This is a genomic window from Candidatus Pantoea symbiotica, assembly GCF_056491525.1.
On sequence record NZ_JBSZHR010000002.1, the window covers coordinates 921234 to 977603 of the forward strand.

General features: G+C 53.6%; 57 protein-coding genes and 7 tRNA genes (2 of these 64 running past the window's edge). 21 read left to right on the forward strand and 43 right to left on the reverse strand.

Annotated features, from left to right (window positions below; genetic code table 11):
* A protein-coding gene (gene gntT, locus ACXIZX_RS04775; protein ID WP_061717408.1) for a gluconate transporter crosses the window boundary here: on the forward strand, window positions 1-66 show its 3' end. Its footprint begins 1251 nt before the window's first position; 66 of the gene's 1317 nt are visible here — the last part of the coding sequence; its start codon lies beyond the left edge, outside the window; its stop codon occupies window positions 64-66.
* A 39-nt stretch (window positions 67-105) separates the two neighbouring features.
* Here gntT and ACXIZX_RS04780 read toward each other — a convergent pair whose 3' ends face one another.
* Both ACXIZX_RS04780 and ACXIZX_RS04785 read right to left on the reverse strand, forming a co-directional pair.
* Window positions 106-1188, reverse strand: coding sequence for a malate/lactate/ureidoglycolate dehydrogenase (locus tag ACXIZX_RS04780; protein WP_479403696.1), 1083 nt, complete (start codon window positions 1186-1188; stop codon window positions 106-108).
* Window positions 1189-1295: 107 nt separating this feature from the next.
* Window positions 1296-1541: a hypothetical protein gene (locus ACXIZX_RS04785; RefSeq protein WP_008103719.1), complete on the reverse strand. Its 246-nt coding sequence runs from the start codon at window positions 1539-1541 to the stop codon at window positions 1296-1298.
* Between the two features lie 259 nt (window positions 1542-1800).
* On the opposite strand from ACXIZX_RS04785, the gene ACXIZX_RS04790 reads away from it, so the two are divergent.
* From ACXIZX_RS04790 to ACXIZX_RS04805, 4 genes are all read left to right on the forward strand, one after another.
* Window positions 1801-1884, forward strand: a complete 84-nt coding sequence (locus ACXIZX_RS04790) for a small membrane protein YohP (RefSeq protein WP_479404847.1) — start codon at window positions 1801-1803, stop codon at window positions 1882-1884.
* 603 nt (window positions 1885-2487) lie between these two features.
* Complete coding sequence (pagP, locus tag ACXIZX_RS04795; RefSeq protein ID WP_008103714.1) at window positions 2488-3060, forward strand: lipid IV(A) palmitoyltransferase PagP; 573 nt, start codon at window positions 2488-2490, stop codon at window positions 3058-3060.
* A gap of 150 nt (window positions 3061-3210) precedes the next feature.
* On the forward strand, window positions 3211-3420 hold the full coding sequence (cspE, locus tag ACXIZX_RS04800) for a transcription antiterminator/RNA stability regulator CspE (protein WP_007890714.1): 210 nt from the start codon (window positions 3211-3213) through the stop codon (window positions 3418-3420).
* Between the two features lie 195 nt (window positions 3421-3615).
* Window positions 3616-4041 carry a GNAT family N-acetyltransferase gene (locus tag ACXIZX_RS04805; RefSeq protein WP_293796517.1) on the forward strand — a complete coding sequence of 142 codons (426 nt, stop codon included), beginning with the start codon at window positions 3616-3618 and terminating at the stop codon, window positions 4039-4041.
* Here the strand turns inward: ACXIZX_RS04805 and ACXIZX_RS04810 are convergent.
* Window positions 4025-5380, reverse strand: coding sequence for an aminotransferase-like domain-containing protein (locus ACXIZX_RS04810; protein WP_479403697.1), 1356 nt, complete (start codon window positions 5378-5380; stop codon window positions 4025-4027). The two genes, ACXIZX_RS04805 and ACXIZX_RS04810, sit on opposite strands and share 17 nt — an antisense overlap.
* Window positions 5381-5517: 137 nt before the next feature.
* Here ACXIZX_RS04810 and ACXIZX_RS04815 point away from each other — a divergent pair, with 137 nt between their 5' ends.
* The 6 genes from ACXIZX_RS04815 to tatE all read left to right on the forward strand — a co-directional run bounded on the left by ACXIZX_RS04815 (window position 5518) and on the right by tatE (window position 10206).
* On the forward strand, window positions 5518-6477 hold the full coding sequence (locus ACXIZX_RS04815) for an ABC transporter substrate-binding protein (RefSeq protein ID WP_479403698.1): 960 nt from the start codon (window positions 5518-5520) through the stop codon (window positions 6475-6477).
* A 2-nt stretch (window positions 6478-6479) separates the two neighbouring features.
* On the forward strand, window positions 6480-7274 hold the full coding sequence (locus ACXIZX_RS04820) for a deaminated glutathione amidase (protein WP_061717402.1): 795 nt from the start codon (window positions 6480-6482) through the stop codon (window positions 7272-7274).
* A 19-nt stretch (window positions 7275-7293) separates the two neighbouring features.
* Window positions 7294-8181 (forward strand): ABC transporter substrate-binding protein, encoded by an 888-nt coding sequence (locus ACXIZX_RS04825; RefSeq protein ID WP_061717401.1) that lies wholly within the window; start codon window positions 7294-7296, stop codon window positions 8179-8181.
* Window positions 8178-9137 carry an amino acid ABC transporter permease gene (locus tag ACXIZX_RS04830; RefSeq protein ID WP_479403699.1) on the forward strand — a complete coding sequence of 320 codons (960 nt, stop codon included), beginning with the start codon at window positions 8178-8180 and terminating at the stop codon, window positions 9135-9137. Before ACXIZX_RS04825 ends, ACXIZX_RS04830 begins: the two co-directional genes overlap by 4 nt.
* Entirely contained in the window at window positions 9134-9904 is a 771-nt protein-coding gene (locus tag ACXIZX_RS04835; RefSeq protein ID WP_061717399.1) for an amino acid ABC transporter ATP-binding protein, read from the forward strand. The genes ACXIZX_RS04830 and ACXIZX_RS04835 overlap by 4 nt, the downstream gene beginning before the upstream one ends.
* Window positions 9905-10002: 98 nt before the next feature.
* Window positions 10003-10206 (forward strand): twin-arginine translocase subunit TatE, encoded by a 204-nt coding sequence (gene tatE / locus ACXIZX_RS04840; RefSeq protein ID WP_479403700.1) that lies wholly within the window; start codon window positions 10003-10005, stop codon window positions 10204-10206.
* Between the two features lie 85 nt (window positions 10207-10291).
* Here the strand turns inward: tatE and ACXIZX_RS04845 are convergent, their stop codons facing one another.
* From ACXIZX_RS04845 to leuS, 14 genes are all read right to left on the reverse strand, one after another.
* Window positions 10292-11032, reverse strand: coding sequence for a hypothetical protein (locus ACXIZX_RS04845; protein ID WP_479403701.1), 741 nt, complete (start codon window positions 11030-11032; stop codon window positions 10292-10294).
* Between the two features lie 146 nt (window positions 11033-11178).
* Complete coding sequence (lipA, locus tag ACXIZX_RS04850) at window positions 11179-12144, reverse strand: lipoyl synthase (RefSeq protein WP_265299571.1); 966 nt, start codon at window positions 12142-12144, stop codon at window positions 11179-11181.
* A 176-nt stretch (window positions 12145-12320) separates the two neighbouring features.
* Window positions 12321-12971 (reverse strand): lipoyl(octanoyl) transferase LipB, encoded by a 651-nt coding sequence (gene lipB, locus ACXIZX_RS04855; protein ID WP_479403702.1) that lies wholly within the window; start codon window positions 12969-12971, stop codon window positions 12321-12323.
* Window positions 12972-13040: 69 nt separating this feature from the next.
* Window positions 13041-13304, reverse strand: coding sequence for a DUF493 family protein YbeD (gene ybeD / locus ACXIZX_RS04860; RefSeq protein WP_008103691.1), 264 nt, complete (start codon window positions 13302-13304; stop codon window positions 13041-13043).
* A 97-nt stretch (window positions 13305-13401) separates the two neighbouring features.
* Window positions 13402-14613, reverse strand: a complete 1212-nt coding sequence (dacA, locus tag ACXIZX_RS04865; protein ID WP_008103689.1) for a D-alanyl-D-alanine carboxypeptidase DacA — start codon at window positions 14611-14613, stop codon at window positions 13402-13404.
* Between the two features lie 117 nt (window positions 14614-14730).
* On the reverse strand, window positions 14731-15828 hold the full coding sequence (gene rlpA / locus ACXIZX_RS04870; RefSeq protein WP_061717395.1) for an endolytic peptidoglycan transglycosylase RlpA: 1098 nt from the start codon (window positions 15826-15828) through the stop codon (window positions 14731-14733).
* A 10-nt stretch (window positions 15829-15838) separates the two neighbouring features.
* Window positions 15839-16951, reverse strand: coding sequence for a peptidoglycan glycosyltransferase MrdB (mrdB, locus tag ACXIZX_RS04875; protein ID WP_479404848.1), 1113 nt, complete (start codon window positions 16949-16951; stop codon window positions 15839-15841).
* A gap of 8 nt (window positions 16952-16959) precedes the next feature.
* The gene (gene mrdA / locus ACXIZX_RS04880) at window positions 16960-18864 is read right to left on the reverse strand and encodes a peptidoglycan DD-transpeptidase MrdA (RefSeq protein ID WP_008103683.1); all 1905 of its coding nucleotides are present in this window, start codon (window positions 18862-18864) and stop codon (window positions 16960-16962) included.
* A gap of 33 nt (window positions 18865-18897) precedes the next feature.
* Window positions 18898-19368 carry a 23S rRNA (pseudouridine(1915)-N(3))-methyltransferase RlmH gene (gene rlmH / locus ACXIZX_RS04885; RefSeq protein ID WP_008103678.1) on the reverse strand — a complete coding sequence of 157 codons (471 nt, stop codon included), beginning with the start codon at window positions 19366-19368 and terminating at the stop codon, window positions 18898-18900.
* 3 nt (window positions 19369-19371) lie between these two features.
* The gene (gene rsfS, locus ACXIZX_RS04890) at window positions 19372-19689 is read right to left on the reverse strand and encodes a ribosome silencing factor (RefSeq protein ID WP_061717393.1); all 318 of its coding nucleotides are present in this window, start codon (window positions 19687-19689) and stop codon (window positions 19372-19374) included.
* A gap of 91 nt (window positions 19690-19780) precedes the next feature.
* The gene (nadD, locus tag ACXIZX_RS04895; protein ID WP_061717392.1) at window positions 19781-20425 is read right to left on the reverse strand and encodes a nicotinate-nucleotide adenylyltransferase; all 645 of its coding nucleotides are present in this window, start codon (window positions 20423-20425) and stop codon (window positions 19781-19783) included.
* On the reverse strand, window positions 20418-21449 hold the full coding sequence (gene holA, locus ACXIZX_RS04900; protein WP_479403703.1) for a DNA polymerase III subunit delta: 1032 nt from the start codon (window positions 21447-21449) through the stop codon (window positions 20418-20420). The genes nadD and holA overlap by 8 nt, the downstream gene beginning before the upstream one ends.
* Window positions 21446-22045, reverse strand: coding sequence for an LPS assembly lipoprotein LptE (gene lptE, locus ACXIZX_RS04905; protein ID WP_179451598.1), 600 nt, complete (start codon window positions 22043-22045; stop codon window positions 21446-21448). The genes holA and lptE overlap by 4 nt, the downstream gene beginning before the upstream one ends.
* Before the next feature lie 14 nt (window positions 22046-22059).
* The gene (leuS, locus tag ACXIZX_RS04910) at window positions 22060-24642 is read right to left on the reverse strand and encodes a leucine--tRNA ligase (protein WP_479403704.1); all 2583 of its coding nucleotides are present in this window, start codon (window positions 24640-24642) and stop codon (window positions 22060-22062) included.
* Window positions 24643-24864: 222 nt separating this feature from the next.
* Here leuS and ACXIZX_RS04915 point away from each other — a divergent pair, with 222 nt between their 5' ends.
* The gene (locus tag ACXIZX_RS04915) at window positions 24865-25347 is read left to right on the forward strand and encodes a zinc ribbon-containing protein (protein WP_007890691.1); all 483 of its coding nucleotides are present in this window, start codon (window positions 24865-24867) and stop codon (window positions 25345-25347) included.
* Between the two features lie 96 nt (window positions 25348-25443).
* Here the strand turns inward: ACXIZX_RS04915 and ACXIZX_RS04920 are convergent, their stop codons facing one another.
* From ACXIZX_RS04920 to miaB, 9 genes are all read right to left on the reverse strand, one after another.
* Window positions 25444-26169 carry an amino acid ABC transporter ATP-binding protein gene (locus ACXIZX_RS04920; protein WP_479403705.1) on the reverse strand — a complete coding sequence of 242 codons (726 nt, stop codon included), beginning with the start codon at window positions 26167-26169 and terminating at the stop codon, window positions 25444-25446.
* Window positions 26170-26847, reverse strand: a complete 678-nt coding sequence (gene gltK, locus ACXIZX_RS04925; protein WP_007890689.1) for a glutamate/aspartate ABC transporter permease GltK — start codon at window positions 26845-26847, stop codon at window positions 26170-26172. It abuts the gene before it with no gap.
* Window positions 26847-27587, reverse strand: a complete 741-nt coding sequence (locus ACXIZX_RS04930) for an amino acid ABC transporter permease (RefSeq protein ID WP_008103659.1) — start codon at window positions 27585-27587, stop codon at window positions 26847-26849. Before ACXIZX_RS04930 ends, gltK begins: the two co-directional genes overlap by 1 nt.
* Before the next feature lie 161 nt (window positions 27588-27748).
* Window positions 27749-28642, reverse strand: coding sequence for a glutamate/aspartate ABC transporter substrate-binding protein (locus ACXIZX_RS04935; protein ID WP_061717387.1), 894 nt, complete (start codon window positions 28640-28642; stop codon window positions 27749-27751).
* A 437-nt stretch (window positions 28643-29079) separates the two neighbouring features.
* Window positions 29080-30606, reverse strand: a complete 1527-nt coding sequence (gene lnt / locus ACXIZX_RS04940) for an apolipoprotein N-acyltransferase (RefSeq protein ID WP_479403706.1) — start codon at window positions 30604-30606, stop codon at window positions 29080-29082.
* 4 nt (window positions 30607-30610) lie between these two features.
* Complete coding sequence (gene corC / locus ACXIZX_RS04945) at window positions 30611-31492, reverse strand: CNNM family magnesium/cobalt transport protein CorC (protein WP_008103653.1); 882 nt, start codon at window positions 31490-31492, stop codon at window positions 30611-30613.
* An 82-nt stretch (window positions 31493-31574) separates the two neighbouring features.
* The gene (ybeY, locus tag ACXIZX_RS04950; protein ID WP_008103651.1) at window positions 31575-32048 is read right to left on the reverse strand and encodes an rRNA maturation RNase YbeY; all 474 of its coding nucleotides are present in this window, start codon (window positions 32046-32048) and stop codon (window positions 31575-31577) included.
* Entirely contained in the window at window positions 32045-33118 is a 1074-nt protein-coding gene (locus ACXIZX_RS04955) for a PhoH family protein (protein ID WP_479403707.1), read from the reverse strand. Before ACXIZX_RS04955 ends, ybeY begins: the two co-directional genes overlap by 4 nt.
* Before the next feature lie 207 nt (window positions 33119-33325).
* Window positions 33326-34750, reverse strand: a complete 1425-nt coding sequence (gene miaB / locus ACXIZX_RS04960) for a tRNA (N6-isopentenyl adenosine(37)-C2)-methylthiotransferase MiaB (protein WP_179451594.1) — start codon at window positions 34748-34750, stop codon at window positions 33326-33328.
* A 169-nt stretch (window positions 34751-34919) separates the two neighbouring features.
* Between miaB and ubiF the strand changes: the two genes are divergently transcribed.
* Window positions 34920-36092, forward strand: a complete 1173-nt coding sequence (gene ubiF / locus ACXIZX_RS04965) for a 3-demethoxyubiquinol 3-hydroxylase (RefSeq protein ID WP_179451592.1) — start codon at window positions 34920-34922, stop codon at window positions 36090-36092.
* An 87-nt stretch (window positions 36093-36179) separates the two neighbouring features.
* On the opposite strand, the gene ACXIZX_RS04970 is transcribed toward ubiF, so the two are convergent.
* From ACXIZX_RS04970 to nagB, 12 genes are all read right to left on the reverse strand, one after another.
* Window positions 36180-36254: transfer RNA gene (locus ACXIZX_RS04970), tRNA-Gln, on the reverse strand.
* A gap of 27 nt (window positions 36255-36281) precedes the next feature.
* Window positions 36282-36356: transfer RNA gene (locus ACXIZX_RS04975), tRNA-Gln, on the reverse strand.
* 6 nt (window positions 36357-36362) lie between these two features.
* Window positions 36363-36439, reverse strand: a tRNA-Met gene (locus ACXIZX_RS04980).
* Between the two features lie 26 nt (window positions 36440-36465).
* Window positions 36466-36540: transfer RNA gene (locus ACXIZX_RS04985), tRNA-Gln, on the reverse strand.
* 34 nt (window positions 36541-36574) lie between these two features.
* Window positions 36575-36649, reverse strand: a tRNA-Gln gene (locus tag ACXIZX_RS04990).
* Window positions 36650-36670: 21 nt separating this feature from the next.
* Window positions 36671-36755, reverse strand: a tRNA-Leu gene (locus ACXIZX_RS04995).
* A gap of 7 nt (window positions 36756-36762) precedes the next feature.
* Window positions 36763-36839, reverse strand: a tRNA-Met gene (locus tag ACXIZX_RS05000).
* A gap of 215 nt (window positions 36840-37054) precedes the next feature.
* The gene (gene asnB / locus ACXIZX_RS05005) at window positions 37055-38722 is read right to left on the reverse strand and encodes an asparagine synthase B (protein WP_479403708.1); all 1668 of its coding nucleotides are present in this window, start codon (window positions 38720-38722) and stop codon (window positions 37055-37057) included.
* Window positions 38723-39039: 317 nt separating this feature from the next.
* A complete protein-coding gene (locus tag ACXIZX_RS05010; RefSeq protein WP_036649098.1) occupies window positions 39040-39792 on the reverse strand; it encodes an HAD-IIA family hydrolase in 753 nt (250 codons plus the stop codon).
* A 42-nt stretch (window positions 39793-39834) separates the two neighbouring features.
* Complete coding sequence (gene nagC, locus ACXIZX_RS05015; RefSeq protein ID WP_479403709.1) at window positions 39835-41055, reverse strand: DNA-binding transcriptional regulator NagC; 1221 nt, start codon at window positions 41053-41055, stop codon at window positions 39835-39837.
* A 7-nt stretch (window positions 41056-41062) separates the two neighbouring features.
* Entirely contained in the window at window positions 41063-42211 is a 1149-nt protein-coding gene (nagA, locus tag ACXIZX_RS05020) for an N-acetylglucosamine-6-phosphate deacetylase (RefSeq protein ID WP_061717381.1), read from the reverse strand.
* 60 nt (window positions 42212-42271) lie between these two features.
* The gene (nagB, locus tag ACXIZX_RS05025) at window positions 42272-43072 is read right to left on the reverse strand and encodes a glucosamine-6-phosphate deaminase (protein ID WP_110865725.1); all 801 of its coding nucleotides are present in this window, start codon (window positions 43070-43072) and stop codon (window positions 42272-42274) included.
* Between the two features lie 337 nt (window positions 43073-43409).
* Between nagB and nagE the strand changes: the two genes are divergently transcribed.
* The 3 genes from nagE to ACXIZX_RS05040 all read left to right on the forward strand — a co-directional run bounded on the left by nagE (window position 43410) and on the right by ACXIZX_RS05040 (window position 47894).
* Window positions 43410-45443: an N-acetylglucosamine-specific PTS transporter subunit IIBC gene (nagE, locus tag ACXIZX_RS05030; protein ID WP_179451588.1), complete on the forward strand. Its 2034-nt coding sequence runs from the start codon at window positions 43410-43412 to the stop codon at window positions 45441-45443.
* Between the two features lie 152 nt (window positions 45444-45595).
* Window positions 45596-47263, forward strand: a complete 1668-nt coding sequence (gene glnS, locus ACXIZX_RS05035) for a glutamine--tRNA ligase (RefSeq protein ID WP_479403710.1) — start codon at window positions 45596-45598, stop codon at window positions 47261-47263.
* Between the two features lie 235 nt (window positions 47264-47498).
* Window positions 47499-47894 (forward strand): hypothetical protein, encoded by a 396-nt coding sequence (locus ACXIZX_RS05040; RefSeq protein WP_179451586.1) that lies wholly within the window; start codon window positions 47499-47501, stop codon window positions 47892-47894.
* A gap of 58 nt (window positions 47895-47952) precedes the next feature.
* On the opposite strand, the gene fur is transcribed toward ACXIZX_RS05040, so the two are convergent.
* From fur to ybfF, 4 genes are all read right to left on the reverse strand, one after another.
* The gene (gene fur, locus ACXIZX_RS05045; protein ID WP_007890672.1) at window positions 47953-48402 is read right to left on the reverse strand and encodes a ferric iron uptake transcriptional regulator; all 450 of its coding nucleotides are present in this window, start codon (window positions 48400-48402) and stop codon (window positions 47953-47955) included.
* A gap of 354 nt (window positions 48403-48756) precedes the next feature.
* Window positions 48757-49287 carry a flavodoxin FldA gene (gene fldA / locus ACXIZX_RS05050; protein ID WP_008107028.1) on the reverse strand — a complete coding sequence of 177 codons (531 nt, stop codon included), beginning with the start codon at window positions 49285-49287 and terminating at the stop codon, window positions 48757-48759.
* 137 nt (window positions 49288-49424) lie between these two features.
* The gene (ybfE, locus tag ACXIZX_RS05055; protein ID WP_007890670.1) at window positions 49425-49700 is read right to left on the reverse strand and encodes a LexA regulated protein; all 276 of its coding nucleotides are present in this window, start codon (window positions 49698-49700) and stop codon (window positions 49425-49427) included.
* 167 nt (window positions 49701-49867) lie between these two features.
* Complete coding sequence (ybfF, locus tag ACXIZX_RS05060) at window positions 49868-50632, reverse strand: esterase (protein ID WP_479403711.1); 765 nt, start codon at window positions 50630-50632, stop codon at window positions 49868-49870.
* 248 nt (window positions 50633-50880) lie between these two features.
* Between ybfF and seqA the strand changes: the two genes are divergently transcribed.
* Together seqA and pgm are read left to right on the forward strand one after the other, a co-directional pair.
* Window positions 50881-51420: a replication initiation negative regulator SeqA gene (gene seqA / locus ACXIZX_RS05065; protein WP_061717375.1), complete on the forward strand. Its 540-nt coding sequence runs from the start codon at window positions 50881-50883 to the stop codon at window positions 51418-51420.
* Between the two features lie 24 nt (window positions 51421-51444).
* Window positions 51445-53085 carry a phosphoglucomutase (alpha-D-glucose-1,6-bisphosphate-dependent) gene (gene pgm, locus ACXIZX_RS05070; RefSeq protein WP_479403712.1) on the forward strand — a complete coding sequence of 547 codons (1641 nt, stop codon included), beginning with the start codon at window positions 51445-51447 and terminating at the stop codon, window positions 53083-53085.
* Window positions 53086-53124: 39 nt separating this feature from the next.
* Here the strand turns inward: pgm and kdpE are convergent, their stop codons facing one another.
* Window positions 53125-53799 carry a two-component system response regulator KdpE gene (kdpE, locus tag ACXIZX_RS05075; protein ID WP_008107021.1) on the reverse strand — a complete coding sequence of 225 codons (675 nt, stop codon included), beginning with the start codon at window positions 53797-53799 and terminating at the stop codon, window positions 53125-53127.
* Window positions 53800-54046: 247 nt separating this feature from the next.
* Here kdpE and ACXIZX_RS05080 point away from each other — a divergent pair, with 247 nt between their 5' ends.
* The 3 genes from ACXIZX_RS05080 to phrB all read left to right on the forward strand — a co-directional run.
* A complete protein-coding gene (locus tag ACXIZX_RS05080; protein WP_008107019.1) occupies window positions 54047-54247 on the forward strand; it encodes a YbfA family protein in 201 nt (66 codons plus the stop codon).
* Window positions 54248-54398: 151 nt separating this feature from the next.
* Window positions 54399-55355: a YbgA family protein gene (locus tag ACXIZX_RS05085; protein ID WP_008107017.1), complete on the forward strand. Its 957-nt coding sequence runs from the start codon at window positions 54399-54401 to the stop codon at window positions 55353-55355.
* A 12-nt stretch (window positions 55356-55367) separates the two neighbouring features.
* Window positions 55368-56370 carry the 5' portion of a deoxyribodipyrimidine photo-lyase gene (phrB, locus tag ACXIZX_RS05090; RefSeq protein WP_479403713.1) on the forward strand. The gene runs 425 nt beyond the window's last position, so 1003 of the gene's 1428 nt are visible here — the first part of the coding sequence; its start codon is at window positions 55368-55370; its stop codon lies beyond the right edge, outside the window.

Sequence of the window (56370 nt, forward strand, 5' to 3'; positions counted from 1 at the left end):
GCGCTGGAAACCATCATTTCAGTGTGCGGTTTGGTGGGCTGTTTACTGCTTGCCAGCGTCATCTAAGCATCAAGGCTGAGGCATCGCGCCTCAGCCGCTTGCGGTTTACTGCGTCAAGGCGCGGAACGCCGCGAGTTCTTCTTGCGGCATTCCTGCCTGTAACGCCGCGTCACAGATTTGCTCCCAGCTATTACTATCCAGTGGAATGCCATCGCGTTCACGTGCCACGCGGTTTTGCTCTTCCCACTCGCCGGGCACCTGAATCGGTGCATCGCCACTTTGCGGCGACTGTTTCACCCACTCGAGGAATGATTCTGCTTCTTCCTGCATCGCGGGCGCATCAAACGCATCCGGATTAACGATGATGGTGGTCATGCAGTTGAAAATGGCATCGTGACTGGTGACCAGCGTGTCATCATGCGTGGTGCGGCCGCCCGACAGCGCGCCGCCGAGGATTTCGCACATGGTCGCCAGCGCATAGCCTTTGTGCAGACCAAACGGCATCAGCGAACCATACGGCGCCTGATGCATCACGCCCGGTTCGGTGGTCGGCTGGCCTTGATGATCAATCAGATAACCTGGCGCGACCTGCTGCTCTTTGTTCCACGCCACCCGCGTTTTACCAAAGGCGATGCCGCTGGTGGCGAAATCGAGCAGCAGCGGTTTGGCATTGCGACGCGGGAAAATGGCGCAGAACGGATTGGTGCCAAAACGACGATCGCTACCGTTAAAAGGTGCCACCATGGGATCGCCCATCACATTAACGAAGTGAAACGAGACAAAACCGGCGGCTGCGCACTGTTCCGCCCAATGGCCGATGCGACCAATATGGTGCGAATGGTGTAAACCAACCGCTGCAATGCCGAGTTTGGCCGCGCGCTCAATGCCAAGCTGCATCGCCTCAAACGCCGCGACCTGACCAAAACCGTTATGGCCATGTAGCGTCAACACCGCACCGGCGTCTTTTGCCACGCTGGCATGTTGATTGAGTTGCAGAAAACCTTGCGCCAGCGATTTCATGTAGCTCGGAATCATGCCAACGCCGTGTGAATCGTGACCAGCCAGATTTGCGGCGACTAAGTGGTCGGCGACCAGGCGCGCCTCATCGGCGCTGCTGCCAGCATGTAACCAAATGGCTTGAACAAACTGATGAAGGCGGGAAGGGGGAATAAGATGCAGAGTACTCACGCGGTTAATCTCCTTATCATGAACGATATTGCATCCTGCGACGAAACCAGTAATAACCGCAAGTCAGTGATAAAGAAGTAAAGGGCCACAACGTGTGGCCCAAAAACTCAGTGCGGCTGTTCAAAACCCGCTTTGACCATTTGATCACGTAACGCGCGGGTAATTTCTCGATTCCCGCCGGTGACCGGATAAATGACATTGTTGACGACATCGTCAAGATAATGCTCTTCAAACTCCTGCATGGTGAGTTGCGTGCCACCTTCATCATTTATCGCAATACTGCCGCTGATGTGGTTGCCGTAATCCTTTGCCTTAAGGCTGTAACGCCCCATGCTGGTATTAATCGTGCTCATAAGAATCTCCTTGTTACGTAGGCATTGATAACAATTGAGGCCTCTTCAGGCGAAGTAAGTTTAGCCTGTAGACGGGCGCTGAGTGCGGTAATAAGGGGAAGGAAAAGTGAATGCTGCGACCCGTCTCGCAGAAAATAATCTGCGCCAGACGAAATAAGAATATAGGGCTGTGACCACGCTCGCAGCGCCCAGCGAAGGCAGAATGATCATCTATACTGGTTAACAGACACGTTATTTTTCATACTTGAAGGAGCGAACAATGAGAATAATTCTGTGGGTCATCGCCATCATCTTCATCGTTGGATTACTGACAATTACAGGCGTCTTTAAACTGATTTTCTGACAACGACAGGCACCTGCGGGTGCCTGAATTTTTATTCAGCATAGGATTTTTCGCTGTCTTTACAGGATAAGACAGGCAAAATGAGATCGTGCAGATTTAGCGGTTTCTGACATCGTGCGCAGCAGGCGCCATGATGATTTGTCGAATCGACCTTTTCGCAGTCGGATAACGTGTAAAAAAATTTAGCGCAACCGCAGCGGCTACAACGAATAGTCATGTCAGTTTTTTCCCCATCTCCGTCCTGGAGTATCGAGATTTATCTTATTCGTCTGATGAGTTCAATTGATAAATTTTATTAACTTATTCCGTATGTGAATTGTTTGCGCTAAGTCTCTGAAAGCTATCTTATTGCTTGCCGTTATCATTACAGCAGGTTTGCACTTTATGTACATTCCGCGGTAATGCCTATCCGTTTATCTGACGTTTCAATTTCGCGCCCTGCTTGAGATAAAATTCGCCAACATCCAAGAATTTGCCTGGAGAGATTAAGTTCATTTTTTACTATCATCCTGGCAATTACGTTAGAAACTCGTCGTAAAGGAACCTGAAAAATCCGCCTTCGGGTAATAAATTTTTCAGCATGACTTAACAGGAAATTATGTTGTGAATCGGCACTTTTCTGCAGCTTTGTTAGGCTGCATTTTGACCTTATCGGTCTCATTTTCAGCATCAGCGGTTACAACTTCACAAGCCATCAAATCTGGCTGGAACACTTTTAGCGACAACGTGTCGCAAACCTGGTCGCAGCCGCAGAGTTACGATTTTTATCTGCCGGCGATTACCTGGCATAACCGTTGGACTTACGACGATGAACACATCGATAAGTACAACGAACGCCCGTGGGGCGCGGGTGCGGGTGTTTCACGCTGGGATGAAAAAGGCAACTGGCACGGCCTGTACCTGATGGCGTTTAAAGACTCGTTTAACAAATGGGAGCCAATTGGTGGTTACGGTTGGGAAGCGACATGGCGACCGCTTAGCGATCAAAACTTCCATTTGGGTGCGGGATATACGGCGGGCGTAACGGCGAGGGATAACTGGAAATACATTCCGGTTCCACTGATATTACCTTTAGCATCAATCGGATATGGTCCAGCTACTTTCCAAATGACTTATATTCCCGGCACTTACAATAATGGCAATGTCTATTTTGCCTGGCTGAGATTTGAGTTTTAAGCGTTAGCGGCGTGCAGAAAGTGTGATCGGCATGCAAAAAATCAATATTTATCACTTTTTCATCAAATCGCACTGGACAAATGTCACCGCAATTGCTGTACTAGACGTCGACACAGTTTAGTGTCCTTTTTTCATGTAAAGGTAATATAGATGTCTAAGATCAAAGGTAACGTAAAGTGGTTTAATGAGTCGAAAGGCTTCGGTTTCATTACTCCAGAAGATGGCAGCAAAGATGTATTCGTACACTTCTCTGCAATCAACAGCAACGGTTTCAAAACTCTGGCTGAAGGTCAGCGCGTTGAGTTCGAAATCACTGACGGTGCTAAAGGCCCATCAGCTGCTAACGTTATCGCACTGTAATTTAACAGTTCGAATTCTGAAAACCCGCCTTCTGGCGGGTTTTTTTTATTCTTAAATCAGCTCGCTGCTTTGTCTGCAGATAGATTCTGCGGCACATCTCACAGATAACTTCCGTAACACAGCCACACCAATGCTTACTTGCAGATTTTTATCCGGCAACGCTATATAACTGCTCAGGGAAAATGAGGAGGCAGGATGAACATACGTCAGGCACAGGCAAAAGACAGTTTTGCATTGAGCGCGTTGTTGACCGAATTAGGTTATAGCGCGACGGAAGGATTTATCGATACGCGTTTGGCGCAGCTTATTGATCATCCCGATGAAACGTTGTTGGTCGCTGAACACGGCAATCAAGTGCTGGGCTTTCTGTCATTGCACTTTATTCCACAGCTGGCATTGGCCGGCGATTTTGCCCGCATTAGCTATTTCTGCATTGCCGAAGGCGAACGCAGCAAGGGAAGCGGACAGCAGCTATTGAATCACGCCGAGCAGCTGGCGCGTTCACGCGGTTGTGATCGCATGGAAGTGCATTGCCACTCATCGCGCCTCAAAGCCAACCAGTTCTATGCGCGCGAAGGCTATGTGGAATCGCCGCGCTATCACATTAAAGCTCTGGGTTGAGATTTAGCTCGCGTCCGCTGGCAATCACAATGGCATCGGCGATGCTGTCGAGTTGTGCAAAAGGCAGTAGCGCTGCGCTGACGCGAATGAATTGCCGGCTGTTAATGCTACAGCGTTCACCGGGCAGTACGGCGATACCCCGCGCGGCCAGTGTGATCATCGCGTACTGCTCCGATTCCACCGGGATCCACACGCTCAATCCATCGCGCTCTTCCAGCACCAAACCGCGTTTCGCCAGCGCTGCCAGTAACTGCTGGCGACGCTGCGCATAGGTGACTTTGGCCTGCTGAATACGTTGCTGAGTCTCTTCATCGTTGAGCATCCACGCCACGGCATCCTGCAAAATACGGCTGGTCCAGCTCACGCCAAAGTTGCGCCACGCTTGCAGGCGCTTCACCATTTCCGCAGTGCCTGATAACACCGCCAGACGCAAATCTGGTCCATAAGCTTTGGAAAACGAGTGCACATGCAGCACGCGTTCAGGATAGTGGAAGCCCAAGCTAAACACCGGCCAGCGCGACAGATCGCCAATGCCATCATCTTCCACAATGATGGTGCTACTGTTTGCCAGCACGCGTGCGAGCTCTGCACTGCGTCGTTGACTCACGCTGTGTCCGGTGGCTGAATGAGTACGTGGTTGATAGATAAACATCGCCGGAGATTTCTGCATCAGCGTGCTCAGCGCCGAGGGAATTGGCCCTTGTTCATCACATGGCAATGGTAAAATTTCAGCGCCAATGTTGTCTAAAATATCCAGTAATCGTGTGGCAGTAGGATCTTCAATCACCACACGATCGCCCGGTGACAGCAAGGTTTGCACGATCAGGTTCATGGCATCAAAACCGCCGTCGGTCGCCAGCCAGGCTTCGGCGGGATAGGGCCAGCGCGGCGTTACGGCATCCTGTAGTTGTGGTGAAATCGCCTCGCGCTGATAGCTATTCAGTTGCGGTGAGGCAATGCCAGCCAGCATCGCCTGCCGCAGATCCGGCAACAGCGTTGGATCTGGTGAGGCCATCGCCAGCGACGCCTGAACATTCTCACCGTAATTACCAATCTTCTCGAAACGAATCGGACGCGGCATTACGCTGTTGCCGCTCACCCACACGCCGCTGCGACCTTTCCCCGCCAGCACTTTCTGCTTCTTCAGTTGCGCCCAGGCAGCGGAAACCGTTGCCGGACTCACGCCCAATCGCTCAGCCAACTCGCGTACCGCTGGCATTTGCATGCCTACCGCAATCTGCCCATCGCGAATCAGTGTTGATGCCGCATGCGTGATGCCTTTGACTGAGGCATCCGTGATCTGCTGGCTAAGCCACTCCAAATCCACACTTTGCGTCATAAGAAAATCCTTTGTTCAGTAACAAATAATAGATTGTTCAGATTAGTATTCGCGTTTTAGACTCAAATTCAAGCACTATTTGCTGCATAAATAATCACAGCCGCAGGGCTGGCAGAACAGACGGGGAAAGCATAACTATGGTAACCATCAGACTGGCGGTACGTGACTGGGATTACTTCACACCGCTGGCACTTGGCGATATCAAACCGGAAGGGTTCACGCTGGAGATCGATCGCGTTGGCACGTTGGTGGATAACCTCGCCACCAGCGAGAAATACGACGCCGGTGAAGTGTCATTTAGCCGCTTTGCTCAGGCACGAGCCAAAGGTGACACTTCGCTACTGGGCCTGCCACACTTCCTGATGCGCGGTTTCCGCCAGCGCTGCATCATCACGCGCAGCGACAGCCCGATTACCACGCCAGCGCAGCTGAAAGGCAAAAAGATCGGCGTAACCGGCTGGCAGGATTCAGGCAACACCTGGACGCGCACCGTGCTGCGAGAAGCGGGCGTGGAGATTGATGATGCGTACTGGTTTGCCGGTCGTTTGACCGAAGATCATCCGATCGTTGATCGTCTGGCCGGTTTTGGTCGCCCGGGCCGAATTGAACCGGCGCCAGGCGAGCGCCCTCTGATTGAACTGCTGAAAGCGGGCGAGCTGGATGCGGTCTTCACGCCCTTTATGCCGGAAGGTTTCTTCCTCGCCGATTCGGGGCTGCGCCAGCTGCAGGTGGATTTTGCCGCAGCCGAGCGCGACTACTTTAATCGCGTCGGCTATGTGCCGGGCATTCATTTATTGGCGCTGAAGCCTGCCTTAGCCGAGGCGCATCCGTGGCTGCCTCAGGCGCTGAGCGACATCATCGATCGTTCGTACCAGATATGGATGAAGAAGCGCGAGAAATACGCCGACACCACGCCGTGGCTGCTGGACGATTTGCGGCGCACCGCGCAGGAATTACCCGCCAACTGGAATCAGAATGGATTTTCGGTTAACAAAAAGATGATTGCCGATTTTGCGAATGAGCTGTTCCAGCAAGGCCTAACCCAAACATTGCTGACGCCGGAAGCGATTTTCCCGGCTGCGGCGCGAGGAGAATAATGATGAAAGTAGCAATGGGGCAATTTGCCGTCAGCCGCGAATGGCAGGAAAACACCGATATCTGCATCGGACTGATGAACCAGGCGCTGGCGGGTGGCGCGGATCTGCTGGTGCTGCCGGAAGGTGTGCTGGCGCGTGATATCGCCGATCCGGATCTGGTGCTGAAGGCGGCGCAGCCGCTGGATGGGCCTTTCGTCACGCAGCTGCTGGCGGTTAGCAAAGGCAACAACCTGACCACCATGATGAGCGTGCACGTGCCAACAGAAGGGCAGAAGGCGCTCAACGTGCTGATCGCCATTCGCAACGGCGAAATCATCGCCGAATACGTGAAACTGCACCTGTACGATGCCTTCGCCATGCAGGAGTCGCAGCGCGTGAATCCAGGGCGCGAGATTCCGCCACTGGTTGAAGTAGCAGGCATGAAAGTCGGGTTGATGACCTGCTACGACGTGCGCTTCCCGGAGCTGGCGCGTCGCTTAGTGCTCGATGGCGCCGATGTGCTGGTGCTGCCAGCGGCGTGGGTAAAAGGTCCGCTGAAAGAGATGCACTGGGAATTGCTGACCACCGCGCGTGCGCTGGAAAACACCTGCTACATGGTGGCGGTGGGCGAATGCGGTCCACGCAACATCGGCAACAGTCTGGTGATCGATCCGCTGGGCGTGGCGATTGCCAAAGCGCCGGAGTCGGCCGCGCTGGTGTTTGCCGATCTCGATCCGCAGCGCATCGCCTATGCACGCAGCGTACTGCCGGTGCTGGAGAATCGCTGTTTTGCTCGTCCCGAACTTAAACCACTTTGATCGCTGGGGAATCTGACTGATGAAAATTCTTGCTACCGCCATCGCGCTTTCATTGGGCCTGACGGCCTGTTTCGCTCAGGCAGCTGACGCTATTCCGGCACAAAAAGTGGATCAGGCACTGCACGATCGTCTGCCAGCAGAGATTAAAAGCAGCGGCAAAATGATCTCGGTAAACAACGGTTCCTTTCCTCCGTACGAAATCGTTAACGGTCCGCACTCAATGGACGGCGCCTCCGCCGATCTCACTGAAGCGCTGGCGCAGCTGCTGGGCGTGAAGATTGAACATGCCACAGTGAGCGGTTTGTCGGGCGTGCTCACCGGCATTAATTCCGGCCGCTACCAGATGGCTATTGGGCCGATTGGGGATTACCCGGATCGTCAGCAGAAGGTCGATTTTATCGACTTCGTGCAGGAGTTCGTGGTGTTTGGCGTGCAGAAAGGCAATCCATCAAAGATTAATGGTCTGGAAGATACCTGTGGTAAACGCATTGCGGTGATGGCGGCCGGTTCGGCGGAACAGGTGATTCGCAAGCAGTCCGATGCCTGTGTCGCGGCGGGTAAGCCGGCGGTGGTGGTGCAGTCCTTCACCGATCAGCCGTCGTCGATTTTAGCCGTACGCTCAAAACGTTCCGATGCCTTCTTCTCGTCGCAGGCGCCGCTGACTTACTTTATCGAACAGGCTAATGGTCAGCTGGAGCTGTCGGGCAAAGGCAAGAAAAACGGCTTTGGCGACATTTTCCAGGGCACCGTGGTACCGAAAGGTTCGGAGCTGGGCAACGTGGTACTGGATGCTTACAAAGAGCTGTTCAGTAACGGCACCTACGCGGCCATCATGAAGAAGTGGAAGTTAGACGGCAACGTGCTGCAGCAACCGGGACGTAACCTGGCGCAAGGGGCAGCAAAATGAGTCCGGTCACCAACAATTCGCGAGCCAGGGATAAGGCCGACGTGCAGCAGCGCGATGTGGCTTTTGCCCGCAGTGCGCCCACGTATGTGCGCTGGATCTCATGGATTTTGGTGCTGGTTATTGCGGCAAACTTCCTCTGGCTGGTAGCGACCAATCCCAATTTTGAGTGGAACGTGGTGCTGCAGTGGTTCACCGAAGGTTCAGTGATGAAAGGCCTGCAGGTCACGCTCGGCTTGACGGTGGTGTCGATGATTCTCGGCACGCTGCTGGGGCTGTTGCTGGGCGTGTGGCGTCTTTCGGAAAACAAATTGCTCAGCGGCTTATCGTCGCTCTACATCTGGTTTTTCCGTGGTACGCCGCTGCTGGTGCAGCTGATCTTTTGGTACAACCTCTCGACACTGTTTCCCACGATCTCGATCACTATTCCGTGGACGGATATCACCTTTGCTAGCTGGAATACCAACGATCTGATCACGCCACTCACCGCAGCGATTGCCGGGCTGGCGCTCAATGAAGCAGCCTATATGGCCGAGATCATTCGCGCCGGCTTGCTGTCAGTGGATAACGGTCAGGTCGAAACCACCCAGGCGTTTGGCATGAGCCGCAGCCGTGCGCTGCGCCGTGTAATCATTCCACAGGCGATGCGTTCAATCATTCCGCCAACTGGCAACCAGTTGATCAGCATGATCAAAGCGACCTCGCTGGTGAGTGTGATCGCCATGGGCGATCTGTTGTACTCGGTGCAGGCCGTGTATAACCGCACCTTTGAAATTATCCCGATGCTGATGGTTGCAGTGATTTGGTATCTGTTTATCACCTCGATTCTCAACGTGGGTCAGTCCGCTATCGAGCGTTACTACGCACGCGGCACCACCCGCACGGTGGTGAACAAACGTCGTGTTGCCGCTAACGAAGCCGCGCCAGTCGTCGCGCATCATCTGAAGGAGGATGTATGAGTGAAGTTCAGCCACTGGTGCGAGCGCGGAATGTGCAGAAGAGTTATGGCGATAACGAAGTGCTAAAAGGCATCGATCTCGATGTGTTTCCGGGTGAAGTGGTAGTGATTCTCGGACCATCGGGCTCGGGTAAATCTACCTTTTTGCGCTGCATTAATCATCTGGAAGACATGAATGCCGGTTCGATTATGGTGGGAGACGACCAGATCGGTTATGAGCTGAAGCGCGGTATTTTGCATCGCCTGTCGGCGCGTAAAATTGCTCATCAGCGTCAGAAAATCGGCATGGTGTTTCAGCAGTTCAATCTCTATCCGCATATGACGGTGCTACAAAACATCATTGAAGCGCCGATTGGTGTGCACAAATTTGCGCGGCAGGACGCGCTCAAGCATGCCCGTGAACTGCTGGCGACCGTGGGATTGAGTGACAAAGCTGATGCCTGGCCGCGTCATCTGTCAGGTGGTCAACAGCAGCGTGTGGCGATTGCGCGTGCGCTGGCGATTAAACCGGCGCTGATGCTGTTCGATGAACCGACTTCGGCACTCGATCCTGAGTTAGTCGGTGAAGTGCTGGCCACCATGCGCACCTTAGCCGATCAAGGTCTGACCATGATTGTGGTGACCCATGAAATTGGTTTCGCGCGTGAGGCGGCCGATCGCGTGGTGTTTATGGATGGTGGCGTGGTGGTGGAGCAGGGCAGTCCCGAGCAGGTGATTGGTAATCCACAGCATCCGCGCACGCAGGCGTTTCTCAGCCGCTTCATTTAGGCGGGCGGTCTCACTCTGTTACAGATTGCAGTTGAGGCCGTTTATAAACTGCGCGTTAATAGTCAGGTCCGTTTTTCACATTGGTTGAAAGGTAAATTATGGAAGGTATCAGTATTGCCAAACTGCTGATCATCGGTGCGCTCATCGTACTGCTTTTTGGCACCAACAAGTTACGTTCACTGGGTGGCGATCTGGGTTCCGCAATCAAAGGCTTCAAGAAAGCCATGAAAGATGATGAATCCGGCGCACCCAAAAGCAGCGCTGAAGAAGTGCCTGCTGAACGTGTCAGCCACAAAGAGTAATCTCTGCGCCGAACGTCAATAAGTGTAAATATTTATTACGTTGATAAAAAACCAGACTGTCGCCAGTCTGGTTTTTGTTTTGGAATTAATGCCAGACGATATTAACGTCCTCGATCGTCTCCCTTTCTTCAATCGCAGCATACTGCCATGATTCAGGTGCGGATAATTCGTTTTGAATTGATCCACCCTCAAGCACCTCTTCGATAGATAACATGGGTAACATTGCCATCGGCGCTTCATCCTCTTGCATCACCAAATCCATCAGCTCCATATCGACCATTTCCATTGCGTTTTGCGCGAGGGGAAGCAAAACCGCAGCAATTTCGGTGGTTATGATATTGAGTTCCGCTAAATCAGCTATTTCAATCTCAGATGTTTGCAGACTGACGTGAGACAATTCGAAGGAAGAAAGGGGGGGAATGTTTGCGCCGTCAAACAGATCGAAGTTCCAGTGGATTTCAGGCTCTGAATGAAATATCGGATATTCGATTTGTAAACCCGCAATATAAGACACCTCTTCTGATTCCTCCGGCGTTGTCTGAGAAATTAAGGGGACAGCAGCAAGAGAAGCGTCAAGGCGAACCGGTAACTGCAGATGGATTTCATCATAGCGATGTTCAAGGCTAATGGCGGTTGCTAAAAACGCATGTGCACATGAAGCATGGGGTGAAACATACGGATTGGTGTTGTCGATCGGAGTGGTACGCGCTTTCAGCGCATCCAGACTCTCTTCAGATGCACTGTATTGCCGCGAACCCGAGGATTGACCTGACACATCGGGTACTCGGGAAGCATCGAGCACATCTATATGAAAGGATGTTTGCATTATCTGACCTTCAAAAAAATACACTGAGAAAAAGAAATAGGCTCTTATGCCCTCAGCGGTTAAAGCGACAGATTTAAGACAAGGATTAAGACTTTTAAGGAGATTTTTGCGATTGCGCCCTATTAAGAACGCAATCGCGAGGAATATTACTTAACTTCCAGACCTTTGGCCTGCATATCAGCATGATAAGACGAGCGCACAAACGGCCCGCAGGCGGCATGGGTGAAGCCCATCGCCATCGCTTCCTCTTTCATCTCATCAAACTCGGCTGGGCTAACGTAGCGCTGTACCGGCAAGTGGTGACGGCTTGGCTGCAGATATTGTCCCAGCGTCAGCATGGTGACGCCGTGGCGACGCAGATCGCGCATCACTTCAATAATTTCGGCATTGGTTTCGCCCAGGCCTACCATCAAACCCGATTTGGTCGGGATATCCGGATGCGCTTCTTTGAAACGCTCCAGCAGTTTCAGTGACCAATCGTAGTTGGCGCCCGGACGGACCTGACGGTAAACGCGCGGCACGTTTTCCAGATTGTGGTTAAACACATCCGGTGGCGTCGCGGTAAGGATGTCCAGTGCGCGATCCATACGACCACGGAAGTCTGGCACCAGCGTTTCAATTTTGATAGTTGGGCTTTTTTCGCGAATCGCGCTGATGCAGTCAGCAAAGTGCTGAGCACCGCCGTCGCGCAGGTCATCGCGGTCCACCGAAGTAATCACCACATAACGCAACGCCATATCGGCGATGGTTTGGGCCAGTTTCAGCGGTTCGTTAGCGTCAGGCATATTCGGACGACCATGCGCCACGTCGCAGAATGGGCAGCGACGGGTACAAATCGCGCCGAGGATCATAAAGGTCGCGGTGCCGTGGTTAAAACACTCGGCAAGGTTAGGGCAGGAGGCTTCTTCACACACTGAGTGCAGACCGTTTTTACGCATCGCGGCTTTGATGCCCTGAATGCGGCTGGAGTCTGCAGGCAGTTTGATCTTCATCCATTCCGGCTTACGCAGAATTTCTTCACGCTCAACCATCACGGTTTTCACCGGGATCAGCGCCATTTTGTCGGCATCGCGATACTTGACGCCACGTTCCATCTGAATTGGTTTACTCATAAATCTGCAGGTTCCGGTCGGGATTGCGATTTGAAAGCTTCCTCACTCAAACTGAGAACCAGGCTTTCAACTTTTTTTGAAAATATGGCAAAAATTATATCATCTCGTCTGTTCATAAGCAGCCGATTAGCCAGTGCAAAAGTTACAATTTTGTAAATGCGCACGTACAGTCAAGGTCAGACCGCGGCATCATTTTGCCATTCCAGTTGGGTAAATCCGCTTAAACGGGCGAAATGCTGCACCAGACGCGGCCGCACATCGGCGGGCGTGACGCCCGGCTGCAGCTGGCTGAGCTGCGTCATCTGCATCCCGGCATATCCGCACGGATTGATGCGCAGAAAGGGCGCGAGATCCATCGCCACATTCAGCGCCAGGCCGTGAAACGAGCAGCCTTTACGGATGCGCAGCCCCAGCGAGCAAATCTTGTCATCGCCCACGTAGACGCCTGGCGCATCCGGTCGCGCACGCGCGCTGATGTCATAGTCGGCCAGCGTGGCGATCACCGTTTCTTCCAGTGCTGTCACTAACTCGCGTACGCCCATCTTGCGACGTTTCACGTCGATCAGCACATACATCACCTGTTGGCCGGGGCCGTGATAGGTGACCTGGCCGCCGCGATCGCTTTGTACCACCGGAATATCGCCCGGCATCAGCAGATGTTCGGCTTTGCCCGCCTGACCTTGGGTGAACACTGGATGATGTTCCACCAGCCAGATTTCATCGGCGGTGTTGCTGTCGCGTTGATCGGTAAAGTGATGCATCGCATCGGAGATGGGTTGCCAATCGCGCTGGCCGAGTTGACGAACAAGAAGCGTATTAGCTGACAAAGCAGAGATCCGGTAAAGAGTGGAAGGCAGAGTATAACGCTGGCAAAGCGAACTTTGCCAGCGCCAGAATTACAGCACCATCCGCACGATTTCGATGTTGCCCAGCTCTTCGTACAGGGTTTCAACCTGCTCAATGTGGGTAGCGATGATGGTGATGGAAACCGAGTGATAGTTGCCTTTGCTGCTTGGCTTAACGTCCGGTTTGTAATCGCCTGGCGCGTGGCGCTGCACCACTTCAACCACTTGATCAACCAGCTCCGGTTGCGCCAAACCCATCACTTTGTAGGTGAAAGGCGTAGGGAATTCGAGCAGTTCATTCAATTTGGTTTTCATACATTGACTCCGGTGCTTAAAAAAACAGGCTCCCGCCGAGGCGGGAGCAAAGATAGTAGCTTATTTGGGGGCAAATTGGCGTTTTTTCAAGCGCGCCTTAGCCAAACCAGTGGTGGAACATCAGTTTGATGTAATCGATGATGCGGCCGAAGAAACCACCTTCTTTCACTTCGTTCAGCACCACCAGCGGACGCTGTTCAACTGTTTTGCCATCCAACTGGAAGTTGATGCTGCCCACGACCTGATTTTTCTGCAGCGGTGCGTGCAGTTCAGTGTTGTTCAGCACGTAGCTGGCTTTCAGGTCTTTCATGCGGCCACGTGGGATGGTCAGATAGGCATCTTTTTCCACGCCCAGCTGAACACGATCGCTGTCACCGAACCACACGGGCTCAGATGCAAACTCTTTGCCTGCTTTCAGCGGTGCCACGGTTTCGAAGAAGCGGAAGCCCCACGTCAGCAATTTCTTGCTCTCGGTTTCACGGCCTTTATAAGTACGACCGCCCATCACTGCGGAGATCAAACGCATCTGGCCTTCAGTGGCAGAGGCAACCAGGTTGTAGCCCGCTGCGTCCGTATGACCGGTTTTGATGCCATCCACGTTCAGGCTGGTATCCCACAGCAAACCGTTACGGTTGGTCTGCTTGATGTTATTAAAGGTGAAATCTTTTTCACGGTAAACCGCGTACTCATCGGGCACGTCACGGATCAGCGCCTGGCCGATCAACGCCATATCGCGCGGCGAGCTGTATTGGCCTTCGGCATCCAAACCGTGCACGGTCTGGAAGTGGGTGTTTTTCAGGCCCAGTGCGCCAACGTAGTTGTTCATCAGGTTAACGAACGCGTCCTGGCTGCCGGCAACATAATCCGCCATCGCCACACAAGCGTCGTTACCTGATTGCAGCACGATGCCGCGCGTCAGCTGAGAAACCGGTACACGATCGCCTGGCTTCAGGAACATCAGGGATGAACCTTTGAATACCGGATTACCGGTTGCCCAGGCATCTTTGCCCACGGTCACGATGTCATCGTTATGGATTTTGCCCGCTTTGACCGCCTGACCAATCACGTAGCTGGTCATCATTTTGGTCAAACTTGCTGGATCGCGGCGTGCATCCGCGTTCTTTTCGGCCAGCACTTTGCCGGAGTTATAGTCGATCAGCACATAAGCTTCAGCATCAATGTCCGGTACGCCCGGAATCATAGTCTTAAGGTTAACATCGTCCGCAAAAGCGGCATGGCTGAGAGAAAGGGCGACCAGTGATCCCACTGTCAGGCGTTTCAGAAAACGAGAAGGTTTCAGCGTATTCATGTTCAGGACTACAACATCCGTGGGTTTAGAGTGAAAAAAGTGCCTAACTATAGCAAACGCCCGATCGGGCGACATCTTGCTTTGCAAATCAGTTTCAGCAGGAAATGTCACTGTCCGTTACATCGATGGACGGGCAGTGGTAATAAATGAGCTCATTTGCGCTTCAGTGTTCAGACGCTGCTGCAACGCGGCGGCTTCGGCACGGCTTTTATAGCCACCTAACTGAATGCGATAGACGTTGCCATTGGCTTCAACGGCGCCCGGCACGCCAAAACGTTTACCCAGGCTTTCCGCCAGCTGGCGCGCACGCGCTGGATCGTTAATGGCGCCAACCTGCACCACATAACCGCTGCCGGCATGGGCATTCTGGCTGCTGGCAGGTGCTGCTGTGGCTGGCGCTGGCGCGGAGGAGGTTGGTGCTGTTGGCGCGGCAACCGGTTCGTTGCCTTCCAGGACGCCGGTGGCTAACGGCTGTGGCGCGCCGAGAAAGCCGCTGCTCTGGACTGGCGCACCCATGCTGTCATTGCTTTGCAAGGTGCTGTTATCTACCGCGCGCACATCTTGCGGTGCAGGCGCTGGTGCCGCATTGGCGCTGCCGCCCATCATCACCATACCGCCGCCGAGATCCGGACGTGCGGGCAGGGCGTAGCTCTGTTTGGCGACGGTGGTACCGATGGTGCCGGGACCAGAAACTGAGCCATCCGGCGCCACTTTGATGTAATCAACGCGCACGCGAGTATTGTTAGAGATATTCAGGCGATCTCCCGCCGCACGCGACAGGTCGATAATGCGGCCTGGCGTATAAGGACCGCGATCATTAACGCGCACCACAATCTGGCGACCGTTAGCGAGGTTAGTCACGCGCACATAGCTCGGCAGCGGCAGCGTAGGGTGCGCGGCTGTCATGCCTTCCGGATCGTAAGATTCACCGATAGCAGTGCGATTACCCTGCGCTTCGTCACCGTACCAGGTGGCTAAACCCACTTCGCTGTAGTTCGAAGGATCTTTGATCACGCGGTAGTTTTTACCGTTGACGCTGTAATCCTGGCTGGTGGAAGGATTGATCGGTTCATAGCGTGGTTCCACGCCAGGAATTTCCACTACCGGGCCGTTATAGGCCGGTTGCGGTGGCGCAGTATTATTCTGCGGTTCCGGTGTGGAACAGGCAGCCAGTACCAATGATGCCAGTGCAACCCCAAGCCAGTCCTTACGCATGTGCAGCCTCTTAAACGCTTTTAGATAACATTTTTCGATGAGTATGGATCGACATCACAATGCCAAATCCAGCCATTAACACAATCAATGCCGATCCGCCGTAGCTCACCAGCGGCAGCGGTACGCCAACCACCGGTAAGATACCACTTACCATGCCAATGTTAACGAAAACATAAACGAATAAAATCAGCATCAAACCGCCCGCCATTACGCGACCAAAGGTGGTTTGCGCGCGCGCAGCAATAATCAGTCCGCGCATGATCAGCAGCAAATAGAGTACCAGTAATAACAACACACCAACCAGGCCGAGTTCTTCCGCTAACACGGCAAAAATAAAGTCGGTATGACGCTCAGGCAGGAATTCCAGCTGCGATTGGGTGCCGTGCAGCCAGCCTTTGCCGCGCAGGCCACCGGAACCGATAGCAATCTTCGACTGGATGATGTGATAACCGGCGCCGAGCGGATCGCTTTCCGGGTCCAGCAGCATCATCACGCGGTCGCGCTGATAATCGTGCATCAGGAAGAACCACAAAACCGGGATAAAGGCCGCCACTAGCAGCACGGCGATACCAATCAGTTTCCAGCTCATACCGGATAAAAACAGCACAAACAGTCCGGAAGCGGCGATCAGAATCGACGTACCCAAGTCAGGCTGTGCCGCCACCAGCAGCGTTGGCATGAAAATCAGCACCAGCGCGATGCCGGTGTTTTTCAGCGTCGGCGGACAGACATCGCGGTTAATAAAGCGCGCCACCATCAGCGGCACGGCAATCTTGGCGATCTCCGAGGGCTGGAAGCGCACAAAACCCAAATCGAGCCAGCGCTGTGCGCCTTTACTGATGTGGCCAAATGCATCCACCGCGATCAGCAATATCACACAGACAATATAGAGATAGGGCGCCCAGCTTTCATAAACGCGCGGCGGCACCTGCGCCAGCACCAGCATGATGACGATGCCCATGGCGATCTGCCCGAACTTACGCTCGGTCATGCCGGGATCCTGTCCGCTGGCGCTCCAGATGACAATGGCGCTGTAGGTCAGCAAGCTGAGAATGATCAGCATAAACAGCGGGTCGATATGGATACGCGTCCAGATCGATCTTTTCTGCGGACTATCGTTCATGGACATTGTTATTCACCTTCATAGCCGGGCGGCGTCGGTACGGCTTCTGGCAGCACGGTATTATTGTCGCCTAACATAATGTGGTCGAGAATCTGGCGCATCACGGTGCCGACAGCCGGACCTGCGCCGCCGTTTTCCAGAATCATGGTGACGGCCACGCGCGGCTTATCGTACGGCGCGTAAGCGGTCATTAATTTATGGTCGCGCAAACGCTCTGCAATCTTGTGCGCGTTATAGACTTCATTTTCTTTCAGACCGTAAACCTGTGCGGTACCGGATTTGGCGGCGATTTTGTAGGGCGCATCGGCAAAACTCTTATGTGCCGTACCGTTGGCGCGGTTCGCTACGCCATACATGCCGTCTTTAGCAATTTCCCAGTAGCCTGAGTGAATGTCGCCAATCGGTGCATCCGGCGGCTGGCGATAGGGCACCATGGTTTGGCCTTCACGGGTGGCACGCAGTAAGTGCGGTACCTTGATCACACCGTCATTAATCAGAATCATCATCGCTTTGTTCATCTGAATCGGCGTCGCGGTCCAGTAACCCTGGCCGATACCAACCGGAATGGTGTCACCCTGATACCACGGCTTCTTAAAGCGCTTCAGCTTCCACTCGCGCGTTGGCATGTTGCCCGCGCTCTCCTGCGGCAGGTCAATGCCGGTGCGATGGCCGTAACCAAACTTGGTCATCCACTCTGACAGGCGATCAATGCCCATATCGTAAGCGACCTGATAGAAGAAGGTATCCGCTGATTCTTCCAGCGATTTGGTGACGTTCAGGCGGCCGTGGCCCCATTTTTTCCAGTCACGATAGCGCTTTTCTGAGCCGGGCAGTTGCCACCAACCGGGATCAAACAGGCTAGTGTTGCGGTTGATCACGCCTGCGCTCAGCGCCGACACGGCAACGTAAGGTTTCACCGTAGAAGCCGGTGGATAGGAAGCTTGCAGCGCACGGTTATACAGCGGACGGTTTTCGTCGCTCAACAGCGCTTTGTAATCTTTGCTGGAGATGCCGTCGACAAACAGGTTTGGGTCGTAGCTCGGCGTTGACACCAGCGCAAGGATTTCGCCGGTGCGCGGATCGCTCACCACCACCGCCGCGCGGCTGCCGGTCAGCAAGGTTTCGATGTATTGCTGCAGCTTCAGGTCAACCGTCAGATAGATATCACGTCCGGCTTGCGGAGATTGCTCGTGCAACTGACGGATGACGCGGCCACGGTTGTTAACTTCAACCTCTTCATAACCGGTTTTGCCGTGCAGCACATCTTCGTAATAGTTCTCGATGCCGAGCTTGCCGATATCATGCGTGGCCGCATAGTTTGGCCATTTGCCTTCCTGATCAAGGCGCGTGACATCGCGATCGTTAATTTTGGAGACGTAGCCCACCACGTGCGTCAGCGTCTGGCCGTAAGGATAGTAGCGGCGCTGATAGCCTTTTACTTCCACGCCAGGAAAACGGTATTGATTGACGGCAAAACGCGCTACCTGCACCTCGTTTAAACCGATTTTGACCGGAATCGAGGTAAAGCGGCGTGAGCGTTTGCGCTCTTTTTCAAACGCATCGATATCGTCGTCGGTCAGATCCAGCACCGGACGCAGATCCTGCAAGGTCTGCTTCAGGTTTTCGACCTTTTCCGGCATCAGTTCGGCCTGATAGATGGTGCGATTTAACGCCAGCGGCACGCCGTTACGATCAAAAATAATGCCGCGACTCGGCGCCACCGGCACCAGCTTGATGCGGTTTTCATTCGAACGGGTGCTGTAGTCGTCAAAGCGCAGAATTTGCAGGTGGTACATATTGACCACCAGAATGCTGGAGAGCAGCAGGATGCCAACAAAAGCCACCAATGCTCGGCGGACAAAAAGTTTCTGTTCGGCAGTGTAATCGCGAAAGGCGTTGCTCTGTAATTTCATCCGCTACATTTATTGTCTGGGGTTGTCAGGCGTTTATTCACGATGATAAGGATGATTCGTGGTGATGCTCCACGCACGATACAGGCTTTCCGCTACCAGCACACGCACCAGCGGATGTGGCAACGTGAGCGCTGACAGTGACCAGCTTTGTTCGGCAGCGGCCTTGCACGCGGGCGCCAGTCCTTCCGGACCGCCGATCAACAGGCTGACATCGCGGCCATCCAGTTTCCAGCGTTCAAGTTGCTGCGCCAACTGTGGGGTTTCCCACGGCTGTCCGGGGATATCCAGCGTGACAATACGATTGCCTTTACCCACGGCGGCCAGCATCGCTTCACCTTCTTTTTCCAGAATGCGTTTGATGTCGGCGTTCTTGCCGCGTTTGCCGGCAGTCACTTCGATCAGTTCAAACGGCATATCTTTCGGGAAGCGGCGCAGATACTCCATGAAACCGGTCTGAACCCAGTCGGGCATTTTAGTGCCGACGGCTACAAGCTGCAGTTTCACGTCTTAGCTCCAGAGTTTTTCCAGCTCGTACAGCTGGCGGCTCTCTGCTTCCATCACGTGCACAATCACGTCACCCAGGTCAACGACCACCCAATCGGAGGCGGTTTTGCTGTCAACACCCAGCGGCCTCAGGCCGGCAGTGCGCGATTCCTGCACCACATGATCGGCGATAGAAGCGACGTGACGTGTTGAAGTGCCGGTGCAAATAATCATGCAATCGGTGATGCTGGATTTGCCCTGAACATCAATAGCAATGATGTCCTGGCCTTTGAGATCATCAATCTTATCAATAACGAACTCTTGGAGTGCTTTACCTTGCAAAAGGTTCCCCTTAAAAACAGGTGATTACGGACGGGCTAACGATGCGAGAAAGGTAGCCGAAAATGAAGCGGCGCAGTATAGCATGCTGCCTTTAGCTGCGATATAAGCCAACGCTATCGATGTAGCCGATCACTGCATCTGGCAATAAATCCGCGCAGGAGATTCCCGCATGGCGGCGCTGACGGATTTCGGTGGCGGAAATGTCGAGCAGCGGCGTATCTGCCAGCCAGATGTGTCCTGCAGGTGAGTGATGAAGCTGCTGCACATCATCGGCGAGATGCTCATCAAGCCATTGCTGCATCTCAGGCGTTTCCATCTGGGTGGCGTAACCCGGACGCTTACATACCAGCAAATGGCACAGCGACAGCAAATCTTGCCAGCGATGCCATTTGGCTAACGTTAGCAGAGAATCCTGGCCAATGATAAACCCGAGGGGCTGTTCTGTGCCGCGTTCCGCACGCAGTGCTTCCAGCGTAGCCACCGTCCAGGACGGCGTTGCACGCTCCAGTTCACGCGTATCGATATCAAACAGCGGGCGATCGGCGATGGCACAGCGCAGCATCTCAACGCGCTGTTGCGCACTGGCTTCCGGCTGCGGGCGATGCGGCGGCACGTTGTTGGGTAGCAATGTGACCTTTTTCAAACCCACTTGCTGTGCCAGCGCTTCTACCGGGCGGAGATGGCCGAAGTGAATCGGATCGAAGGTGCCACCAAACAGAGCGTAGAGTTTAGACATCGATAAAGCTCAGTGGGAAATCGCGGTGACACAGCAGCAGCGACAGCGTTTCCAGCTGCGGCCACAGGTTTTGGCCATAATCCTGCTTCATGCTGAGTTCCAGCTCTGCCAGCAAATGCACCGCACGCTGTAAACGATGCGCATCAAGACGCTGCAGCGCATCAGTAAACAACGCGCGACGGTTTTGCCAGATACGCTGCTGGTCCATCAGCGTGCGCAGCGCTTGTTTCGCCTGATTACGTTGCAGATGCAGCAGCGTGAGCAAATCGCGTTGCAGCGTGCGCAGCAGAATCACCGCTTCGCTGTCCTCTTTCTCCAGCTGATGCAGGATGTGCAGGGCGCGTTTACTTTTTCCCGCCAGCAGCGCATCCACCCAATGGAATGGCGTAAAGTGCGCGGCATCGTTGACAGCGGCCTCGACGCGCGGCAGCGTCAATTTGCCATCCGGCCACAACAGCGATAAGCGTTCCAGCGCCTGCGACAGCGCCAGCAGATTCCCTTCGTAGCAGTAGCAAAGCAGCTGGATTGCTGCATCATCGACGCTCAACTTCATCGCTTTGGCGCGACTCGCCACCCAGCGCGGCAGTTGCGCCTGTTCAGGCGTCTGACACGGTACCAACACCGCTTGCGCGCTCAGCGCTTTGAACCAGGCGCTGTTCTCCTGTGCTTTGGTCAGTTTCGCCATGCGCAGCACCAGCAAAATATCGCTGTGAAGCAGCGTAGAGAGTTTCACCAACTGCTCGGCGATAGCGGCGTTTGGACCGTTTTCAGGCAGTTGCAGCGTCAGAGTTTGGCGTTGGGTAAACAGGCTGAGCGATTGGCAGCTGACGAAGATCGCATCCCAATCCGTTTGCGCATCAAGGGTGACGCTGAAATGCTCTTCAAATCCCTGTGCGCTGGCGGTAGCACGGATCGCATCCGCGCTTTCCTGAATCAGCAGAGGTTCATTACCGGTGAGAAAATAACAGGCGCGCAGCCCCTCTCGAAGCTGCGCGCTCAGTTGTTCAGGATAAATCCTGATCATTGCAGACTGGTGGCTGACGAAGAGGACACTTCCGGTGAGTTCTGTCCCGGTGCAATCGTCTCAGGCTGCGGCAAGGTATCTTTGTTGCTTTCCTGCGCGGCATGCACGGTCAGCAGTTTACGTACTAACTGCTCGGACGCGCGCTGACGCATCTCCTGCACGATCATATCCTGTTCGGCATCCTTCGCCAGTGCGGCGTTCGGGTTGTCGAAGAAGGAGCGATACACGGTGGTGCTGATTGGGTAGATACCTTTACCCGGCAGCAGAACCTGTGCAGTGACCGTCATCACCAGTGAGTATTCCGCGGTTGTACCGCTGATAAAGACCGATGCGGTATCACGTCCCTGGCCTTCAGCACCTAAACGCAGCGTTGGATATTTGGCACTGGCCGCTTTGCTGTCTTCAATGATGGTGACATTGTTGATGCGCAGCTGCTGGCGCACGGCTCGCGCCAGTGGGCCATAGGGATCGCCGCTCTGGACGATAAGGGTTTTCATCTCACTCGGCACCGAAGTGGTGCCGCGTGGGTGGAAACCACAGCCTGCGGTAATCATTACCGCAAGCAGGACAAACAGCCTGATAATCAGTTGTCGCACAGTTCCTCCTGAACTTAACCTACGACCAGGTTAAGCAGTTTGCCAGGGACATAAATCACTTTACGAATGGTGACGCCATCCAGATATTTCGCCACCAAATGCTCCTGCGCAGCACGCGCCTGCACCTGCTCCTGCGTGGCATCCGTCGCAACGGTAATCTTGCCGCGCACTTTGCCATTCACCTGCACCACTACCAGCAGCGAATCTTCCACCATCGCCGCTTCATCGGCTGCCGGCCAGCTGGCTTCGTCAATGCTGCCTTCGCCGCCCAGCGCCTGCCACAACACATAGCTGGCGTGCGGGGTGAACGGGTAGAGCAGACGCGTCACAGCGACCAGCGCTTCCTGCAGCAGCGCGCGATCTTGCTCGCTCTCCTGCGGGGCACGGATCAGCTTGTTCATCAGTTCCATGATAGCGGCGATGGCGGTGTTGAACGTCTGACGACGACCGACGTCATCGGCCACTTTGGCGATGGTTTTGTGCAGATCGCGTCGCAGCGCTTTCTGATCGTCATTTAGGCTGTTGACGTCCAGCGCCACGGTCGCGCCTTTGGCAATGTGTTCGTACGCCAGTTTCCATACGCGCTTCAGGAAGCGGTTGGCACCTTCAACGCCCGATTCCTGCCACTCCAGCGTCATTTCTGCTGGCGAAGCAAACATCATGAACAGACGCACGGTATCTGCACCGTAACGCTCAACCATCAGCTGTGGATCGATGCCGTTGTTTTTCGACTTCGACATTTTGCTCATGCCGGCGTAAACCACTTCACGACCTTCGTTGTCGATGGCTTTAATAATGCGGCCTTTTTCGTCGCGCTCAACGGTGACGTCAACCGGAGAAACCCAGTTGCGCTCGCCGTTCACGCCGAGGTAGTAGAACGCATCAGCCAGTACCATGCCCTGACACAGCAGGCGTTTGGCCGGCTCATCAGAGTTGACCAGGCCAGCATCACGCAGCAGCTTGTGATAGAAGCGGAAATACATCAGGTGCATGATGGCGTGTTCGATACCGCCAACATACTGATCGACCGGCAGCCAGTAGTTCGCCGCCGCCGGATCCAGCATGCCTTCATGGTAGTTGGCGCAGGTATAGCGCGCGTAGTACCAGGATGACTCCATAAAGGTGTCGAAGGTGTCGGTTTCACGCAGCGCCGGCTGACCGTTAACGGTGGTTTTGGCCCACTCAGGATCGGCTTTGATTGGGCTGGTGATACCGTCCATCACCACGTCTTCTGGCAGGATGACCGGCAACTGATCTTCTGGCGTTGGCATTACGGTGCCATCTTCCAGCGTCACCATTGGGATTGGTGCGCCCCAGTAACGCTGACGGGAAACGCCCCAGTCGCGCAGACGGTAATTCACTTTACGCTCGCCCACGCCTTTAGCTGCCAGCGCATCGGCGATGGCGTTGAAGCCCGCCTGATGATCCAGACCGTTGTATTCACCTGAGTTGAACAGCGCGCCTTTGTCGGTCATTGCGGCAGCACTTACATCCGGTTCTGAACCGTCAAGATTCAGGATAACTGGCTTGATGTTCAGGTTGTATTTGGTGGCGAACTCCCAGTCACGCTGGTCGTGGCCTGGAACTGCCATTACTGCGCCGGTGCCGTACTCCATTAATACGAAGTTAGCGACCCACACAGGAATCTCTTCACCGGTCAGCGGATGGATAGCAAACAGGCCGGTGGCCACGCCTTTTTTCTCCATTGTCGCCATGTCAGCTTCGGCAACTTTGGTGGTGCGGCATTCGTCGATAAATTCAGCCAGCGCAGGATTAGTGGCAGCAGCTTGCTGCGCCAGTGGATGACCTGCAGCTACTGCTACATAAGTAGCGCCCATAAAGGTGTCTGGACGGGTGGTGTAAACGGTCAGCTTCTCGGCGCTGTTGGCAACGTCAAAGGTGATTTCCACGCCTTCAGAACGGCCAATCCAGTTGCGCTGCATGGTTTTGACCTGCTCCGGCCAATCTTCCAGCTTGTCGAGGTCGTTGAGCAACTCTTCGGCATAAGCGGTGATTTTAACGAACCACTGTGGGATCTCTTTGCGCTCAACTTTGGTATCGCAGCGCCAGCAGCAGCCGTCGATAACCTGTTCGTTGGCCAGTACGGTCTGATCGTTCGGGCACCAGTTCACCGCCGAGGTCTTTTTATAGACCATGTCTTTTTCATACAGCTTGGTGAAGAACCACTGTTCCCAGCGATAGTATTCTGGCTGGCAGGTCGCCAGTTCGCGGCTCCAGTCGTAGCCAAAGCCCAGCAATTTCAGCTGGTTCTTCATGTAGGCGATGTTGTCGTAGGTCCACGGTGCAGGCGCGGTGTTGTTTTTCACCGCAGCGCCTTCGGCTGGCAAACCAAATGCATCCCAGCCAATCGGCTGCAGGACGTTTTTGCCGAGCATACGCTGGTAGCGCGCAATCACATCGCCAATGGTGTAGTTACGCACGTGACCCATGTGCAGGCGGCCAGAAGGATAGGGCAGCATCGAAAGGCAGTAATATTTCTCTTTGCCTTCCTGCTCGGTCACTTTAAAGGTTTCGTTTTCGTCCCAGTGCTGTTGGACGCGGGATTCTATCTCTTCCGGGCGGTATTGCTCTTGCATGGCTGCCTGTGGTCCTTTGTGAAAATCGCTAAGCATACTTTTAGATCCGCATAGCATACCCATAAGGCTGCGACTCAACAACTTTTCACGCCCTCGCAGGCCGGATTTCTGCCGAATGCGCCGCCGCTTTCACCCTTTTGTGATTTCTCCGGTTGCTGCCCATGCAATTGTGACAAAACCGCTAAACTTAACAGCAGTATCCGCAGCGGAAAGGAGAACAAAATGAATAACGTGGCGCAGGAATACCGTGCAACGATTGAAGCATTATCCCAGCGATTGGATCATGGCGAGCGCGATGTTGATGCGCTAGTGGCCGAGGCGCGGCAAAGTTTGCTGGCGAAAAAAACGCTGTCACCCGCCGAGGTGAATGAAGTAATGCGTGCCGTGCGCCGTGATTTACACGAGTTTGCGCTGAGCTATCAGGAGTCTTCTGATGTGGTTGGCGATTCGGTGTTTTTGCGCGTAATCCGCGAAAGCCTATGGAAAGAACTGGCGGATATCACCGATAAAAGTCAGTTGGAGTGGCGTGAGGTGTTTCAGGATTTGCGCCATCACGGCGTTTACCAGAGCGGCGAAGTGGTCGGCCTGGGGAATTTAGTCTGTGAGAAGTGCGGCTTCACGCGGGCGATTTACACGCCAGAGAGCTTAACGCGCTGCCCGGAATGTGGGCACGATCAGTTCCAGCGTCAGCCGTTTGAACCCTGATGAAAGGTAGCCAGGTCGTCATTAATGACGACCCTACAAAAGTGAGGTGATTTTGTAGGGTGCGCATTAATGCGCACCTGGCTTGAGGATATTGAATCAGTGCAGAATCTTCGCCAGGAAGTCTTTGGCACGATCGGATTGCGGGTTGTTAAAGAAGTCATCCTTATTGGTGTCTTCAATAATTTTCCCTTCATCCATAAAGATCACGCGGTTGGCGACCTTGCGCGCAAAGCCCATCTCATGCGTCACCACCATCATGGTCATGCCTTCATTCGCCAGCTCAACCATCACGTCCAACACTTCGTTGATCATTTCAGGATCAAGCGCTGACGTCGGCTCATCAAACAGCATCGCTACCGGATCCATACACAACGCGCGCGCGATCGCCACGCGCTGCTGCTGACCACCGGAAAGCTGTCCCGGAAACTTATCCGCGTGCGCAGAGAGCCCAACGCGTTTTAGCAGGCCTTGCGCTTTCTCACGCGAGGCCGCTTTATCACGCTTCAGCACTTTAACCTGCGCCAGCGTCAGGTTCTCGATGATGCTGAGATGAGGGAACAGCTCAAAGTGCTGGAACACCATGCCGACTTTGCTACGTAACTGAGCAAGGTTAGTTTTTTTGTTGTTCACTTCGGTGCCGGTCACCTGAATGCTGCCCTGCTGAATCGGCTCCAGGCCGTTCACGGTTTTAATCAGTGTTGATTTACCTGAGCCAGACGGACCGCAGACCACCACCACTTCACCTTTTTTCACTTCGGTGGAGCAGTCGGTCAGCACCTGAAAGTGCCCATACCACTTTGAAACATTTTTCAGGCTAATCATTTAAACCGTCCTCTTTCTTTTCAGATAGGTAACCAACAGCGAAGCGCTCAGGCTGATCACGAAGTAGACCAGACCAGCAAACAAAATCATTTCAACCTGGGTTCCGTCACGCTCACCAATGGTTGACGCGGTGCGGAAGAAATCAGCCAGGCTCAGTACATAGACCAGCGAGGTATCCTGGAACAGCACGATGCCCTGGGTTAGCAGCAGCGGCACCATGGCGCGGAACGCCTGCGGCAGCACGATCAGTTTCATCGATTGCCAGTGCGTCATGCCGAGCGCCAACGCGGCATTGGATTGCCCGCGTGAGATGCTCTGAATACCGGCACGGATGATTTCCGAATAGTACGCCGCTTCAAAGAGCGCAAATGCCACCATGGCGGAAATCAGGCGGATATCCGATTTAGGCGATAAGCCCAGCACCTGTTGCAGGAACGCGGGCACCACCAGATAAAACCACAGCAGCACCATCACTAAGGGTACGGAGCGGAACAGGTTGACGTACAGCTTGGCAAACCAGCGCACCGGCGCGATCGGCGACAAACGCATCACCGCCAGAATCGTGCCCCAGATAATGCCAAACACCACGGCAATCGCGGTGATCTTGAAGGTGATGATTAACCCATTCCATAAATAAGGCAGGCTGGGAACAATCGAACTCCAGTCAAACTCGTACATTATTTGCCTCCCATATTGCCAGGCAGGCGAATTTTGCGTTCTACCACACTCATAATCAGCATGATCACCAGGTTAATGCCGACGTACGCCAGAGTGATGGCGGTAAAGGATTCATAGGCATGCGCAGAGTAATCCAGCAGTTTGCCGGCCTGCGCCGCCATATCCACCAGGCCGATGGTTGAGGCGATCGCCGAGTTCTTCACCAGGTTAAGCATTTCCGAGGTCATCGGCGGCACAATCACGCGATACGCATTCGGCAACAGCACATAGCGGTAGGTTTGCGGCAGCGTCAGGCCCATCGCTAAACCCGCATTTTTCTGACCACGTGGCAGCGACTGAATCGCCGCGCGCACCTGTTCACAGACGCGCGCAGCGGTGAACAAGCCCAGACAGATAGTGGAAGAGAGGAAGAACTGAATGTTTGGATCCAGCTCAGACTTAAACCACATCCCCAGCTTTTCACCGACCAGTTCTGGCGCGACCAGATACCAGAAGAAGAACTGCACAATCAGCGGGATATTACGGAACAGTTCCACGTAGCAGGTGCCAATCGCCGCCAGCAGGCGGTTGGGCACGGTACGCAGAATGCCAAATAAGGAACCTACCAGGAAGGCGATAATCCAGGCGCAGCAGGACACCGCAATGGTGACCTGAAAACCGGACCACAGCCAGCCGAGGTAAGTCGTATTGCCGAACGGGGCCTGTTCAAGAAAAATGCCCCAGTTCCAATCGATACCCATAACGAGCTCCGGTAAAAAAAGGGTAGCGAGGCTACCCATAAGATTGTTGAGCGGTGTCTTGCATCCTGCTTCAGGGGAACGGCCTGTTACAGTCTGTCTGTCCGCACCGCATGTTCAGCAATCGAGAGGGCAGCGGGGCTGCCCTTGTTGTCGTTGTTAATTCAGAGTGCTTTGTCGTTCGGTGCTTTGAACAGGGCCTGCATATCGCTTGAGAGTTCGAAGTTCAGGTTCAGATTCTTCGGTGGAATCGGCTGTTTGAACCAGGTTTCAAACCATTTTGAGGCTTCGCCAGAGGTCTGCGCTTTAGCAATGGTTTCATCCATCAGCTGTTTGAACTGTGGATCCTGATTGCGCAGCATGCAGCCGTAAGCTTCTTTCGACTGCGGTGTACCCACGATATCCCAGTTGTCTGGCTTCTTGGCTTTGGCACGTTCACCTGCCAGCAGCGCGTCATCCATCATGAAGGCCACGGCACGACCGGTTTCCAGCGTACGGAAAGAATCGCCATGGTCTTTCGCGCTGATGATGCGCATATCCATTTTCTGCTCGTCGTTCAGTTTGTGCAGCAGAACTTCAGAAGTGGTACCGGAGGTCACGACAACGGTTTTGCCCTTCAGATCTGGGAAATCTTTGATGTCGCCGCCTTTTTTCACCAGCAGACGCGTACCGATGATAAATACGGTGTCAGAGAATGCCGCTTGCTTCTGGCGTTCCAGGTTGTTGGTGGTTGAGCCGCACTCAAAATCGTAAGTCCCGTTCTGCAACAGTGGAATACGGTTCTGCGAGGTAATCGGCAGCATTTTAATCTGCAAATCAGGCTTATTCAGTTTGGCCTTGATAGCCGCGATGATGGCGTTTGAATAATCCTGTGAATAGCCAACCACTTTTTGCTGGTTGTCATAGTAAGAAAAGGGAACTGATGATTCACGATGCCCAACGACGATCACGCCGCTATCATTGATTTTTTTCAGGGTACCAGTGAGATCTTCCGCCTGGGCCGCTCCCGCTGCTGCTCCCAACAGCAAAAGAGATAATGCCACTTTGCGTATCTGCATGTTCCAACTCCTTCGTATGGATGTCGCGCAGAACATAAACTGCGCAGATTGTGATGTTGTGTGTATTTCGTGCTGCTTTTTTAGTTATCCCATAGCGCAACCGCACGCAGGATAGTGATTAACATAGCGAATTGTTAACGCAATGAAACAAAAAAGTTTCTTTTTTGCGAGCCGCTCCGCACCAATAAAAGGCAAAAATTCACCAATGCGCTAATAGAGTGCGCATCATTGCCATAAACTAGTGCGTAAAGGTTGCACTACGCTGACAAAAGCCAATGTTTGCGAAAATCACTGAAATAAATAGCAATGATCGTGCCAGCACGATGAATAAGTGTAAAAAGCCAGCAGAGAATCGGGGAAAGCACAACGGAAGGAAGAGAAAACAGCGCATAAAACAGGCGAAGTATTCACTTCGCCTGTTTTCGTAGCAGCCTGAACTAATGGCGACGGCGCAGAATGGCTATAACAATGCCAATCAGCGTCAACATCCACACCGGCCAGATGCCTGCTTTGGCATAGGGTGTTTCACCGGTTGTTGGTGTCACTTTGGCTTCCAGCACATCGCGCGTGAACTGCGGCAGTTCTTTCTGCACCTCACCGTTGGCATTTACTACCGCGGTGACACCGTTATTGGTAGAACGCAGTAACGGGCGTCCCAGCTCCAGTGCACGCATGCGCGCCATCTGGAAATGCTGCCACGGCCCGATGGAGTGACCGAACCAGGCATCGTTGGAGACAGTCAGCAGGAAGTTGGTATCGGGACGGAAGTTGGCACGCACTTGCTCACCCAGCACGATCTCATAGCAGATAGCGCTGGTCAGGTTATAACCCGACACTTTGAGCTGCGGCTGGACATAGGCGCCACGGCTGAAAGAGGACATCGGCAAGTCGAAGAACGGCGCCAGCGGGCGCAGTAACTCTTCCAGCGGCACAAACTCACCGAATGGCACCAGATGATTCTTCTGATAGCGGTTCTGGCTCTGATAGCTGTAAGGCTGCTCGCCACCCAGCACAATCACGGAGTTGTAGTCGTGGTAGCGATTATCGCCTTCCACGCGAGAATCCACGATGCCGGTAATCAGTGAACTGCCGCGTGCACGCAGGTCTGCATCCAGCGCCCGCAGGAACGGTTGCTGGTTGCTTTCCAGATCGGTAATTGCTGATTCGGGCCAGATAATGATCGGCGCTTTGCCGATAAACGGCTGGCTGTATGAGGTGTAAACGCGCAGCGTGTTCAGCAGTTGCTGCGGATCCCACTTCATCGACTGCGGAATATTGCCTTGCACCATCGCAACATCAACGCTGCGTTCCGGCAGCGGTTGATACCACTGCAACATGCGCAGCGGCCACGGCAATAACAGCAGTAGCGCGGCGGCAATCAAACTTTTCACCGTACGATGATGCAGCGCGTGCACCAGCAGGCCCGCGATCACCATCAACAGGAAAGTAATGGTTTCCACACCGGCCAGCGGCGCGAGGCCTTTTAGCGGACCATCGATCTGGCTGTAGCCAAACTGCAGCCACGGAAAACCAGTGAGCACCCAACCGCGCAGGAACTCGCTAATCTGCCACAGTGCTGGTGCCGCTAAAGCCAAACGCCAGATTGTGGCGCGCGGCCAGAAACGGTTGAGCACGATGGCAAACAGCATTGGATAAAGCGACAGATAGGCCGCCAGCAGAATCACCAGGAAGATGTTCACCGGGCCGGGCATACCGCCAAAGGTGGCGATGCTGACGTAAACCCAGTTGATGCCGCTGCCAAACAGTCCAAAGCCCCAAACAAAGCCGATCGCTGCTGCCTGCGCAGTGCGGCGTTCCAGCAGCAACAGTTGCAGACCAAACAGCGAAATTAACGCTGCGGGCCAGAAATCGTAGGGGGAAAAGGAAAGGGTGCCAATGGCACCCGTAATTAACGCCAGCAGCAGGCGAACCCGCTGCTGCGAGTAAAGAGAGGCTAAAGCCATAAAATTATTCGTCTTCCAGTTGCGGTTGTGGTGAGTCTTCCGGAATTTTTACATGCACCTGGATGATACGGCGGCTGTCAGCCATGGCGACTTTGAACTGATAGCCATCAATGACAATACTTTCGCCGCGAGCGGGAAGGTGGCCGAATCCCTGCATGACCAATCCGCCAATGGTATCGACTTCGTCATCGCTGAAATCGGTGCCAAAGACCTCATTAAAATCTTCAATTTGCGTTAAGGCGCGCATGGTATAGGTGTAACGATTGAGCTGGCGGATATCACGATCTTCTTCATCGTCATACTCATCTTCAATTTCGCCGACAATCAGCTCAAGAATATCTTCAATGGTCACCAGACCCGAGACGCCACCAAATTCATCAATGACAATCGCCATGTGATAACGCTGCGAGCGGAACTCCTTCAGCATGCGATCGACGCGCTTGCTTTCAGGTACCACTACAGCGGTGCGCAGCACTTTTTCGATGCTGAACGGCTCAGACGCGCTGGCCATAAACGGCAGCAGGTCTTTGGCCATCAAAATGCCTTCAACGTGATCTTTGTCTTCGCTGATCACCGGAAAGCGTGAGTGCGCAGATTCAATAATCACCGCAAGGCACTCTTCCAGAGTTTGATTGCGTTTCAGGGTGATCATTTGCGAGCGTGGGATCATGATGTCGCGCACGCGCTGTTCGGCAATATCCAGCACACCTTCGAGCATGTCGCGGGTGTCCTGATCGATCAGCTCTTTTTGCTCAGAATCGCGGATTAACCCCAGCAGTTCATCACGGTTTTTAGGTTCACCGTGAAACAGTTGGTTGATTAACAGGGAGAAAAATCCCTTTTTACTACTGGGTGCGTCGCTGTTTTGAGAATGGTCGTCGCTCATGGCGTTTTTATTTAGTTCTCTCTAATGAGGGATTGGGGCTGCTGGCATCCGCGCCAGCAGCGCAATAACCTGAACCAGCGGCTCAGGCGTCTTCTTTCTCCGAAATGTACGGATCAGGATAACCAAGAGCAAGCATTATCTCGGTCTCCAGCGCCTCCATCTCTTCGGCTTCTTCATCTTCGATATGGTCGTAACCCAGCAGATGCAGCGTCCCGTGCACCACCATATGCGCCCAGTGAGCTTCGACGGTTTTGCCTTGTTCAGCAGCCTCTTGCTCGACAACCTGGCGGCAAATAATCAAATCGCCGAGCAACGGCAGTTCAATTCCCGGCGGTGCTTCAAACGGGAATGACAGCACGTTGGTCGGCTTATCTTTGCCGCGATAAGTCAGATTAAGCTCATTACTCTCAGCTTCATCCACCAGACGAATCGTGACTTCGCTTTCTGGTTGAAACGGCGTTACCGCCGCTTCCAGCCAGCGTTGAAAATCACTCTCCGCCGGCAGATGGTTTTCATCGGCGCAGGCCAGTTGTAAATCAAGAATCACCGCGCTCATGAACGCTCCTGCGGGCTGGTTTGGCTGGCAAGCTGCGCTGCGATAGCTTCGCGTTTGCGCTCTTCTGCCTGTTGATCACGGCGTTTCTGGTCGGCGGTTTCCCAGGCTTCATAAGCATTCACGATGCGTGCGACAACCGGATGACGGACCACGTCCTCGCTGTGGAAAAAGTTAAAGCTAATTTCATCGACGTCTGCCAGCACTTCAATGGCGTGACGCAAGCCGGATTTGGTGCTGCGCGGCAAGTCAATCTGCGTGATGTCGCCGGTAATGACCGCTTTGGAATTGAAGCCGATACGCGTCAGGAACATCTTCATCTGCTCGATGGTGGTGTTCTGGCTCTCATCGAGAATCACAAAGGCGTCGTTGAGCGTACGTCCGCGCATATAGGCCAGCGGAGCCACTTCAATCACGTTGCGCTCAATCAGCTTCTCTACACGCTCAAAGCCGAGCATTTCGAACAACGCGTCGTATAGCGGGCGCAGATAGGGATCGACCTTCTGGCTGAGATCGCCGGGCAGGAAGCCGAGTTTTTCCCCGGCTTCAACCGCTGGGCGCGTCAGCAGAATACGGCGAATCTCCTGACGCTCCAGCGCATCCACTGCCGCAGCGACCGCCAGATAGGTTTTACCGGTACCAGCCGGGCCGATACCGAAGGTGATGTCGTGCGCGAAGATATTGGCGATATACTGCGCCTGATTAGGCGTACGCGGTTTGATCACGCCACGTTTGGTCTTGATGTTCACCGCTTTGCCGAACTCCGGCACGCTCTCAGCGCTCTGTTCCAGCACGCGGCTCTCTTTGATCGCCAGATGAATCTGGTCCGGTTCGATATCTTTGATCTGACCGCGCATCGGGGCGGTATCAACGTACAGCGTGCGCAGAATATTGACGGCAGCGTCCACACACAGCGAGCGGCCAGTGAGCGTGAACTGGTTATCGCGGCGTTTGATTTCAAGGCCCAAACGGCGCTCCAGCTGTTTCACATTGTCATCCATCGGACCGCACAAGCTCATCAGTCGTTGGTTATCTGCCGGTTCAAGGGCGATTTCACGCGTTTCGATATTCAAATGAATCCTTAAGGTCACTCAGGGCCAGTTGAAAAAGTGTGCCTGATGCTGAAGAGCAATCTCTCAACATCTTTATGGAATTATTTATGGCGCTACGCCGAGGCGCAAGCTTCAGAAACGATATTTGGGCAGCACTTGTGGAAAGCAAGGGCTTTGGGATGAAACAGGCGACAGCGCGTTGTGCGCTGTCGCTCAACGTTCGAGGTTTCAAGGCTGGAACATGCCGACGCCGATGTCGTTCTCTTTGCGGGTACGAGCAATCACCGAAGCCGGGCTTTCGGCCACACGTAGCGCCATTTGATCTTCGGTGCGCACCAGTACGCCGCGCAGGGAGCTGGCATAGACATCAACAATTTCGACATCAACAAACTTACCGATCATTTCTACCGGCGCTTCAAAGTTCACCACGCGGTTATTATCCGTGCGGCCGGTCAGCTCCATCACATTCTTACGTGAAATGCCTTCCACCAGCACGCGCTGTGTGGTGCCCAGCATGCGGCGGCTCCACGCCATCACCTGCTGATTGATGCGGTCCTGCAGAATGAAGAGACGCTGCTTTTTCTCCTCTTCTGTCACATCGTCGGGCAGATCGGCGGCCGGCGTGCCCGGGCGCATGGAGTAGATAAAGCTGAAGCTAACATCGAAATTCACTTCGCCAACCAGTTTCATGGTCTGCTCAAAATCCTGCTGCGTTTCGCCGGGGAATCCAATGATGAAATCCGAGCTCAGCTGGATATCCGGACGCGCGGCTTTCAGCTTGCGGATAATCGCTTTGTACTCGAGTGCGGTGTGCGCGCGCTTCATCAGCGTCAGGATGCGGTCCGAACCGCTCTGTACCGGCAGGTGCAGAAAACTCGCCAGCTCTGGCGTATCGCGGTAAACCTCGATGATGTCATCGGTGAATTCAATCGGATGGCTGGTGGTGAAGCGAATTCGGTCAATGCCATCGATCGCCGCCACTAAGCGCAGCAATTCAGCAAATGTGCAGATGTCGCCATCAAAAGTGGCACCGCGATAGGCGTTGACGTTCTGGCCCAGCAGGTTAACTTCACGCACGCCCTGAGCGGCAAGCTGAGCGATTTCCAGCAGAATATCGTCGCTCGGACGGCTGACTTCCTCGCCGCGGGTGTAAGGCACCACGCAGAAAGTACAATATTTGTTGCAGCCTTCCATGATCGACACAAAGGCGGTTGGGCCATCGGCGCGCGGTTCTGGCAGGCGGTCAAACTTCTCAATTTCCGGGAAGCTGATGTCAACAACCGGGCTTTTGCTGCCGCGCACGGTGTTAATCATCTCCGGCAGACGATGCAACGTTTGCGGGCCAAAGACAATATCGACGTAACTGGCGCGCTGACGCAGGCGTTCGCCTTCCTGTGAGGCGACACAGCCACCCACGCCGATGATCAGATCGGGATTGGTTGCTTTCAGCTTTTTCCAACGGCCTAACAGAGCAAAAACCTTCTCCTGCGCCTTTTCACGAATAGAGCAGGTGTTGAGCAGCAGAACGTCCGCATCTTCAGCTTCCTCGGTTAAGGTGTAGCCGTGCGTACTGTTCAGCAGATCGGCCATCTTTGATGAATCGTATTCATTCATCTGACAGCCCCAGGTTTTGATGTGCAGTTTTTTGGTCATCGAACTAGCCATTGATTCAAGCGAAGTGCAGGGCGCGTATTGTAATGCTTCGACGCTGTTGTTACCAGGCTTCACGCATCTGCATCGCATCGCGCGGCTAATTTCCGGTACACTTTAGCTATCAACGTGATGCTGGAAGGCCTCACGGCAAAAAGAAGGATTAGAGTCGATGCAGGATTCACATTTTGATGTGGTGATCGTGGGTGGTGGCATGGTCGGTGCGGCGCTGGCATGTGGTCTGGCGCAGCAGCAGTTCCGCGTAGCGGTGATTGAACGGGCGGAACCCGCAATCTTTGATGCCAGCAGCGAGCCGGATGTGCGCATCTCCGCCATTGGTGCCTCTTCGGTAGCGTTGCTGCAGCAACTGAATGTTTGGCAGCGCGTGCAGGCGATGCGCTGTGCACCCTATCGTCAGCTGGAAACCTGGGAGTGGCAAAACGCGCATGTGAAGTTTGATGCGGCGTCGCTTGGGCTGCCTGAGCTGGGCTTTATGGTGGAAAACAGCGTGCTGCAACGTGCGCTGTGGGAAAAAATGCAGGAAGAGGGCATCACGCTGATCTGCCCGGCGAGTTTACAGGGTTTGCAGCCGCACCGCGCTGGCTGGCATGTGCAACTGGATAACGGTCAAACGCTGGATGCGCGTTTAGTGGTCGGCGCAGATGGTGCTAACTCGCGTGTGCGGCAGTTAGCGGGCATTGGCGTACGGGGTTGGAACTATGCGCAATCCTGCATGCTGATCAGCGTGGAGTGCGAGCAGGATGCTGGCGATTCCACCTGGCAGCAGTTTACGCCACAAGGGCCGCGCGCTTTCCTGCCGCTGTTTGATCGTCGTGCTTCGCTGGTGTGGTACGACGCGCCCGCGCGCATCCGTCAGCTGCAAAGTTTGCCACTCCAGCAACTGGAGAAAGAGATTTATGCCCACTTCCCAGCACGTGTTGGGCGTATTCGGGTGAAAACCGCCGCCTCTTTCCCGCTGGTGCGACGCCATGCCACGCGGTATGTGATGCCGGGATTGGCGCTGGTGGGCGATGCGGCGCACACCATCAATCCGCTGGCCGGGCAGGGCGTTAATCTGGGCTATCGGGATGTGGATGCGTTGATCACGACGCTGGTCGAAGCGCGCAACCAGGCTGAACTCTGGTCATCGGACGCTGTGCTGCAGCGCTATCATCGCCAGCGTTATAAGGACAACTTACTGATGCAAGGTGGGATGGATCTGTTCTACTTCGCGTTTAGCAATAAGCTGCCGCCGCTGCGCTTTGCACGTAACCTGGCGCTGATTGCGGCAGAGAATGCCGGAGCGTTGAAACGCAAAGTGCTGCGTTACGCATTAGGTTTGTGATCGTAGGGAGCGTATTTATGCGCTCCTGATTAATCCCCGAACGCAGAAAACAATAAAGCCCGCATAAGCGGGCTTTATTGTGCAATTTGGCTGGGGTGCAGGGATTCGAACCCCGGAATGCTGGTATCAGAAACCAGTGCCTTACCGCTTGGCGACACCCCAATAGGTGTTTTATCAAATTGTCTTTTTTGGCTGGGGTGCAGGGATTCGAACCCCGGAATGCTGGTATCAGAAACCAGAGCCTTACCGCTTGGCGACACCCCAATAATTTGGTGGCTACGACGGGATTTGAACCTGTGACCCCATCATTATGAGTGATGTGCTCTAACCAGCTGAGCTACGTAGCCTTTGTACTGCTTACTGCGTCCGACGATGGCTGGGATACCTGGATTCGAACCAGGGAATGCCGGTATCAAAAACCGGTGCCTTACCGCTTGGCGATATCCCATTCGTCGACTTTGTATCCACAACATATTCCGGATTGGCTGGGGTACCAGGATTCGAACCTGGGAATGCTGGTATCAAAAACCAGTGCCTTACCGCTTGGCGATACCCCATCCGGCTGCCGAAGACTGAAATGGTGCGGGAGGCGAGACTTGAACTCGCACACCTTGCGGCGCTAGAACCTAAATCTAGTGCGTCTACCAATTTCGCCACTCCCGCAAAAAAATGGTGGCTACGACGGGATTTGAACCTGTGACCCCATCATTATGAGTGATGTGCTCTAACCAGCTGAGCTACGTAGCCATCTTTTTCGCGTAACCTTCATCGGCGTTGCGGGGCGCATTATGCGTATTGAGTCTTGTAGCGTCAACAATTTTTTTGCCGTTTTTCGCCTTAAAACGCCTGTTTGTCTGGCTTGTAACCAGGCTGGTGATTTATTCGGCAAATTTCAAAGGTTGCACGACAGATTGCATAAAAAAGGGGCTCGATTGAGCCCCTTATCTTGTTGAGTAAAAACCTTATTTATACGCGGACTGATGCACGCCAACGGCACGACCTGATGGGTCATCCATTGATTTGAAGGCTTCATCCCACTCAATCGCTTTAGCCGAAGAACAGGCCACCGATGGACCGCCCGGCACGCACTCTGCGGCGCTGGCAATCGGGAACAACTCTTCAAAGATCTCGCGATACAGATACGCTTCTTTCGAGTTCGGCGTGTTGTACGGGAAGCGGAAGTGCGCAGTCGACAGCTGTTGGTCGGTAATTTGCTTCGCCGCCACTTCTTTCAACGTATCGATCCAGCTGTAGCCAACACCGTCAGAGAACTGCTCTTTCTGACGCCACGCCACGCTCTCGGGCAGATAAGAAGAGAAGCATTCGCGCAGGATGTGTTTTTCCATCTTGCCGTTGCTGCCGCACAGTTTGTCTGCCGGGTTGATGCGCATCGCCACGTCGAGAAATTTCTTGTCGAGGAAGGGTACACGCGCTTCCACGCCCCATGCGGACATCGCTTTGTTGGCGCGAGCACAGTCAAACATGTGCAGAGCCAGCAGTTTACGCACGTTCTCTTCGTGGAATTCTTTGGCGTTTGGCGCCTTATGGAAATAGAGGTAGCCGCCAAAGACTTCATCTGCACCTTCACCGGACAACACCATTTTGATGCCCATCGCTTTGATCTTACGCGACATTAAATACATCGGCGTTGAGGCGCGAATGGTGGTCACATCATAGGTTTCGATGTGGTAAATCACATCACGAATCGCATCCAGACCTTCCTGCACGGTGAAATGGATTTCGTGGTGCACGGTGCCAAGGTGTTCTGCGACCGATTTCGCCGCTTTCAGATCGGGTGAACCTTCCAGGCCAACCGCGAAGGAGTGCAGCTGCGGCCACCATGCATCGCTTTTATCCGCATCTTCGACGCGTTTTGCAGCAAAGCGTTTGGTCACGGCAGAGATGATGGATGAATCCAGTCCACCAGAAAGCAGCACGCCGTAAGGCACGTCAGACATCAGGTGGCTTTTTACGGACTCTTCCAGCGCATGCTTCAGCTCGGCGGCATCCGTGGTGTTGTGCTCAACGGCGGAATATTCCATCCAGTCACGCTGCCAGTAACGACAGATTTCACCATCGGCGCTCGACATGTAGCTTCCCGGCGGGAACTCTTTGATGCTGCGGCACACCGGCACCAGCGCTTTCATCTCGGAAGCGACATACAGGTTGCCGTGCTCGTCGTTGCCCATATACAGCGGGATAATGCCGATATGGTCGCGGCCAATCAGATATTGTTGCTTCACGCTGTCCCAAAGGATGAAGGCGAACATGCCTTGCAGTTCGTCGAGGAAATCGACGCCTTTTTCCTGATACAGCGCGAGGATAACTTCACAGTCAGAACCGGTCTGGAAAGCGTAACGATCGCTTAATTCAGCACGCAGCGCCTGATGGTTGTAAATTTCGCCGTTAACAGCCAGTACGTGGGTGTGGTCAGCGTTATACAGTGGCTGTGCGCCGTTGTTAACGTCAACAATCGACAAACGCTCATGCACCAGAATGGCTTTATCATCTGCATAAACACCTGACCAATCCGGGCCGCGATGACGCATCAGACGAGAGGATTCCAGCGCTTTCTTGCGCAGCTCAATAGGATCGCTTTTCAGATCCAGCACACCAAAAATTGAACACATAACTGACTCCTGATCTCACCTTGTGGTGAAGTTATTTCTACGTTTGTCCGGCAGCCTTGACTGCGTGATGCATAAGAAAATGCGCTAAATGGTGGTGTTAGCGCAAGCAAAATTGCGATTCTTTGATAAAAAGAATGTTGATGAGCGAGTAATATTGAATATTATTCAATTAATACGTGGTTATTTTAGATGGTATCTAATGAAATGGCATTTTTGTTCGTTTTGTGGTCATGCCGTGAGCAACAAAGTCAGGCTTAACCCCAGAAAAAACAAAAGCCCTGCAAGAGCAGGGCTATAAGAAGAGGTGATGGCTGGAATCAGAACAGGTCGATATCGGCAACCGAAGGATAAATCCAATCCGGGCGGAAAGGCATCGCATCGATATCACTCAGCGTTGATACGCCAGACAGCACCAAAATGGTTTCCAGACCCGCCTGGAAGCCGGCCAGAATGTCTGTACGCAGGTTATCGCCAACGATGACAGTCTCTTCCGAATGCGCATGCATCTTGTTTAACGCCGCGCGCATGATGTACGGACTCGGCTTGCCGACATAAAACGGTTTACGGCCGGAAATGGTTTCGATGCCCGCGCAGAGCGCTCCGCATGCCGGAACAAAGCCGCGCGCGTGGGTATCGGGATTGGTAGCGATAAAACGTGCGCCATTGGCCACGAAGAAAGCAGCTTTATGCATCATCTCCCAGTTGAAGGAGCGCGTTTCACCAACGATGACGAAATCTGGATTGACATCAGTAATGGTGAAGCCGGCTTTATACAGCTCATGAATCAGCGCACCTTCGCCAATCACGTAGGCTTTTTTCCCTTCCTGGCGGCGCAGGAAATCGGCGGTGGCCATCGCCGAGGTGTAAAACACCGAATCGGGTACGTCAATACCGGCGTTGGCAAAACGGTTCGCCAGATCCAGCGCGGTTTGTGAAGGATAGTTGGTTAACACTACCAACGGCATATCCTTCGCCAGAATGCGCTGCAGAAATTCGTTCGCGCCGGGAACGGCGGTATTGTCGTGCATCAACACGCCGTCGATGTCACAGATTACGCTTTTAATCGTCATAAATTGCATCCGGTCGGGCCCGCTAAACAAGCAGGCTGGTGATTACTCTTCCAGCAGATGTTGCAGCAAAATGCCATTCAGCATAGCGCGTTTTGCCAGCGCAAAGGCACCAATCGCCGAGCGATGATCGAGCTCGGAACGCACCACCGGCAAGTTTTTACGGAAGGCAGGCAGTGTCTGCGTATTGATACACCCTTCAATGGCAGGAAACAGCACTTTATCGGCTTCAGTGATTTCACCGGCCAACACCACTTTTTGTGGATTGAACAAGTTGATGGCGATAGCAATCGCCTTTCCTAAATAGCGGCCGACATACTCAATCACTTCACACGCCAGCGCGTCGCCGTGGTTAGCGGCGCGGCAAATCTGTGGCATCAGGCAGTCATTCAAGGTTAATGAACTGGGATAGCCTTGATTGAGCAGGTGACGCACGCGGTTTTCAATCGCACCGTTCGCTGCAATGGTTTCCAGGCAGCCAAAGTTGCCGCAGTGGCAGCGTTCACCCAATGGATCGACCTGAATATGGCCAATCTCGCCCACGTTGCCGTTACTGCCGAGGAAAATATGGCCGTTGGCGATGATTCCGGCACCGGTTCCGCGATGCAAACGCACCAGAATGGAGTCTGCGCAATCGCGACTTGCACCGAAGTAGTGCTCGGCCAGCGCCAGGCTGCGAATGTCATGGCCCACAAAGCTGGTGACGTTAAAGCGTTTTTTCAGGCTGGAAACCAACGGCCAGTGACTTACCGCGATGTGCGGCATATAGCGAATGATACCGTTAATGGGATCGACCAAACCGGGCAGAATCACTGAGATGGCAATCAGCTCATGAATCTTCCGCTGATGCGCCGCCATAAAGCCGCTGATGGCATTGAACAGCGCGTTCTCTAGCGTTTCCTGCGTGCGCTCCGGCAGCGGATAATCTTCCTGCGCCAGCGATTTCCCGCTCAGATCAAACAGCGTCAACGTGGCGTCATTACGCCCTAAGCGCACGCCGATGGTATGAAAATGACGGGTTTCAGTAATGATGGAGATGGCGCGGCGCCCACCGGTGGAGGCCTGTTGCTCCACCTCTTTGATGAGGCCGCGCTCGATGAGCTGGCGGGTAATTTTGGTGACACTAGCGGGCGCAAGCTGGCTGTGTTCGGCAATCTGAATGCGCGAAATCGGCCCTTGTTGATCGATTAGCCGATAGACGGCTGCACTATTAAGTTGTTTAACAAGATCAACATTTCCTATTTGAGACTGGCCGCCAGTGGTCATTCAATGCTTACTCGCTGAGGACGTTGTCTCCGTTGACGAACGTCTTAGTGATTTGATAATCGCGGGTAAAGACAGTCAGGTTGGCGACTTTTCCTGCTTCGACCGTGCCTAACTGCTTCTCCACACCCATCGCCTGCGCCGGATAGAGCGTCGCCATACGCAGCGCTTCATCAAGAGCGATACCGCAATGTTCAACGCTGTTCTGCACCGCTTCAATCATGGTCAAGGCAGAACCGCTCAGCGTACCGTTCTCGTCAACGCACAGGCCATCGCGATAGTATATTGTTTTGCCTGCAAAAATGAATTGATCAATCGACGCGCCCGCCGGTGCTGTGGCATCCGTCACTAACACCAGTTTGTCGCCTTTAATGCGTTTTGCATTGCGCACATTAGCGTAATGGACATGTAAACCATCCGCAATGATGCCGCAGTATACATCAGGCGAATCAAACAGCGCACCGATCAGACCTGGCTCACGTCCGGCGAAGGTTGGCATAGCATTATAAAGATGCGTCGCAAAACTGACGCCCGCGCTGAAGCCGATTTTTGCTTCTTCATAGGTCGCGTTGGAGTGACCGGCTGAAACGATGATGCCGGCATCACGTAACTTACGAATCACTTCGCTGCCCGCATTTTCAGGTGCCAGCGTGACTTTAGTGATGACGTCAGCATTGGCGCAGAGGAAATCCACCAGCTTGGCATCCGGCAGGCGAATCAGCTCAGGATTGTGTGTGCCTTTCTTGGCTTTATTCAGCCACGGACCCTCCAGATGCAGGCCGATTGCCTGATTCTGATGCTTCGCCAGATAGGCACGCATGGTTTCGACGGCGCGTTTCATCAGCGCATCGGTGCTGGTAATGAGCGTTGGCAAATAGCTGGTGCAGCCTGATTTCTCGTTGGCACGCTGCATGATCTCCAGCGTCTCAACGCTTAACGCATTGATGTCATCATTGAACTGCACGCCGCCGCAGCCGTTGAGCTGCAAATCAATAAAACCAGGAGCGATAAACGCACCAGCCACATCCTGCTGTGCAATTGCCGCGTCCAGGGCATCACGCGGACACACGCGCTCAATCAGGCCATCTGCAATCACAACTGCATGATTGTCCAGAATTTCATGACCGGTAAAAATCCGGCCGTTCACTAATGCGTACATCGTTTCTCTCTCCCGGCTAAGCCTGCTGCCTGAAAGCAGCAGGTTTTTTACAACGTGTTTTCACACACCTTTCATATTTTCCGCTTCCATTTCGCGGAAATATTTCACGGTTTTCACTTTCAGTTCCATGGTGGCGGGTTCGTCACAGACCACGACAGATTTGGCATGCAGCTGCAGACAGCTGATGGTCCACATGTGGTTAACGTTACCTTCAACCGCAGCCTGCAGCGCTTGCGCTTTCAGATGGCCGGTAACCAGAATCATCACTTCTTCTGCATCCAGCAGCGTACCGACACCAACCGTCAGGGCGTATTTCGGCACCTGATCCACATCACCGTTAAAGAAACGTGAGTTTGCAATGCGCGTATCGTGCGTCAGGGTTTTGATGCGGGTACGTGAGGAGAGGGAGGAAGCCGGTTCGTTAAAGGCAATGTGACCATCGTTGCCCACGCCGCCCATAAACAGGTTAATTTTGCCGTAAGCGCGGATCTTCTCTTCGTATTGGCGACATTCTGCGTCAATATCTTCGGCATTGCCATTCAGAAGATTGATATTTTGCTGTTGAATATCAACATGATCGAAAAAGTTACGGTACATGAAGCTGTGGTAACTTTCCGGATGCTCTTTTGGCAGGCCAACGTACTCATCCATGTTGAAGGTGACAACGTGCTTGAAACTAACCTGGCCCGCTTTGTGCATGTCGATCAGGTGCTTGTAAGCTTCCAGTGGCGTTCCACCGGTTGGCAGACCCAGCACGAAGGGACGTTCTGCGCTAGGCTTAAACGCATTAATGCGGTTAACAATGTGGCGTGCAGCCCATTTACCCACTTGGGTCGGTGTGGCCAAAGGGATCAGTCTCATGTCTTCACCTCAATTAAGATTGGAAATGTGGAGTTGCCGTTTCTCTGAAAGTTTTCTGCCTTTAAGCGTAATGCGTTTAAGCGTAGCCATCCGGGAAAAGTGCGACTCGATATTTTTCATCATAAAATAAGTTTGTGGTGCTGGCTAGCATTTCGCATTATCAAACCACCATTTTGGTGATTAAAGTCACAGTTGCAGTGGTTTTAATTTGCGAGGCGAATTAATTTGTCTTTACACTGCGCCACGTGGTGAAAAGTGTCATCAAGGTACCGGGCGACGGGATAATAAAATCAACCTGCGCCACGGCAAAACGCCAGTCTCATAGGGGGAGAATAAGGTGAGTGTATTAGGATATCTGCAAAAGGTCGGCCGCGCGCTTATGGTGCCGGTAGCGACTCTGCCGGCAGCGGCAATCTTGATGGGCGTTGGATATTGGATCGATCCAGATAGCTGGGGCGCAGGCAATGCGCTGGCGGCACTGTTGATCAAATCCGGTTCGGCGATCATCGACAACATGTCCGTGCTGTTTGCCATTGGTGTGGCGTACGGTATGTCAAAAGATAAAGACGGTGCAGCAGCGTTAACCGGCTTCGTCGGTTTCCTGGTGGTGACCACACTCTGTTCACCGGCTGCGGTCGCGATGATTCAGAAAATACCGGTGGAGCAGGTACCTGCCGCCTTCGGTAAAATCAATAACCAGTTTGTTGGTATCCTGGTGGGTATTCTCTCTGCTGAGGTTTATAACCGCTTCAGCCATGTTGAGTTGCCAAAAGCGCTGTCGTTCTTCAGCGGCCGTCGTCTGGTGCCGATCCTTGTCTCCTTCCTGATGATTGTCGTCGCCTTCGTACTGATGTATGTCTGGCCGATCATTTTCGGTGGACTGGTGAGCTTTGGTGAACACATCCAGAAAATGGGCTCAATCGGTGCGGGCGTCTACGCCTTCTTTAACCGCCTGCTGATTCCTGTTGGTCTGCATCACGCGTTGAACTCGGTATTCTGGTTCGACGTTGCCGGTATCAACGATATTCCTAAATTCCTCGGCGGCGCGCAGTCTATCGCTGAAGGTACAGGTATCCCGGGCATCACCGGTCGTTATCAGGCGGGCTTCTTCCCAATCATGATGTTCGGTCTTCCAGGCGCAGCGCTGGCAATTTACCACTGCGCACGCCCGGAAAACCGCGCCAAAGTCGGCGGTATCATGCTGGCAGCGGCCTTTGCCGCCTTCTTTACAGGTATCACCGAACCGCTGGAGTTCTCCTTCATGTTCGTGGCGCCGGTGCTGTATGTGATTCACGCGGCACTGACCGGTCTTTCTGTGTTCATCGCCGCGAGTATGCAGTGGATTGCCGGTTTCGGCTTCAGTGCGGGTCTGGTGGATATGGTGCTGTCAACGCGTAACCCGCTGGCAGTGCACTGGTGGATGCTGATCCCACAAGGCCTGGTGTTCTTCGTTATCTACTACGCGGTGTTCCGCTTCACCATCCAGAAATTCAACCTGATGACGCCGGGCCGCGAACTCTCTGCGGGCGATGAAACCGATGGTTATGACGTAAATGTCGATAACAGCGGCAGCGGTGAAAGCCAAACAGAATCTCTGGCACGTCGTTACATTGCGGCGGTGGGTGGCTCAGAAAACCTGACCCACATCGATGCTTGTATCACTCGTCTGCGTCTGAACGTTAAAGACTCTGCGCAGGTTAATGAGGGTGTGGCTAAGCGTCTCGGTGCTTCCGGTGTGATTCGTCTGAACAAACAAAGCGTGCAGGTTATCGTCGGTACTCAGGCAGAAAGCATTGCGATGGCAATGAAAACTGTCCTGAGCAAAGGTCCGGTTGCGGCATCCGCTGCCGCGTCAACGGCTGCGCCTGCTGCTGAAGTAAAACCTCAGGCCGTGCTGAACAGTGAAAAAGCCGTCATTGCCACGCTGCTGGCGCCGGTCACCGGTGACATTGTTGCGCTGGAAAATGTGCCTGACGAAGCGTTCGCCAGCAAGGCAGTCGGTGATGGTCTGGCGATCAAACCAACCGATAAAACCGTGGTTGCGCCAACCGCCGGAACCGTGGTGAAGATCTTCAATACCAACCATGCGTTCTGCCTTGAAGCGGAAAACGGTGTCGAGATCGTAGTGCACATGGGTCTGGATACGGTGGCGCTGGAAGGTAAAGGCTTCACGCGTTTGGTTGAAGAGGGCGCAACGGTCACTGCAGGCCAGCCAATCCTGGAAATGGATTTGGACTTCCTCAATGCCAACGCCCGCTCGATGATCAGTCCGGTTGTGGTCAGCAACAGCGATGATTTCGCTGGTCTGAATTTACTGGCAACCGGTTCAGTGGTTGCAGGCCAAACCCCGCTGTACGAGGTTAAAGGCTAAGTCCTTGTGATTGAGCCAGAAGGCAGGAAGCGATTCCTGCCTTTTTTGTTTTAAAACGACCAACAAACGGTTGTTTCCCTCCTGCGCTTTGTGGATCATACTCCGTTACTTCGTGGTACAAATCACCCGTTATAGTTTTTGAGGATTTTGAGATGAGTGAGGCTGAAGCCCGCCCAACGAACTTTATTCGTCAGATCATCGACGAAGATTTGGCGAGCGGTAAGCACAGCAGTGTGCATACCCGTTTCCCGCCTGAGCCCAATGGTTATCTGCATATTGGCCATGCGAAATCTATCTGCCTGAACTTTGGTATCGCGCAAGACTACCAAGGTCAGTGCAATCTGCGTTTCGACGACACTAACCCAGTAAAAGAAGATCTGGAGTTTGTCGAATCCATTAAGCGTGATGTGCAATGGCTGGGCTTTGAGTGGAGCGGCAACATTCGTTACTCCTCAGACTACTTCGACCAACTGTTCAACTATGCGGTTGAGCTGATTAACAAAGGCCTGGCCTATGTTGATGAACTGTCAGCAGATGAGATCCGTGAATATCGCGGTTCCCTGACGGCGCCGGGCAAAAACAGTCCGTATCGCGATCGCAGCGTGGAAGAGAACTTAGCGCTGTTCCAGAAGATGCGCAATGGCGGTTTCGAAGAGGGCAAAGCCTGTCTGCGAGCCAAAATCGACATGGCGTCCAGTTTCATCGTGATGCGCGATCCAGTGCTGTATCGCATTAAGTTTGCCGATCACCATCAGACTGGCAGCAAGTGGTGCATCTATCCGATGTATGACTTCACCCATTGCATTTCGGATGCGATTGAAGGCATTACGCACTCTCTCTGTACGCTGGAGTTCCAGGACAACCGTCGTCTGTACGATTGGGTGCTGGATAACATCACTATTCCGGTGCATCCGCGTCAGTACGAATTCTCACGCCTGAATCTGGAATACGCGGTGATGTCGAAGCGTAAACTGACTCAGCTGGTGAGCGAGAAGGTTGTCGAAGGCTGGGACGATCCGCGCATGCTGACCGTCTCTGGTCTGCGTCGTCGTGGTTACAGCGCCGCTTCAATCCGTGAGTTCTGCCGCCGTATTGGTGTGACCAAACAGGACAATATCGTGGAGATGGCTTCACTGGAATCGTGCATTCGTGACGATCTCAATGAAAACGCACCGCGTGCGATGGCCGTAATGGATCCGCTGAAAGTGGTGATCGAGAACCTGCCTGCAGGTCACGAAGAGATCATCAGCATGCCGAATCATCCGAACAAACCGGAGATGGGCACGCGTGAAGTACCATTCAGCCGTGAAGTGTGGATCGATCGCGCGGACTTCCGTGAAGAAGCCAACAAGCAGTACAAACGTCTGGTGCTGGGTAAAGAAGTGCGTCTGCGTAATGCTTACGTGATCCGTGCCGAACGTGTGGCGAAGGATGATGAAGGCAATATCACCTGCATCTACTGTACCTGCGACGTTGATACGCTGAGCAAAGATCCAGCCGATGGCCGTAAAGTGAAAGGCGTCATCCATTGGGTTTCTGCAATTCACGCGCTGCCAGCGGAATTCCGCCTGTACGATCGTTTGTTCAGTGTGCCAAATCCGGGCGCGGCTGAGGATTTCCTCACCACCATCAACCCGAGTTCACTGGAAATCAAACAGGGCTTCGTTGAGCCAGGTTTGCGTGCAGCGGATCCAATGGCGCCATACCAGTTTGAGCGCGAAGGCTATTTCTGTGCTGATAGCGTCTATTCACAGCCATCCAAACTGGTGTTTAACCGCACCGTTGGTTTGCGTGATACCTGGGCAAAAATCGGCGATTAATACATTTTGTCGCTAGCACGATAAGATCATGAAAGGGCGAGCAATCGCCCTTTTTTATTGTCTCGATTTAACCAGATACGACCTTTTATGCTGCCCGCTGCAATTAGCCTTTAATTCCTTATTTGCGACTATTCTGACTTTAGCAAAATTAAACCATTTGCCAGTGTGAAAAACTTTTTTTCAGGTAGGCTATGCGCTCTCAGCCGTTGCTCTGCGGGTAATCAAAGGATAAAAAATGACAAGTCTCGCCCTGGAAGCCAAACATAGCGTGGTGGTTTTACATCAGCTTATCGAACGTATTTTCAATCAGGCAGAAGGCAGTGATGACAGCATTGATCTGTTCTTGTCGTACTTTCATCCCGACTTCAAAATGGTTACGCCTCAGGGTAAACAGCTTGATCTTAATGAGATGGAAACACTGTTTCGCCAGTTGCAGGGGCAGCGTGAAGGGATGCGAATTGCCACCAGTGAGCACGCCATCATTTCGCAGCAAAGCGACGAAGTCACAATTCAGTATCGTGAATTGCAGATGATGAATGGCACCAATCAAAGCCGCATTTCTCTGGCGGTACTGGATTGCAGTACCGCCATTCCGCGCTGGCGCTACTTGCAGGAAACGCTCGTTGCCTGATTTCAGATATAAAAAAACCGGCTTAAGCCGGTTTTTTTATACTGCATAGCACACTCAATTACTTATCGTGGAGCGTATCGTCTTCGCGGCAGTCTCCCAGAGCACAGTGACCATACAGGTACAGGCTGTGGTTGCTAAGCTTGATGCCGTGGCGAGTGGCAATTTCACGCTGACGCGTTTCGATTGATTCATCGCTGAATTCGATAACTTTGCCACAATCCAGGCAGATCAAGTGATCGTGGTGATGTTGCTGAGTCAGTTCGAAGACAGATTTGCCGCCTTCAAAGTTATGACGGGTTACGATGCCCGCGTCGTCAAACTGGTTAAGAACGCGATACACCGTTGCCAGACCAATCTCTTCGCCCATATCGATCAGGCGCTTATACAAATCTTCCGCACTGACGTGATGGGACTCGGGGCCGGGTCCCTGAAGCACTTCCAGAATTTTCAGTCTGGGTAGCGTGACTTTCAGGCCAGCCTTCTTCAATGCGGAGTTGTTGTCAGTCATGCGGATATTGTCCTGTTACTTTGCTAGTCACTTGCGGCGCAGGGGCCTTGAATGTTTAGGTCAACGCGCATTCTCATTTGCGTCTCATTATAGAACTCAAGCAGTGAAATGAAAACCAAGGCAACGTCCTTAATCACCAAAGGTTGTAAGGATAACGTCACTAACGTCTTCAGGACGCTTGGGTTTTGGATTCCATTTCACTCAGCCTCATTCTACTGCCAGAGGAATAAGCGGATGACCATTGCGGGTATTCTACAGATTTGCGGGGAAAAGTTAAAAAACCGTAGCTATTATTTTTATAGGAAATTCCGTTGCCCGATGTGAGGCAGCGCGCACATCGGACAGAGCAGGGAATTAAGCTTCAATAATCTCTTTCAGCTGCAGCTCGTCGAAGATCTGCTTCACCCACTTCTCAACACGTTCGTTGGTCAATTCTGGCTGACGATCTTCATCAATCGCCAGACCCAGGAAGTTTTTGTCATCGGCCAGGCCTTTAGAGGCTTCAAAGTGATAGCCTTCGGTTGGCCAGTGCCCAACAATCACCGCACCGTTTGGCTCGATGATGTCTCGGATGGTGCCCATCGCATCACAGAAGTACTCGGCGTAATCTTCCTGATCGCCACAACCAAACAGCGCTACCAGCTTGCCATTGAAATCAATCTCTTCCAGCGTCGGGAAAAAATCATCCCAGTCACACTGCGCTTCGCCGTAATACCAGGTTGGAATGCCCAGCAGCAGGATGTCGAATGCATCGAGATCCTCTTTGGTGCTCTTAGCAATGTCATGCACTTCGGCGACATCTTTACCCAGTTGTTTCTGGATCATCTTTGCAATGTTTTCAGTGTTGCCGGTATCGCTGCCGAAGAAAATGCCTACGATTGCCATGGGTTAGGTAACCTCTTGAATCCTGATTGTGAAAGTAAGTCAGTTGACTGCACAGTTATGCGAATAATAGCAGACCGGTAAAAAGTGCGGAACTTGTAAAGCCGTGACTTTGTGTTCCAGCGTGCGGTCTTCGCGCGTTACGACAGTTTGAGCTGTGCCAGCAGCATTTGTTCAATCAATTCGCTGCGACTAATGTTTTGCTGATCGGCCAGCGTGCTGAGCGCGTCAACCGCCTCGCTCGACATCTTCAGCTCAACACGACGCAGCCCACGCACTTTATCGCGCTTGAGCTGGTTGCGTTTGTTGATGCGTAACTGTTCATCACGCGTCAGCGGGCTGGTTTTCGGGCGACCAGGACGCCGCTCGTCTGCGAAGAGATCAAGCGTAGTGCGGTCTGTCTGTTCTTTTGCCATGGTTTGTAAAACTGAGTGGGCGCGAACGGCGGAAAGGCGCTGCGCGATTAAAACATTATCGGCCCGACCACGGCGAAAAAATATCCGTGGCAAATTTTTAGCGCGACATCATACTCCAGCGCCTTCCCTGACGCCAACCCTAAAGCGCAAGCGGCAAGCTTTTGCTTTTACAGGTTAAAAAACCGCCGAACGGCGCGTAACACCGCATCGGGTTTCTCGGCGTGCACCCAATGTCCAGCTCCGCTGATCACATGTGCATGCGCCTGCGGGAACTGACGCAGCAGCGCATCGCGATGCTGATTATCCAGATAAGGCGAATCGCCGCCGCGGATAAACAGTGCCGGATGCGGCCATGCAGGAATCGCTTCCCAGCCGGAGATGGTGCTGTAGTTATCCCACAACACCGGCACATTAAAGCGCCATTCGCCCTCGGCTAAAGACTTGAGGATGAACTGGATCACGCCTTCTTCATCAATATGCTGGCGCATTACCTCAGCGGCCTCACTGCGGCGCGTGACGCCTGCGGCGGTAACGGCGCGAATAGCGGCAAAAATTTCGTCGTGGCGGCGCGTTTGGTAATCAACGGGTGCGATATCGATCATCACCATTTTTTCGATGCGTTCCGGCGCGATGGCACTGAGCGCCATGGCGATTTTTCCGCCCATCGAATGGCCAATCACACCAGCGCGATCGATCTGATGCGCATCCAGCGTTTCGACAATGTCCTGCGCCATCACGTGATAATTCATCTCATCGCTACGTGCCGACAAGCCGTGGTTGCGCACATCAACCTGCAGCGTCGGACGTACGTCACGCACCCCACGCGCCAGCACGCCAAGGTTATCAAGGCTGCCAAAAAGACCATGGATTAACAGAATCGGCGTGGCATCGGGGGCAGATTGTTCAGTTTGCAGACGGGCGTTCAAAATCATGGCTAAAGTTCTTACGGTTGTGACCTTGGCTTAGGTTATCATGGATTCACCTGTCCAGCAGTCAGGCCGGTGGGCATTAGGGCATATTCCGACTTTTGCCCGGAAACGATGCCAACGCTATCGGCTGCCACGGATTTAACTTTATAATCCTTATGTTAGAACCCGCTCACGTTTTGCACGACTGGATTTTGCTAAGGCCGTTGCACTAATGCGTGGTTCTGTCATTTGCCAGAATCGTACGGAAAAAGATGAAAACGATTGAAGTTGACGAAGAACTCTACCGTTATATTGCCAGCCACACGCAGCACATTGGTGAAAGCGCCTCTGATATTTTGCGCCGCATGTTGAAGTTCACCGCCGGACAGAGCGCACCTGCTGCGCCCGCCGCTGGTGCATCAGTGAAAGAAGCGCAACCTGCCAGCCGCGAAGCGCGTCCTCAGGATCGCGTCCGCGCGGTACGTGAGCTGCTGCTCTCCGATGAATATGCCGAGCAGAATAAGGCGGTTAACCGCTTCATGTTGGTACTGTCAACGCTCTATCGTCTTGATCCGGCAGCGTTTGCTGAAGCGACTGCCTCGCTGCAGGGCCGTACCCGCGTCTATTTTGCGGGCGACGAGCACACGCTGCTGCAAAATGGCACCCATACCAAGCCGAAGCACGTTCCCGGCACACCGTACTGGGTGATCACGAATACCAATACAGGTCGCAAATGCAGCATGGTGGAACACATCATGCTGGCTATGCAGTTCCCACAGGAACTGACAGAGAAAGTTCGCGGCACCATTTAACTGAAGCGTCAGGGAGAAGCGCCAATGGCCAATCACCCCCGTGCCGGGCAACCTGCCCAGCAGAGCGATTTGATTAACGTTGCACAATTAACCTCGCAGTATTACGTCCTGAAGCCCGATGTGGCGAATCCGGATCATGCGGTGAAATTTGGCACTTCAGGCCACCGCGGCAGCGCGGGACGCCAAAGCTTCAACGAACAGCACATTTTGGCGATCGCGCAGGCGATTGCTGAAGAGCGCAAAAAGAATGGCATCACCGGTCCATGCTACGTCGGTAAAGACACGCATGCGCTGTCTGAGCCGGCGATTCTGTCCGTGCTGGAAGTGCTGGCCGCTAACGGCGTGGACGTGATTGTGCAGCAGGACAACGGCTATACGCCAACGCCTGCTATCTCTAACGCGATTCTTGAGCACAATAAACGCGGCGGCGCGCAGGCGGACGGCATCGTTATCACGCCTTCGCACAATCCACCGGAAGATGGCGGTATCAAATACAATCCGCCAAACGGTGGCCCGGCTGATACCAACGTCACCAAAGTGGTGGAAGATCGCGCTAACCAGCTGATCAAAGGCGAGCTGAAAGACGTGAAACGTCTGCCGCTGGATCAGGCATGGGCGAGCGGTCACATTGTTGAGCAGGATCTGATCCAGCCGTACGTTGCAGGTCTGGCGCAGGTGATTGACTTCGCCGCCATCCAGAAAGCCGGCCTGAAAATTGGCGTCGATCCATTAGGCGGTTCCGGTATTGCTTACTGGCAGCGCATCGCTGAGCACTACAAGTTGGATCTGACCATCGTTAACGATGCGGTCGACCAGACTTTCCGCTTCATGCATTTGGATAAAGATGGCGTGGTGCGTATGGACTGCTCATCTGAATGCGCGATGGCCGGTTTGCTGGCGTACAAAGACAAATTCGACCTGGCCTTTGGCAACGATCCTGATTACGACCGTCACGGCATCGTCACGCCTGCGGGTCTGATGAATCCGAACCACTATCTGGCGGTAGCGATCAACTACCTGTTCCAGCATCGTCCGCAGTGGGGCAAAGAGGTTGCTGTTGGTAAAACTCTGGTTTCCAGCGCAATGATCGACCGCGTCGTCAACGACATTGGCCGCAAGCTGGTAGAAGTACCGGTTGGGTTCAAATGGTTCGTTGATGGTCTGTTCGATGGCAGCTTCGGTTTCGGCGGTGAAGAGAGCGCTGGCGCATCCTTCCTGCGTTTCGATGGCTCAGCCTGGTCAACCGATAAAGACGGCATCATTATGTGCCTGCTGGCCGCTGAAATCACCGCAGTAACTGGCAAGAACCCGCAGCAGCATTATGACGAGCTGGCTGAGCGCTTTGGTGCGCCAAGCTATAACCGTCTACAGGCTCCGGCGACTTCGGCACAGAAAGCGGCACTATCTAAGCTGTCACCAGAAATGGTGAGCGCAGATACGCTGGCGGGTGATCCGATCACCGCGCGCCTGACTGCCGCGCCGGGTAACGGTGCGTCAATCGGTGGTCTGAAAGTGATGACGGAAAACGGCTGGTTTGCCGCGCGTCCATCAGGTACCGAAGACGCTTACAAAATCTACTGCGAAAGCTTCCTGGGTGCTGAACATCGTCAGCAAATCGAGAAAGAAGCGGTTGAGATTGTTAGCGAAGTACTGAAAAACGCCTGATAGGGCGGTGAAGAGAAAAGGCCGCTTAGCGGCCTTTTTTTATGGCATAAATCGATAGCCGATGCCGGTTTCGGTCAGCAAATGGCTGGGCTGCGTGGGATTCGCTTCCAGCTTCTGCCGCAAGTGGCCCATATAAATGCGTAAATAGTGGCTGTGCTCCACCGCATTCGGGCCCCAAACCTGATTCAGCAACTGACGCTGGGTCAGCACTTTTCCGGCATTATTCAGTAGTAAGCTCAGCAGACGAAACTCCGTCGGCGTCAAATGCACTTCCTGTTGGTTGCGCAGCACGCGCCGCGCCGCCAAATCGACGCTGACTTCGCCAAATTTCACAATCGGTTCAGGCTGGCTGCTTTGATGGCGACGCAGCGCCACGCGCACGCGCGCCAACAGTTCACCAATGCCAAACGGCTTGGTGAGATAATCATCCGCACCGGCATCCAGCGCATCAATCTTATCCTGCTCATCGCTACGCGCAGACAGCACAATCACCGGCATGCTGCTCCACTGGCGTACTTCACGGATAAAGTCATTGCCATCACCATCCGGCAAGCCGAGATCGAGGATCACCAGATCGGGCTTACGCGTTGCCGCTTCAATCAGGCCGCGCTGCAGTTGCTCCGCTTCCACAATTTTAAGGCCTTCGCTCTCCAGCGCCAGGCGCACGAAACGGCGAATCTCTTTTTCATCTTCCACTATCAAGATGGTCGTCACGCTGCCTCCAGCGGCAAAAAAGTTAACGCATCACTTTAGCAATAAAGCGGCCCGGCGTCCGTCACGAAGTTTTTAACTTGAAGAGATCGTTAAATTTACAATTTTGTAACTAAATTTCATTACCACTTAAATTGATGGAAAAAAGCGCAAATATAGTGGTCGGATGAGTAGTAAAATTACACAGCAACGGGTAATATCTGAACCAGATCACATTTCAACGCAATGTTTACCACAAGGGGGCCAAAAAATGGATCGAGCATATCCACTGTATAAAATCGTACTGCGCCGCGTGCTGGTGGTAGCAATCGGTTTGCTGGCGCTGCCAGTAATGTTATTCCGCTCGGATCGCGCGCGTTTGTACAGTTACCTGCATCGTATGTGGTGCAAAACCAGCACTAAACCGGTCTGGCTGGCGCAGTCGGAAGCGGCTGCCGGCATTCACTGGTAAGCAATTTCAGCGCAGTATTAACCCGGCGACTTCCCGCGAAGCGCCGGGTTTTTTTATCGATAAATTCACGCCCACCGCGCGTTAGCGCTGTTATCCCCGCGCATTTCAGCTACACTTAAAACCTCTACAAGATTTCTGAGGTTGTACAAGTATGAGCGAGAAAATTCCTGTTGGTATCAGCGCTTGCCTGCTCGGAGATAACGTCCGATTTGATGGCGGCCACAAACGTTTTGCCTTCGCCACCGACGAACTCGTGCCATTTGTGCGCTTTGAACCTGTATGCCCCGAAATGGCGATTGGCTTGCCGACGCCGCGTCCGGCTTTGCGGCTGGTAAAAGAGAGCGATGAAAATATCCATCTCTGTTTCAGTAAAGATGGCGGCGAAGAGGTGACAGAAGAGATGCAGCGCTGGTCCGCTGAGCGGGTCAAGTCGCTGCATCATCTGTGCGGCTACATTTTGTGTGCCAAATCGCCAAGCTGTGGATTGGAACGCGTCCGCGTTTACGAGCCTGAAACCAACAACAACCGTAAAGCAGGCACCGGCATGTTTACTGCATTCCTGCAGAAAGAGATGCCGTGGCTGCCGCTGGAAGAGGATGGTCGTTTGCACGATGACGCTATCCGTGAAAACTTTATTGGCCGCGTTTACGCGCTGCATGAATTCAACGAAATGTGGCGCAGCGGATTATCACGTCACAAGCTGATGGCCTTCCACAGTCGTTACAAACTGCTACTGCTTTCTCACGCGCAGGATGAGTATCGCGAAATGGGTCGTTTTGTCGCGGCGATGGATCAGTGGGATTCGCTGGAGGATTACGCCTTTGAGTACCGCAATCGCCTGATGCACCTGATGTCACATCAGGCATCACGACGCAATCACACTAACGTGCTGATGCATGTCCAAGGTTACTTCCGTCCACAGCTGAGTTCGCCGCAGCGTCAGGAGCTGGCGCAACTGATTGATCGCTATCGTCTTGGCGTGCAGCCACTGTTAGCACCGATCACCATGCTGAAACACTACATGGCGGAATATCCGCATCCGTGGCTGGCACAACAGCGCTACTTTGATCCTTATCCGGAAGCGCTGCGTTTGCGCTACGGACAATAATTTCGGGGCTTTATGACCACCCATTTAGTTTGGTTGCGTAACGATCTGCGCATTAATGACAACATGGCGCTGGCCGCTGCCTGCCGCGATAGCCAGGCTACAGTGATTGCGCTGTTTATCGCCACACCACAGCAGTGGCAGCAGCACCACATGGCACCTAAGCAGGCGGCGTTCATCCAGCAAAATCTCCTTTTGTTGCAGGCATCGCTGGCCGAACGCGGCATTCCTTTGCACTTCCATCAGTGTGATGACTTTGCCGCTTCGATTGATCACCTGGCGGAATTTTGCCAGCAGCAGCAGGTTGATGCGCTGTTCTACAACTATCAGTACGAAATCAACGAACGGGAACGCGATGCCAGGGCGGAGAAACGTCTGGATGCGCAGGGCGTGATTTGTCAGGGATTCGACGACAGCCTGCTGTTGCCGCCGGGCAGCGTGCAAACCGGCAGTAATACCATGTTCAAGGTGTTCACGCCGTTCAGCAGAGCCTTTGTTCGTCGCCTGCATCAGGGCTTGCCGGAGTGCTATCACGCGCCGAAAGCGCGTGACGGCGCGCCCATCAGCATCAAAAAGAAGATTCCCGCCTTTGATTATCCCTGTGAAGCTTTTGATGACAGCGTGTTCCCGGCAGGGGAAGAGGCCGCGTTAAAACAGCTGCGCCACTTCGCCAAACAGGCGGTGCAACATTATCCGGATCAACGTGATTTGCCGGCCATTGACGGCACCAGTCGGTTATCGGCCTATCTGGCGATTGGCGTGTTGTCGCCGCGTCAGTGCCTGCATCGCGTATTGAAAGAGCATCCCGATGCGCTTAACGAGGGCAAGGCTTTTACCTGGCTGAACGAACTGATCTGGCGCGAGTTCTATCGTCATCTGATGGTGGCATTTCCCGCGCTATGTAAGCATCAGCCGTTTGTCGACTGGACGCGCAACGTGGATTGGCAGCAAAACGAAGCGCACCTAAAAGCCTGGCAGCAGGGTAAAACCGGCTATCCGATTGTTGATGCAGCCATGC

What these genes read in the sequence shown, in the direction of transcription:
- ACXIZX_RS04785 (WP_008103719.1), bottom strand. Translation starts at nt 1,541, where the DNA reads ATGAGCACGATTAATACCAGCATGGGGCGTTACAGCCTTAAGGCAAAG.
- ACXIZX_RS04790 (WP_479404847.1), top strand. Translation starts at nt 1,801, where the DNA reads ATGAGAATAATTCTGTGGGTCATCGCCATCATCTTCATCGTTGGATTA.
- cspE (WP_007890714.1), top strand. Translation starts at nt 3,211, where the DNA reads ATGTCTAAGATCAAAGGTAACGTAAAGTGGTTTAATGAGTCGAAAGGC.
- ACXIZX_RS04805 (WP_293796517.1), top strand. Translation starts at nt 3,616, where the DNA reads ATGAACATACGTCAGGCACAGGCAAAAGACAGTTTTGCATTGAGCGCG.
- ACXIZX_RS04810 (WP_479403697.1), bottom strand. Translation starts at nt 5,380, where the DNA reads ATGACGCAAAGTGTGGATTTGGAGTGGCTTAGCCAGCAGATCACGGAT.
- ACXIZX_RS04815 (WP_479403698.1), top strand. Translation starts at nt 5,518, where the DNA reads ATGGTAACCATCAGACTGGCGGTACGTGACTGGGATTACTTCACACCG.
- ACXIZX_RS04820 (WP_061717402.1), top strand. Translation starts at nt 6,480, where the DNA reads ATGAAAGTAGCAATGGGGCAATTTGCCGTCAGCCGCGAATGGCAGGAA.
- ACXIZX_RS04825 (WP_061717401.1), top strand. Translation starts at nt 7,294, where the DNA reads ATGAAAATTCTTGCTACCGCCATCGCGCTTTCATTGGGCCTGACGGCC.
- ACXIZX_RS04830 (WP_479403699.1), top strand. Translation starts at nt 8,178, where the DNA reads ATGAGTCCGGTCACCAACAATTCGCGAGCCAGGGATAAGGCCGACGTG.
- ACXIZX_RS04835 (WP_061717399.1), top strand. Translation starts at nt 9,134, where the DNA reads ATGAGTGAAGTTCAGCCACTGGTGCGAGCGCGGAATGTGCAGAAGAGT.
- tatE (WP_479403700.1), top strand. Translation starts at nt 10,003, where the DNA reads ATGGAAGGTATCAGTATTGCCAAACTGCTGATCATCGGTGCGCTCATC.
- ACXIZX_RS04845 (WP_479403701.1), bottom strand. Translation starts at nt 11,032, where the DNA reads ATGCAAACATCCTTTCATATAGATGTGCTCGATGCTTCCCGAGTACCC.
- lipA (WP_265299571.1), bottom strand. Translation starts at nt 12,144, where the DNA reads ATGAGTAAACCAATTCAGATGGAACGTGGCGTCAAGTATCGCGATGCC.
- ybeD (WP_008103691.1), bottom strand. Translation starts at nt 13,304, where the DNA reads ATGAAAACCAAATTGAATGAACTGCTCGAATTCCCTACGCCTTTCACC.
- dacA (WP_008103689.1), bottom strand. Translation starts at nt 14,613, where the DNA reads ATGAATACGCTGAAACCTTCTCGTTTTCTGAAACGCCTGACAGTGGGA.
- rlpA (WP_061717395.1), bottom strand. Translation starts at nt 15,828, where the DNA reads ATGCGTAAGGACTGGCTTGGGGTTGCACTGGCATCATTGGTACTGGCT.
- mrdB (WP_479404848.1), bottom strand. Translation starts at nt 16,951, where the DNA reads ATGAACGATAGTCCGCAGAAAAGATCGATCTGGACGCGTATCCATATC.
- mrdA (WP_008103683.1), bottom strand. Translation starts at nt 18,864, where the DNA reads ATGAAATTACAGAGCAACGCCTTTCGCGATTACACTGCCGAACAGAAA.
- nadD (WP_061717392.1), bottom strand. Translation starts at nt 20,425, where the DNA reads ATGTCTAAACTCTACGCTCTGTTTGGTGGCACCTTCGATCCGATTCAC.
- holA (WP_479403703.1), bottom strand. Translation starts at nt 21,449, where the DNA reads ATGATCAGGATTTATCCTGAACAACTGAGCGCGCAGCTTCGAGAGGGG.
- leuS (WP_479403704.1), bottom strand. Translation starts at nt 24,642, where the DNA reads ATGCAAGAGCAATACCGCCCGGAAGAGATAGAATCCCGCGTCCAACAG.
- ACXIZX_RS04915 (WP_007890691.1), top strand. Translation starts at nt 24,865, where the DNA reads ATGAATAACGTGGCGCAGGAATACCGTGCAACGATTGAAGCATTATCC.
- ACXIZX_RS04920 (WP_479403705.1), bottom strand. Translation starts at nt 26,169, where the DNA reads ATGATTAGCCTGAAAAATGTTTCAAAGTGGTATGGGCACTTTCAGGTG.
- gltK (WP_007890689.1), bottom strand. Translation starts at nt 26,847, where the DNA reads ATGTACGAGTTTGACTGGAGTTCGATTGTTCCCAGCCTGCCTTATTTA.
- ACXIZX_RS04930 (WP_008103659.1), bottom strand. Translation starts at nt 27,587, where the DNA reads ATGGGTATCGATTGGAACTGGGGCATTTTTCTTGAACAGGCCCCGTTC.
- ACXIZX_RS04935 (WP_061717387.1), bottom strand. Translation starts at nt 28,642, where the DNA reads ATGCAGATACGCAAAGTGGCATTATCTCTTTTGCTGTTGGGAGCAGCA.
- lnt (WP_479403706.1), bottom strand. Translation starts at nt 30,606, where the DNA reads ATGGCTTTAGCCTCTCTTTACTCGCAGCAGCGGGTTCGCCTGCTGCTG.
- corC (WP_008103653.1), bottom strand. Translation starts at nt 31,492, where the DNA reads ATGAGCGACGACCATTCTCAAAACAGCGACGCACCCAGTAGTAAAAAG.
- ybeY (WP_008103651.1), bottom strand. Translation starts at nt 32,048, where the DNA reads ATGAGCGCGGTGATTCTTGATTTACAACTGGCCTGCGCCGATGAAAAC.
- miaB (WP_179451594.1), bottom strand. Translation starts at nt 34,750, where the DNA reads ATGACCAAAAAACTGCACATCAAAACCTGGGGCTGTCAGATGAATGAA.
- ubiF (WP_179451592.1), top strand. Translation starts at nt 34,920, where the DNA reads ATGCAGGATTCACATTTTGATGTGGTGATCGTGGGTGGTGGCATGGTC.
- asnB (WP_479403708.1), bottom strand. Translation starts at nt 38,722, where the DNA reads ATGTGTTCAATTTTTGGTGTGCTGGATCTGAAAAGCGATCCTATTGAG.
- ACXIZX_RS05010 (WP_036649098.1), bottom strand. Translation starts at nt 39,792, where the DNA reads ATGACGATTAAAAGCGTAATCTGTGACATCGACGGCGTGTTGATGCAC.
- nagC (WP_479403709.1), bottom strand. Translation starts at nt 41,055, where the DNA reads ATGACCACTGGCGGCCAGTCTCAAATAGGAAATGTTGATCTTGTTAAA.
- nagA (WP_061717381.1), bottom strand. Translation starts at nt 42,211, where the DNA reads ATGTACGCATTAGTGAACGGCCGGATTTTTACCGGTCATGAAATTCTG.
- nagB (WP_110865725.1), bottom strand. Translation starts at nt 43,072, where the DNA reads ATGAGACTGATCCCTTTGGCCACACCGACCCAAGTGGGTAAATGGGCT.
- glnS (WP_479403710.1), top strand. Translation starts at nt 45,596, where the DNA reads ATGAGTGAGGCTGAAGCCCGCCCAACGAACTTTATTCGTCAGATCATC.
- ACXIZX_RS05040 (WP_179451586.1), top strand. Translation starts at nt 47,499, where the DNA reads ATGACAAGTCTCGCCCTGGAAGCCAAACATAGCGTGGTGGTTTTACAT.
- fur (WP_007890672.1), bottom strand. Translation starts at nt 48,402, where the DNA reads ATGACTGACAACAACTCCGCATTGAAGAAGGCTGGCCTGAAAGTCACG.
- fldA (WP_008107028.1), bottom strand. Translation starts at nt 49,287, where the DNA reads ATGGCAATCGTAGGCATTTTCTTCGGCAGCGATACCGGCAACACTGAA.
- ybfE (WP_007890670.1), bottom strand. Translation starts at nt 49,700, where the DNA reads ATGGCAAAAGAACAGACAGACCGCACTACGCTTGATCTCTTCGCAGAC.
- ybfF (WP_479403711.1), bottom strand. Translation starts at nt 50,632, where the DNA reads ATGATTTTGAACGCCCGTCTGCAAACTGAACAATCTGCCCCCGATGCC.
- seqA (WP_061717375.1), top strand. Translation starts at nt 50,881, where the DNA reads ATGAAAACGATTGAAGTTGACGAAGAACTCTACCGTTATATTGCCAGC.
- pgm (WP_479403712.1), top strand. Translation starts at nt 51,445, where the DNA reads ATGGCCAATCACCCCCGTGCCGGGCAACCTGCCCAGCAGAGCGATTTG.
- ACXIZX_RS05080 (WP_008107019.1), top strand. Translation starts at nt 54,047, where the DNA reads ATGGATCGAGCATATCCACTGTATAAAATCGTACTGCGCCGCGTGCTG.
- ACXIZX_RS05085 (WP_008107017.1), top strand. Translation starts at nt 54,399, where the DNA reads ATGAGCGAGAAAATTCCTGTTGGTATCAGCGCTTGCCTGCTCGGAGAT.